The following is a 54,670-nucleotide window of genomic DNA, read 5'->3' on the forward strand; positions in this document are numbered from 1 at the left end:
GCATGCTCGCGAAGGCCCGGCAGATCCTGGTCTCGGAGCTGGCGCTCGCGGAGCACACCGACGAGGACGCGGCAGCCGCTCGCCTCGACGAGGCGCTCGCCCCCGCGGTCTGACCCGCTCGAGACGCACGCGTCTCACGCACCGAGCCGAGGCGCCCGATCCCCAAGGTCGGGCGCCTCTCTCATGCCCGGGCGCCGGAGGCGGCTATCGGCTGCCCGTGGCGCCGAGCATCCGCACCGCGCCGGTCGCGGTAGCCCCGAGGACGCCCACGAGCCCGAGTCCGAGCACCGCGCCTCCAGCGCCGCCGACCACGAGCTGCGCGAGCCCGGCGAACACGGCGGCGAGCGCGACGAGCAGCCACACGAGCGTGCGCTCGCCCTCGCGGTAGAGCCGCTGGGCGTTCTCCTCGGTCACGGGCACCGGGTAGCTGCATCGGCGGGGCTGCGTCGAGAGGACGCCAACGAGCGTCGCGACCGCGACCATGACGCCCGCGAGCCACAGCACGCTGACCTTGCTGCCCCACGCGTCGGGCCGGCCGCCGGCGTCGAAGTGCGTGGGTACGAGCTCGGGCATCGACGGGTACCCCACCAGGAGCGAGACGGCGGAGAGCGCGACCGCGAGGAGGGCCGCGATCCGCAGGACGCGTGTCACGAGTCCCGTGGCGAAGGCGCGCGGGGGACGGGGGCTGGACGGCATCGCCTCGACGCTATCGTCCGCCGCCCTAGGCTGAGGCGCGTGACCGACACCGCCCTCATCGTCGTCGCCGCGGGCAGCGGCACCCGGCTCGGCCGCGGCGTGCCGAAGGCCTTCGCCGAGGTGGCGGGCGCGCCGATCCTCGAGCACGCGCTCCGCGGCCTCGCCGCCGTCGACGCCGCGCTCGTCGTGGTCGTCCCCGCGGGCCTCGAGGCGGATGCGGCATCGATCGCCGCGCGCGCCGGCGTCGCCGCGCGTGTGGTCGTCGGCGGCGAGACGCGCGCCGACTCCGTCGCCGCGGGCCTCGACGCCGCGGGCGATGCGCGCTGGGTGCTCGTGCACGACGCGGCGCGCGCGCTCACGCCGGCCGCGCAGATCGAGCGCGTCATCGCGGCGCTGCGGGCCGGCGCATCCGCGGTCGTGCCGGTGCTGCCGGTCGTCGACACCATCCGCGCGGTCACGTCGGCGTCGCTCGCACCGTCGGCGCTCGCGGAGCCCGACGAGCTCGGCGCGATCGTCGACCGAGCGGGGCTGCGTGCGATGCAGACGCCGCAGGGCTTCGACGCGACGCTGCTGCGCCGCGCCTACGCCGAGGCGGATGCGCGCGGCGAGTCGACCGACGACGCCCAGCTCGTGCAGGCGCTCGGCCTCCCGGTCGCCGCCGTGCGCGGCGATGAGCTCGCCTTCAAGATCACGACGCCCGCCGACGCGGACCGCGCCGAGTCGCTGCTCGGCCCGGCGATCCGCGTAGGGGTCGGCGCCGACGTGCACGCCTTCGGCGGCGAGGGCCCGCTGCGCCTCGCCGGCGTCGAGTGGGAGGGGCAGGGGCTCGAGGGCCACTCCGACGGCGACGCCGTGTGTCACGCGATCGTCGACGCGCTGCTCGGCGCCGCCGGCCTCGGCGACATCGGCGGGCTCGTCGGGGTCGACGACCCGCAGCACGCGGGCGCCCACGGCGAGGTGTTCGTGCGCGCCGCGCTCGCACGGCTCGCGGAGCATGGCTGGCGGCCGGTGAACGTCGCGGTGCAGGTGCTCGGCGTGCGCCCGCGCATCGGCACCCGCCGCGACGAGGCGCAGCGCGCGCTCAGTGCGATGGTCGGCGCACCCGTGAGCGTCTCGGGCACCACGACCGACGGGCTCGGTGCCCTCGGCCGCGGCGAGGGCGTGCAGGCGATCGCGACCGCGCTCATCCGCCGCTGACCCGCAGCCGGCCCGCGCAGGCCGCCCCTGCCGCCGATCGGGACCCCGTGCACCCGACGGGACCCGGTGCACCGGGTCCCGTCGGGTGGAGCGGGTCCCGGAGCGCTGGACGCCAGTAGCCTTGGGGACCGTGACCGTGCGCATCTACGACTCCCGGCGGCAGGCCGTCGTCGACCTCGAGCCGCTCCGCGCGGGCGAGGTGTCGATGTACGTGTGCGGGCCGACCGTGCAGTCGTCGCCGCACATCGGTCACGTGCGCAGCGCCGTCGCCTACGACGTCTGGCGCCGCTGGCTCGCGCACCGCGGGCTGCGGGTCGCGTTCGTGCGCAACGTCACCGACATCGACGACAAGGTGCTCGTCAACGCGGTCGACGAGCCGTGGTGGGCGCTCGCCTACCGGATCGAGCTCGAGTTCACCGCGGCCTACCGCACCGTCGGCGTGCTGGCGCCGACGTACGAGCCGCGCGCGACGGCATCCGTGCCGGGCATGCACGAGCTCATCCAGCTGCTCATCGAGCGCGGGCACGCGTATCCCGCGCTCGACGGCTCGGCCGACGTCTACTTCGACGTGCGGTCGTGGGGCGAGTACGGCGCCCTCACGCGCCAGTCGATCGACAAGATGGAGCCGGCCGCCGACGCCGACCCGCGCGGCAAGCGCGATCCGCGCGACTTCGCGCTCTGGAAGGCGTCGAAGCCCGAGGAGCCCGCCTCGGCCTCGTGGGCGTCGCCGTGGGGCGACGGCCGCCCCGGCTGGCACATCGAGTGCTCGGCGATGGCACGGCGCTACCTCGGCGACAGCTTCGACATCCACGGGGGCGGGCTCGACCTGCGGTTCCCGCACCACGAGAACGAGCTCGCGCAGTCGACGGCCGCGGGCCTCGGCTTCGCGAGCGTGTGGAGCCACAACGGCCTCGTCAACGTCGACGGCGAGAAGATGTCGAAGTCGCTCGGCAACTCCATCTTCGCCGCCGACCTGCTCTCGTCGGTGCGTCCGATCGTCGCGCGCTACTTCCTGGTCGCGCCGCACTACCGCTCGACGATCGACCTGCGCACCGCCGACGGCAGCCTCGAGGGCGGGTCGCTCGCCGAGGCGGAGGCCGCGTTCGGCCGCATCGAGTCGATGCTCGAGCGCGCCGCACGCGTCGGCGAGCTGCCCGAGACCGCGGTGCCGGAGGCGTTCGGCGCGGCGATGGACGACGACCTCTCGACCCCGCAGGCGGTCGCCGTGCTGCACGACACCACCCGCGCGGCGAACGCCGCGCTCGACGCCGGCGACGACGCCGTGGCGCTCGCGCGGGCCGGCGAGGCGCTCGCGATGCTGCGGGTGCTGGGGCTCGATCCTGCCGACGAGGCGTGGCAGGCTGTACCCTCGGCCGAGAGCCATGCGCTGTCGAGCCTCGTCGAGACGCTCCTCGCGGAGCGCCGCGAGGCTCGCGCCAACAAGGACTTCGCCGCATCCGACCGCATCCGCGACACGCTCGCGGCCGCCGGCATCCTCGTCGAGGACGGCAAGCACACGACCACCTGGAGCACCTCATGACGAAGCCGCAGCGATCGCCGCGGAAGAAGGGCCCCTCGAAGGGCACCGGCGGCCTCGGCCGTCGCGCGCTCGAGGGCAAGGGCCCCACCCCGAAGGCAGAGGACCGGTCCTGGCACCCCGCCGGCAAGCGGAAGGCGTCGCGCGAGCGCTTCGAGGCCGCCTCGGCGAAGGGCCGCCCGGCGCAGCCGCCGCGGCACCGCAAGCCGTCGTCCGCGAAGGATGACTCCGAGATGGTGACCGGCCGCAACTCGGTGCTCGAGGCGCTCCGCGCCAAGATCCCCGCGACCTCGCTCATCCTCGCCTCGCGGCTCGAGATGGACGACCGCGTCAAGGAGATCCTGTCGATTGCCACGAAGCGCGGCGTGCCCGTGCTCGAGGTGATGCGGCCGGAGCTCGACCGCATCTCCGGCCACGACGCCGTGCACCAGGGCGTCGCGCTCAAGGTGCCGCCGTACCAGTACGCGCACCCCGTCGACCTGCTCGAGCAGGTGCTCGACCGGCACCAGACGCCGCTCTTCGTGGCGCTCGACGGCATCACCGACCCGCGCAACCTCGGTGCGATCATCCGCTCGGCCGGCGCGTTCGGCGCGCAGGGCGTCATCGTGCCGCAGCGCCGCTCGGTCGGCGTGACGGCGAGCGCCTGGAAGACGAGCGCGGGCGCCGCGGCGCGCGTGCCGGTCGCGATGGCGTCGAACCTGACCGCGACGCTCAAGGAGCTGAAGTCGCAGGGATGCTTCGTCATCGGCCTGGACGGCGACGGCGACGTGTCGCTCCACGAGCTCGAGCTCGCCGCCGGGCCGCTCGTGATCGTGGTCGGCAGCGAGGGCAAGGGGCTGTCGCGCCTCGTCGCCGAGACGTGCGACGCGATCGTCTCGATCCCGATCGGGGCGGCGACCGAATCGCTGAACGCCGGCATCGCGGCGTCGATCACGCTCTACGAGGTCGCGAAGCTGCGCGGCGCCCGCACCCGCTGACGCACCATTGCTGATCGAGTAGCGCCGCTCCGCTGATCGAGTAGCAGCCGGCGGAGCCGGCCGCGTATCGAGATCGTGATCGTCGTCTCGATGCGCGCGCCTTCGGCGTGCTACTCGACGAGCAGGTCGATGCTGATCGAGTAGCAGCCGGCGGAGCCGGCCGCGTATCGAGATCTAGCGACCTTGCGCGCCGCCTTCGTCTCGATACGCGCGCCTTCGGCGTGCTACTCGACGAGCGTGTGGTTGCCGGCCGCGTATCGAGATCGTGATCGTCGTCTCGATGCGCGCGCCTTCGGCGTGCTACTCGACGAGCGTGTGGTTGCTGATCGAGTAGCAGCCGGCGGAGCCGGACCCTGTGCTGATCGAGTAGCAGCCGGCGGAGCCGGCCGCGTATCGAGATCAAGGGACCGCGCGCGCCGCCTTCGTCTCGATACGCGCGCCTTCGGCGTGCTACTCGACGAGCGTGTGGTTGCTGATCGAGTAGCAGCCGGCGGAGCCGGCCGCGTATCGAGATCAAGCGACCTTGCGCGCCGCCTTCGTCTCGATACGCGCGCCTTCGGCGTGCTACTCGACGAGCGTGTGGTTGCTGGCCGCGCATCGAGATCATGATCATCGTCTCGATACGCGCGCCTTCGGCGTGCTACTCGACGAGCGTGTGTTGCGCGCTCCTCGACGAGCGCGTGCGTGCTCAGACCTTGTCGCGCCAGTCGGGGTCGTCGTCCTCGTCGTCGAGGAGGATCGCGCCCGTCTCGATCGGCACGACCGAGATCGCGGTCGTGACGGGCACGCCGAGCAGCGCTGCCTCGTCGCGGCGGAAGGAGAGCTGCGTCTCGATGTAGCTCGCGGCCGCCTCCTCGAGCGGCACCTCGCACTGGCGCTGCTCGGACAGGTACCACCGGTGCTCGAGCACCTCGTGGAAGACCTCCGGGCCCTCGAGCTTGCCGCGCAGCTCGAGCGGCACCGACTCGACGATCGGCGCGAAGACCCGCTCGAACCACTCGTTCGCGAGCGCCTCGTCGCCGACGGTCGGGCGCAGGTCGTGCTGCAGCGCCACGTACTGGTCGAGGTCGTTGAGCATCCGCCGCGCCTGGTTCTCCTCGGCGTCGATGCCCGTGAGGCCCTGCAACCGGCGGTGGTGGTGCCCGGGGTCGACGACCTTCGGCTGGATGCGCACGGTCGTGCCGCCGTCCCCGGTGCGGATCGCGAGCTCCTCGATGTCGTAGCCGAGCGCGTTGAGCCGCTCGATGCGCGCGCTGATGCGCCAGCGCTCGGAGGCGTCGATCACCTCGTCGCTCATGAGCTCGTGCCAGAGCGACCGGTACTGCTCGACGATCGAGGCGGCGACCGCGACCGGGTCGATCGACTCGTCGAGCCGTCCGCCGGCGGCGAGGTCGAGCAGCTCGCCCGCGATGTTCACGCGAGCCACCTCGAGGTCGTCCTCGCGGCGGCCGGTCGAGAGCCCGCTCGGCTCGAGCGTGCCCGTCTCGGCGTCGACGAGGTAGGCGGCGAAGGCGCCCGCGTCGCGGCGGAAGAGCGTGTTCGAGAGCGACACGTCGCCCCAGTAGAAGCCCACGAGGTGGAGCCGCACGAGCAGGCCGGCGAGCGCGTCGACGAGCCGCTGGGCGGTGTCGCGCTTCATCGACGACGAGTAGAGCGCGCGGTAGGGGAGCGAGAAGCGCAGGTGCCGGGTGACGAGCACCGCGTCGAGCTCCTCCCCGTCGGCGCCGGTGCGCCCCGAGATCACGGCGAGCGGCTCGACGCACGGCACGTCGAGGCGCTGCAGCCGCCGCAGCATGGCGTACTCGCGGGAGGCCATCTCCTCGGTCGTCTCCTTGATGGCGACGACGCGCCCGCCGAGGCGCGCGAACCGCACGAGGTGCCGCGAGATGCCCTTCGGCAGCTGGACGACGTCCTCCTCGGTCCACTCCTCGAGCGGCACCTCCCAGGGCAGGTCGAGCAGGGTCGCATCCATCACCGCGGAGGTGATGCGCAGATCGGAGCGCATGCCGCCATGGTAGGCCGAAGGGCCCCCGCCGTCAGCGGGAGCCCTTCGGATGCTGCGGCTGCGTCGCCTCAGAGGCGCAGCCCCGACTCGTTGTCGAACAGGTGCAGGTGCGACGGGTCCGGCGTGATGTAGACCGTGTCGCCGAGCGACGCGTGGGTGCGGCCGTCGACGCGCGCGACGATGTCGACGCGCTTGCCCTCGACGTCCGCGTGGCCGTAGAGGTAGCCGTCGGCGCCGAGCTCCTCGACGAGGTCGACGAGCACGGGCAGGCCGTCGCCCTGCTCGGAGACCGAGATGTCCTCGGGTCGAACGCCGACCACGAGGCCGCCCTTCGCCGACGCGAGCTGCTCGCGGGGGATCGGGGTGAGGTGCTGGCCGAAGTGCACGCCCTGGTCGCTCGTCTGCAGCTGCATGAGGTTCATGGCGGGGCTGCCGATGAAGCCGGCGACGAACACGTTGGCCGGGTTCGCGTACAGGTCGCGCGGGGTGCCGACCTGCTGCAGGATGCCGTCCTTGAGCACCGCGATGCGGTCGCCCATCGTGAGCGCCTCGGTCTGGTCGTGCGTGACGTAGACCGTGGTGACGCCGAGGCGGCGCTGCAGCGACGCGATCTGCGTGCGCGTCTGCACGCGCAGCTTGGCGTCGAGGTTGGACAGCGGCTCGTCCATGAGGAACACCTGCGGCTGGCGCACGATCGCGCGGCCCATGGCCACGCGCTGGCGCTGACCGCCCGAGAGCGCCTTCGGCTTGCGGCCGAGGTACGGCTCGAGGTCGAGCAGCTTCGCGGCCTCCTCGACGCGCTTCGCGCGCTCCTCCTTGGCGATGCCGGCGATCTTGAGCGCGAAGCCCATGTTCTCGGCCACCGTCATGTGGGGGTAGAGGGCGTAGTTCTGGAACACCATCGCGATGTCGCGGTCCTTCGGCGGCATGTCGGTGACGTCGCGGTCGCCGATCATGATCTTTCCGTCGTTGACCTCTTCGAGGCCCGCGAGCATGCGGAGGGTGGTGGACTTGCCGCAGCCAGAGGGGCCGACGAGGACGAGGAACTCGCCATCGGCGATCTCCAGGTCGATCGAGTCGACCGCGGGCTTCGTGCTCCCCGGGTAGAGACGGGTTGCCTTGTCGAACGTCACAGACGCCATGGTCGTCTTCCTTCCACCGGCAGGTACGTGCCGGACGATCCGTAGTGGTCGGTACGGGCAGCACTGCCCGCGGGGACATCCTGGCACGGGAAGTGCCCGGTACCCTAAGAACTGGCGTGTGCTCTCAGCGCGCCACCGGATCCCGGTCGAGCAGGACAGGAACGCATGAGCGACAAGCTGACGAAGAACGAGCGCCGAGCGCAGGCGCGCGAGCAGGCACGCGCGATGCAGGAGCAGCGGCGTCGCCGCGAGCGGATGCGCCGCGGCCTGACGATCGGCGGCATCATCCTCGCGGCCGTCGCGATCGTCGCGATCGTCGCGGTCGTGATCGTGAACAGCATCCGTCCCGCCGGCCCCGGCCCCGAGAACATGGCGAGCAACGGCATCATCGTCGGCCAGGACTTCGTCGCAGAGCGCACCGCCGCGACGCCGGCCGAGGGTGACCCGACGCCCACCGAGCCGCGCCAGGACATCATCCAGATCGAGATCTACCAGGACTACATGTGCCCCGTGTGCGGCGCCTTCGACGAGGCGAACCGCGCCACGCTCGAGCAGCTGCTGAACACCGGCGCCGCGACCGTCGAGGTGCACCCGATCGCGATCCTCGACCGGCTCTCGCTCGGCACGAAGTTCTCCACGCGCTCCGCGTCCGCCGCCGCCTGCGTCGCCGAGTTCGCCCCCGACCAGTTCTGGGCCTTCAACTCCGCGATGTACGACAACCAGCCGGCCGAGCAGACCGCAGGCCTCACGAACGACGAGATCGTCGACATCGCCGAGGGCGCGGGCATCGACCCGTCGACCGGCGTCGCCGACTGCATCCGCGAGGGTCGCTTCATGAGCTGGGCCGAGGACGCGACGATCCGTGCCGGTTCGCAGCCGCTGCCCGGCACCGACGGCGTCGTCGCCGACCGCACCCCGACGGTGCTCGTCAACGGCCAGAAGTACGAGGGAGCTCCTGGCGACGCCGCCGGCTTCCAGGCCTTCGTCACGGCCACCGCCGGCCAGCTGACCGGTGAGTCCGAGACGCCCGCGCCGACCGAGACGCCCGCGCCGTCGGAGACGCCCGCGCCGACCGAGACGCCCGCGCCGAGCGAGGGCTGATGCGCCGGCGCGCCTGGCCGGCAGGGCTCGCGATCGCCGCGATCGCCCTGCTGGCCGGGTGCGCCGCCACCCCGCCCGCCCCGATCACCACGATCGGCGAGCTGGGCGCCGCCTACCTCGAGGCCGGCGGCGAGTGCAGCGACCTCGTCGAGCAGTACCGCGCGGCGGAGACGGATCCGGTGGTCGCCGCGTGCGGCACCGACACGGAGCTCGTGCTCGCCGCCGACGCCGACGAGGCGCAGGCGATCGCGACCGAGCGGCAGCTGCAGGAGCAGACCGTGCTCGTCGCTGATCGCTGGGTCATCCGCGACCCGGCGCTCGAGACCATCCAGCAGTCGCTCGGCGGCCAGATCGTGCGGCTCGCACCCGCCGACGGCCCGGCGAACATGGCCGACGCCATCGCCTTCGACGCCGACGGCGTCGTCGAGGCCGACCCGGTGCCCGCAGACGGCGAGCCCGCGGCCGTCGAGCCGCCGTCCGGCATCCACGACATCCTCGTCGTCATCGACCCGCACTGCGAGTACTGCGCTCGGGCGCTCTCGGCGAGCGGCGAGGAGCTCGAGCGGCTCGCGGACGACGGGGAGGCGCGGGTCGCCTACCTGCCGGTGTCGCTCGGCGATGAGATCGCCAACGGCTACGCGTCGACGCTCGGCGCGAACGCGCTCGCGTGCGTCGCCGACAGCGCCCCGGACGCCTACCGGCCGTTCCAGAGCGCGCTGCTCGCGCACCTGCAGACGACGCGCTTCGATGCCGCCGAGGTGACGGCGCTCGCGGCCGAGCAGGGCGCGGAGGTCGGCGACTGCATCGCATCCGCCCCGTTCGCGTGGTGGGTGCGGCAGGCGACCGTGCGGGCGATCGAGGAGCCGCTGCAGGGGGTCGAGCCGCTGCGCGGCGTGCCGACGATCCTCGTCGACGGCGTCACCTTCGCGGGTGACGTGAGCGATCCCGCCGCCCTGGCGGCGTTCGTCGCGGCGCAGGCACCGCGCTCCTAGTCCGGACCGCGCGCTCGCCGCTTGCTAGCCTCCAGCATGCAGATCTCCGTCGGCTCCTGGCTGATCATCGACGCCGCGCTCGACAACGCCATCGCGGTCGCGCTCCAGTCGGACGGCGACGACGCGATGGTGGCGCATGCGCGAGCGCTGCGCGAGCGCGGCTGGGCGGCAGGCGAGGCGCATGCGCAGCACGACGAGGGGCCGGTCGGCTGGCCGCCGCGATCGGCCAGCCTCGACATCGAGGCGACCGCCGCCGACCTCGACTTCCTGCGCGCGCAGGTCGACGCCGCGATCGAGGTGACGGAGGGCCTCCTCGACGACGACCGGCTCCATCCGCAGGCGCGCGCCGAGCAGGAGCTCAGCCGCACGCTCGCCGAGCGGACGCGGGAGGAGCTCGCCGCCGTCGCGGGATCCTGAACGAGCGCGTCGCGGCTGACCGCCGCGGGTGCCGTCGAGGGACGGCTCATGGCCGGATCGCCGCTGGCCGCCAGCGCGCGACCGCGTCAGCCGTCTCGCGGAGGAACGCGTCGAGCACTGCGTCCACCTCGACCCGATCGCGCCGCGGCTGCCACGCCTCGAGGTCGTCCTCGAGCTGCACGAGTCGCTCGACGGCTCGACTGCTGGAGCCGTGCATGATCACGTCGTGCGCCCACGAGGTGAGCTCGCGCAACGTGCGCGCGCCGCTGCGGTGCTCCATGACCATGACTCGGAGCGCGATCACCTGCGCATCCTGGTCGGACATCGACCGGTAGTCGAGGCCCAGCGCCGAATGCGCGCGCTGGACGAGCGCTCGCGCCTCCGACCACCCCAGCGAAGGGCTCGCCCCGGCCAGCTCGGCGACCTCGAGCGCCTCGTCGCCGTCGAGCAGCGCCATCACGGCGGCATCGATGGTGCTGCGGAAGTCGCCGAACACCAATGTGCGCGCGTGAGCGACCGCGAACGCGTCAGCCGTGCTGTCCTCCATGGCTGCATCTCAGCATGACGCGCACCGCCGCGCGCCCAGCGCGGTTCGTGTCGCCCGGAACACGAGCGTGCGGGAGGAGGCAGTGCCCCGATGTCCGAGTGGAGCCCCCTGTCAGGATCGAACTGACGACCTACGCTTTACAAGAGCGTTGCTCTACCACTGAGCTAAGGAGGCGCGGCCCGGTTCGCCCGGGACCGTCAGCCATTCTAGGCTTGCCCAGTGAGCCGCCTGCGTCCCTGGAACCCCGAGCGCGACGCGGCGGCCGTGCTCGCCGCGTTCGCGGCATCCGAGGATCTGCATCGCCAGGCACCGCCCATCCGCACGCTCGACGAGGCGCACGCGTACCTCGCCGACATCGCCGACGACGCGCTCGCGATCGACGTCGACGGCATCGCGGTCGGCTGCATCTCGGCCGCCGATCGCGACCTCCGCCACGGCACCGCCTGGATGTCGTACTGGCTCGCCCCTGCCGCTCGCGGCCGCGGGCTCGCGGCGCGGGCGCTCGACACGCGCTCCCGCAGCCTCTTCGCCCACGGCTTCCACCGCTTGGAGCTCGGTGCGAGGGCCAACAACCCGGCGTCCGTCGCGGTCGCGGAGCGCGCGGGGTTCGTGCGCGAGGGCGTCGAGCGGGAGCGGCTGCGCTACGTCGACGAGCACGGACGCGACGAGCGCTTCGACGTCGTCCGGCTCGCGCGGCTCGCGACCGACCCCGCCCCCGACCTCGCCCCGATGGAGCTCGCATGACCGCCTTCCTCTGGCTGCTCGCCTCGATCGGGGCCGGCACCGGCCTCGCGCTGCAGAGCCGCGTGAACGGCGAGCTCGGCGCCCGCCTCGAGCACGGCATGCTCGCCGCGCTCATCTCGTTCGGCATCGGCACCTCGGTGCTCGCCCTCCTGCTCGTCGTCTGGCCGGGCGCACGAGCGGGCGTGCGTCGACTGATCGGCGTGATCCGCGACGGCTCGATGCCGTGGTGGTACGCGACGACCGGTCTGCTCGGCGCCTTCCTCGTCGCGACCCAGGGGATCGTCGTCGGCACGCTGGGCGTCGCGCTCTACACGGTCGGCGTGGTCGCCGGCCAGACGATGAGCGGACTCGCGGTGGACCGGATGGGCCTCGGCGGCCTCGCGAGGAAGGCCATCACGCCGCCGCGCGTCGTCGGCGCGGTGCTCGCGCTCGTCGCCGTGGGCCTCGCCCTCGTCGGCACCGGCGAGCTCGAGGGCGCCTGGCTCATCGTGCTGCCGTTCCTCGCCGGCCTGCTGCAGTCGCTGCAGCAGGCGATGGGCGGGCTCGTGCAGCGGCACGCGCAGTCGGCGATCGCGCAGACGGTGTCGAACTTCGTCGTCGGCACGATCGCGCTCGCGCTGTTCGTGCTCGTGCAGACGGCCCTGGGCGTGCGCGGGGCGCCGCTGCCGACGGAGCCGTGGCTCTACATCGGCGGGCTCCTCGGCATCGTCTTCATCGCGCTCATGTCGGTCGCCGTGCACCACCTCGGCGTGCTCACGATGGGCCTCGGCGTCATCTGCGGGCAGGTGGTGACGTCGGTGCTGCTCGACGTCGTCTTCCCCGCCGGCCACCCGGTCACCATCTGGTCGCTGCTCGGCGCCGCGCTCACGATCGCGGCCGTCGGCGTCTCCGCCATCCGCCGCCCGGCGAGCAGGGCAGCTCGATCGGTCTGAGCGGACAGCCGACGGCGTGGGCCGCCTCTGTCGGCGCTCAGGCCGATCGAGCTCGCAGCCGCGCGGTCAGGACTCGGGCGTGAACGTCATCGCGAGCGAGTTCATGCAGAACCGGTCGCCCGTCGGCGTCTGCGGGGCGTCGTCGAAGAGGTGGCCGAGGTGGCTGCCGCACTTCGCGCACCGCACCTCGGTGCGCACCATGCCGAGCGAGCGGTCCTCGATGAGCTCGACGGCGTCCTCGCGGGCCTCGTAGAAGCTCGGCCAGCCGCAGCCGGCGTCGAACTTCGTCTGGTCGTCGAAGAGCTCGTTGCCGCACGCGCCGCACGCGTAGACGCCCTGGCGCTGCTCGTCGAGCAGCGCGCCCGTCCAGGGGCGCTCCGTGCCGGCCTGGCGCAGCACGCGGTAGGCGTCGGGGGCGAGGGCCTCACGCCACTCGGAGTCGGAGCGTTCGATTCGATCGGTCATGCCTCGATGCTACGCCGCGGCGGAGCGCGTTTCGCGGCGGGCAGAACGCGGTGCCACACCTAGGATCGACTCCATGTCGACCGAGCCGCGCCATCGCTCGAAGGGCACTGCCGACGAGGCGGCGGCCCTCGCGTTCGCGGCCGCCGAGGCAGCCCGGCCCGAGCACGTCGGCATCGGCGAGGCGACGGATGCGGCGACCGGTCCCGGCACGGCGGCCGACGACCTCGCACGGGCTCGGGAGGAGCGCATCCGCGCGGTGCTCGACTTCGAGGCGGGCTGGTCGAGCCACGGCGGCGCGAAGGCACGGGCCATCCGGACCGAGTTCGGCTGGTCGACCACGCGCTACTACCAGGTGCTCGACGCAGCGATCGAGACGCCGCAGGCGCTGCACCACGACCCGATGCTCGTGCGCCGGCTGCTGCGACTGCGCGACGGCGCATGAGCCGTACGCACCGCGTCGGCGCGCACCGCAGCACCGGCGACACCCGCTGGCCGCGCTGGGCGATCCTGCTCGCCGCGCTCGCGGTGGCGGTCGTGCTCACCGCGGTCGGCCTCTTCCTGCTCGACCGCCTGCGCATCGAGCCGGTGCCCGAGCCGGTCGCCACGGAGGAGCCGCTCGTGATCGCCGACCCGTCGCAGATCGACCCGACGATCGACGCGTCGATCACGGTGCTCGACGGCACGGGGGAGCGAGGCGTCGCCGCAGGTGCGGGCCAGGCGCTCGCCGACGCCGGCTGGTCGGTCGTCGCGACCGCATCCGCGACCGAGGTCGGCGACCGCACGGTGGTCTGGTTCGATGCCCCCGCGCTCGAGCCCATCGCGCGCGGCCTCGCGCAGCAGCTCGGCGTCGGCCAGGCGCTGCAGTCGGACGGCCGCCTCTCGGGCTCGCCGATCACGATCGTGCTCGGCACGGATGCGCCCGGCACGGTGCCGAGCGTCGCCCCGAGCGAGGACGGCGACGTCGACCACGCGCCGACGCCGACCGCGCCGTAGCCCCGCCCGGTCCCGCGCCGACGGCCGGTCTCGGAGGCCGCGCGTGCTTGGCTTGCACTCGAAGGTGCCGAGTGCCAGACTTGGGCCTTGGCACTCGCCCTGTTGGAGTGCCAGTTGAACGTCCACAGCGTCCAGGAGGGACGAGACTGCAATGGCAAAGATGATCGCATTCAACGAGGAGGCCCGCCGCGGGCTGGAGCGTGGACTCAACACGCTCGCCGACGCGGTGAAGGTGACCCTCGGCCCGCGTGGCCGCAACGTCGTGCTCGAGAAGAAGTGGGGCGCCCCCACCATCACGAACGACGGTGTCTCGATCGCCAAGGAGATCGAGCTCGAGGACCCCTACGAGAAGATCGGCGCCGAGCTGGTCAAGGAGGTCGCCAAGAAGACCGACGACGTCGCCGGTGACGGCACGACGACGGCCACCGTGCTGGCGCAGGCGCTGGTCCGCGAGGGCCTCCGCAACGTCGCCGCAGGCGCCGACCCGATCACGCTCAAGCGCGGCATCGAGAAGGCCACGGCCGCGGTCACCGCGGAGCTGCTGAAGAACGCCAAGGAGGTCGAGACCAAGGCGGAGATCGCCGCGACGGCATCGATCTCGGCGGCGGACGAGGAGATCGGCGCGCTGATCGCCGAGGCCATTGACAAGGTCGGCAAGGAGGGCGTCGTCACCGTCGAGGAGTCGAACACCTTCGGCACCGAGCTCGAGCTGACCGAGGGCATGCGCTTCGACAAGGGCTTCCTGTCGCAGTACTTCGTGACGGACCCCGAGCGCCAGGAGACGGTGTTCGAGGACCCGTACATCCTCATCGTCAACTCGAAGATCTCGAACATCAAGGACCTGCTCCCGGTCGTCGACAAGGTGATCCAGGCGGGCAAGCAGCTCGTCATCATCGCCGAGGACGTCGAGGGCGAGGCGCTCGCGACGCTCGTCGTGAACAAGATCCGCGGCATCTTCAAGTCCGTCGCCGTCAAGGCTCCGGGCTTCGGCGACCGCCGCAAGGCGATGCTCGCCGACATGGCCATCCTCACGGGCGGCCAGGTCATCTCCGAGGAGGTCGGCCTCAAGCTCGAGAACACGACGCTCGACATGCTGGGCCGCGCGCGCAAGGTCGTCATCACGAAGGACGAGACGACGATCGTCGAGGGTGCGGGCGAGGCCGACGCCATCGCCGGCCGCGTGCGCCAGATCCGCCAGGAGATCGAGGCGACCGACAGCGACTACGACCGCGAGAAGCTCCAGGAGCGCCTCGCGAAGCTCGCCGGTGGCGTCGCCGTCATCAAGTCGGGTGCCGCGACCGAGGTCGAGCTCAAGGAGCGCAAGCACCGCATCGAGGACGCCGTCCGCAACGCGAAGGCCGCTGTCGAGGAGGGCATCGTCGCCGGTGGTGGCGTCGCGCTCATCCAGGCTGCGAAGACCGCGTTCGACGGCCTCGAGCTCACGGGCGACGAGGCGACGGGCGCGAACATCGTCCGCGTCGCGGTCGACGCTCCGCTCAAGCAGATCGCCCTCAACGCCGGCCTCGAGCCGGGCGTCGTGGTCGAGAAGGTCCGCAACCTCCCGGTGGGCCACGGCCTCAACGCCGCCACGGGCGAGTACGTCGACATGCTCGCCGCGGGCATCTCCGACCCGGTCAAGGTGACGCGCTCCGCGCTCGCCAACGCCGCGTCGATCGCCGGCCTCTTCCTCACGACCGAGGTCGTCGTCGCCGACAAGCCCGAGAAGGCGTCGGCCATGCCGGCAGACCCCACGGGTGGCATGGACTTCTGAGTCCGCAGGACTGAAGGTCGAGTAGCAGCCGCCGAAGGCGGCCGCGCATCGAGACCCAGGAGCTCCACCACGACGAAGGGCCCCAGCAGCAGTGCTGGGGCCCTTCGCCGTACCCGGGTGGTCTCGATACGCGCGCGGCTCCGCCGCGTGCTACTCGACCAGCGAAGAGGGTCTCGATACGCGCGCGTCTCCGCCGCGAGCTCCTCGACCAGCAAGAGGCGCGGCTCCGCCGCGTGCTCGTCGACCAGCAAGAGCGAGGCGCCCTAGCCGCCGAACAGGCGCGCGTTGCCCGCCTCCACCTCGTCGTACTGGCGGCCCGCCGCTGCGAGCGCCTCGTTGATGTTCGCGAGCGACTCGTCCACCCGCTGCTGGGTCGCGCGCCACTCCTGCAGGAGCGCCTGGAAGGCGACGGACGCCTGGCCCGTCCACGACTCCTGCAGCGCCTGCAGCTGCGCGAGCATGGCCGCGACCTCCGACTGCACCCGCGACCCCGTGCCCCGCACGCCGACGTGCGCACCGTGGAGCGCGTCGGCGTCGACGCCGTACCTGCTCATGATCCGTACCTGCTCATGATCCCCTCGATCCCGCGCGGCGCATCCGCGCTCGAGGGAGAAGGTAGGCGGATGCGCCGATCAGGCGAGGCCGCGGAGGACGCCCTGTGGATCGCCGGTCGTCGAGGTCTCGGGTCGGAGCCGCTGCGACAGCGCCATCACGGCCGAGTCGTCTGCGAGCGGGATGGCGATGCGGAACGTGGCGCCGCCGCCCGGCGTCTCGACGACGTCGACGCGCCCGCGGTGCGCGCGCACGATGCCGGCGACGATCGCGAGGCCGAGGCCGGAGCCGCCCAGCTCGCGGGCCCGCGAGCTCTCGGCGCGGAAGAAGCGCTGGAAGATGCGATCGCGCAGCTCCTCCGGCACGCCCTCGCCGTGGTCGATGACGAGCACGACCGCCTCGCGGCGCCGGGTCGAGACGCCCACCCCGAGCTCGATCGGCGTGCCGTCGGGCGTGTAGCGCAGCGCGTTGCCGATGAGGTTGGAGATCACCTGCCGCAGCGTGTGCTCGTCGCCCATCACGATGGCGGGCGGCGTCAGCGGCGGCGGCGTGAAGACGCCGCTCGAGGGCGCGTCGTCGACGGCGCCGGCCACCGGCCCCATCTCGTCGGCGGCGATCGGCAGCACCGCCACGTGCCGGTCGGTCGCGCCGACGCGGGTGTCGCTCGCGGCGTCGTTCACGAGCGGCACGAGGTCGAGCGGCTGCAGGTCGAGCGGCCGGCGCTCGTCGAGCCGCGCGAGCTGCAGCAGGTCCTCGACGAGCCGGGCCATGCGCTTCGCCTCGCCCTCGATGCGGTCCATGGCGCTCGAGACGTCCTCGGGTCGCGAGATCGCGCCCATCCGGTACAGCTCGGCGTAGCCGCGCACCGACACGAGCGGGGTGCGCAGCTCGTGGCTCGCGTCGCCGACGAACTGCCGCATCTGCGCGACCGACGCGTCGCGCTGCTCGATCGCGGCCTCGATGCGGTCGAGCATCGCGTTGAGCGACTGCTGCAGCGAGCCCACCTCGGTGCGCGGATTCTCACCCGTGAGGCGGGTGTCGTAGTCGCCGTCGGCGAACCGCTGCGCCTCCGCAGCGACCTTCCGCAGTCCGCGCAGCGTCGAGACGGCGAGGATGCGCGTGAGCGCCGCGCCGAGCACGATCGCGAGCAGCGAGAACCCCGCGAACACGAGCATGAAGGTGGCGGTCGTCGACTCCATCGACTGCAGGTCAACCGCGACGACCGAGACCAGCAGCTCGCCGGTGCCCTCGACCGTGCTGGGCGCGACGAGCGTGCGCCAGCTCGACTCGCCGTCGATCGAGGGCAGCGTGAAGGCGGTGTCCTGCTCCGCCGCGGTGCCGATCGTCAGGCCGGAGAGATCGGGGTTGTCAGGTGCTGGCAGCTTGTTGTCGCACAGCACGGTGCCCGACGCATCCCCGACGCCCAGGTAGTACGTGTTGGGCATGCGCTGCGCGAGATCGCACTGCTCGGGGGAGTCGGTGCGCGTGATCGGCTCGCTCGTGAACGCGCGCATCGCCAGCTCGAGGTCGCGGTCGACGTCGGCCACCTGCGCATCCCGGATGATGCTGAGCGTGCCGATGCCCGCGAGCGCGAGCCCGAAGGTCATGACGACGACGGTGAGTGCGCTGATGCGCCCGGCCAGCGTGGTGCGGCCGAGCAGGCGAGCGAGCGCGCCCCGCACCTACGCCTTCGGCGACTTCAGCATGTAGCCGAACCCGCGCTTCGTGACGATCATCGGCTCTGCGGCGCCGTCGTCGATCTTGCGTCGGAGGTAGGAGATGTACGACTCGACGATGCCGACGTCGCCGTTGAAGTCGTACTCCCACACGTGGTCGAGGATCTGCGCCTTCGACAGCACGCGGTTGGCGTTGAGCATGAGGTAGCGGAGCAGCTTGAACTCGGTGGGGGAGAGCTCGATCTCCTCGCCGCCCACGGTGACCTCGTGCGTGTCCTGGTTCATCGCGAGCTCGCCGACGTGGATCGTGGCGTCGTCGGTCTCGGCCATCGTGCGGCGCAGGATCGCCTTGATGCGCGCGATGATCTCGTCGAGCGAGAAGGGCTTCGTGACGTAGTCGTCGCCGCCGACGGTGAGGCCGGTGATCTTGTCGTCGGTGTCGTCCTTCGCGGTGAGGAAGAGGATGGGCGACGTGAAGCCGGATGCGCGGAGCCGCTTGGTGACGCCGAAGCCGCTGATGTCGGGCAGCATCACGTCGAGCAGGATGAGGTCGGGCTCGTCCTCCAGCACCGCCGAGATCGCCGCGGCGCCCGCGCCGACGGCGCGCACGTCGAAGCCGGCGAAGCGGAGGCTCGTGGAGAGCAGGTCGCGGATGTGGGGCTCGTCGTCCACCACGAGGATCTTGGCGCTGGGCTCAGTCATGCGCTCAGTCTCTGATCGTTGCCTGTGCGGTTCCTGAACGCCAGCCGCCAGTGCATCAGCTGGCCGCGGCGTGGTCCGCGAGGCCCAGCTCGTGCTCGTCGAGGATCGTGTACGCGTAGCCCTGCTCGGCGAGGAACCGCTGCCGGCCGAGGGCGAACTCCTGGTCGACGGTGTCGCGCGCCACGATCGTGTAGAAGCTCGCGGTGCGGCCGCCCTTCGGCCGCAGCAGTCGTCCGAGGCGCTGGGCCTCCTCCTGGCGCGAGCCGAACGATCCCGACACCTGCACGGCGAGGGAGGCGTCCGGCAGGTCGACCGAGAAGTTCGCCACCTTCGACACCACGAGCACGCGCTCGGTGCCGTCGCGGAACGCCTGGAACAGCTCCTCGCGCTCCGAGACCGGCGTCTCGCCGGTGATGAGCGGCGCGTCGAGGGCCTCCGACAGCTCGTCGAGCTGGTCGAGGTACTGGCCGATCACGAGCGTCGGCTCGCCCGGGTGCTCCTCGAGGATGCGCCGCACCGTCGGGATCTTCCGCGGGCTCGATGCCGCGATGCGGTAGCGGTCCCGGTCGCCGGACGCCGCGTACTCGAGCCGCTCGTCCTCGTCGAGCGTGATGCGCACCTCGAAGCACTCGGCGGGGGCGATGAAGCCCTGGCGCTCGATCTCCTTCCAGGGCGCGTCGAAGCGCTTGGGGCCGATGAGGCTGAAGACGTCGGACTCGCGGCCGTCCTCGCGCACGAGCGTCGCGGTGAGGCCGAGCCGGCGGCGCGCCTGCAGGTCGGCGGTGAGCTTGAACACCGGCGCGGGCAGCAGGTGCACCTCGTCGTAGACGATGAGGCCCCAGTCGAGCGCGTCGAGCACGCCGAGGTGCGCGTACTCGCCGGCGCGCTTGACGGTGAGGATCTGATAGGTCGCGATCGTGACCGGCTTGATCTCCTTGCTGTGCCCGGAGTACTCGCCGATGTCCTCCGGCCGCAGGCTCGTGCGCGCCAGCAGCTCGCTGCGCCACTGCCGCGCCGACACCGTGTTCGTCACGAGGATGAGCGTGGTCGTGTCGGTCGCGGCCATGGCCGCGGCACCGACGATCGTCTTGCCCGCGCCGCAGGGGAGCACGACGACGCCCGAGCCGGCCTTCGAGAAGTGGTCGACCGCATCCTGCTGGTACGGCCGCATGGCCCAGCCGTCCTCGACGAGGTCGATCTCCATCGGCGTGCCGGGCGTGTAGCCGGCGAGGTCCTCGGCCGGCCAGCCGAGCTTCACGAGCTCCTGCTTCAGCTCGCCGCGCGCCCAGTCGACCACGCGGATGCCGTCGGTCGTCGGGCCGGCGAGCAGCGGCGCGATCTTCTTCGAGCGCCGCACCTCCTCGAGCACGGGCCGGTCCTGGCTGCGCAGCACGAGCCCCTCGTCGTCGCGCTCGATGACGAGCCGGCCGTAGCGGCCGATCGTCTCGCGGATGTCCTGCGCGACGCCCGCGGGCACCGGGAACTTGGCGTGCTGGTCGAGCGTGCCGATGATCTCGTCGGCCGTGTGGCCCGCCGCGCGAGCGTTCCAGAGGCCCAGCCGCGTCACGCGATAGGTGTGGATGTGCTCGGGCGCGCGCTCGAGCTCGGCGAAGACCTGGAGGGCCTGGCGAGCGGTCGCGGCATCGGGATGCGCCACCTCGAGCAGCACGGTGCGGTCGGACTGCACGATGAGGGGACCTGGGAGCGACATAGCCTGCAAGCCTACTCCCGGCGTCCCTGCGGCAGAACCCTTCCGGCCGGGGCAGCGGCCCTGCCCGCGCCGTGCTCGCCGGGTGGTCAGGGCACTCCGTGCGCCGGGGCCTGCCGACGGCGCGTCGCGACCACCCGGATGAGGCGGCCAGCGGTCAGTGCTGCGAGGCGCCGAGTCCCGCGACCTTCGTGATCGCACTGAGGGGGAGCGTGCGCTCGACGTCGCGCCCCGCGTCGCGGGCACGCAGCCGGCCGTTCGCGACCGCGAGCGGCACGAGCTCGATGTCGGCCGGGTCGCCCGAGGTGATCACGGTGAGCCGCACCGGCATGCGCTCGCGCACGGCCGACTGCAGCTGCCGCTCGAGCCACGCCCGCTCGTGCTCGCCGACCTCGAAGCCGGCGTCGCGCAGGCGTGCCACGAGCCGGTTGCGCTCGCGGTCCCGCCGGGGCGCGCGCTCGGGCACGCGCACGACGAGCTCGCCGGCGTCGTCCTCGAGCACCGCGGGGTAGCGCTCCTCGAGCAGCGCCTGCAGCGCCTCCTCGGCGCTCGTGCGGAAGGTGATGCGGTGCGGACCGGTCTGCACCGGACCGGCGCTCACGAGCGCGCGGTCGACGGCGATCGTGCGGATGAGCTGCGCGTCGTCGCTGCGCGCCTGCGCGCGGGCGCCGCCCTCGGCGAGCGGATCGATCGCGCGCACGCGCAGCGCACCGAAGCGGGCGGCGGTGTCGCGCACGAGGTAGGCGACGGGCTGCGGCAGGCCCGTGAGCGAGACGTCGCCGAGGAAGGCGAGCAGCCCGTCCGCCGTCTCGCCCGCCGCCAGCCCGGTCGCGACGCTCTGCGCGGTCACGCGCCACTGCGAGGCGATGCCCGCGCGCTCGAGCGCGGCGATGCGGCGCAGTCGGGTCTCGACCGCGGCCTCGAGGGGGCCGGGCGCGACGGCGGAGAGGTCGGGCTGCAGGTAGACGGATGCGGTGGCGGGCGGCACGTGCGCGGCGAGCGCCGCGCGCGCGGTGCCGCCGGGCTCGCCCGTACCGTCGGACGTGCGCGTGCCGTCGGGCTGGTCGGCGGCGGGCAGAGCGGCCTCGAGGTCGCGCTGCAGGTCGGCGGCGAGCGTGGTCAGCGCGCCGCGGTGGGCGAGGCCCAGCCGCTCGGCCTGGCGGTGCTGCCGCTCGCGCTCGGCGAGCACGACCGCGTCGGCGAGCGGGAACTGCGCGCGCGACCACGCGGCCACCGCGGCGGCATCCGGGGTCGCGGCGAGCCAGGCGCTCGCCAGTGCGAACCAGCGGTCGGGCACGGGGGCCGCGAGCCAGGCGTCGGCGTCGACGGTGGCGCGCAGCCGGCCGTCGTGGCGGTCGATGAGCCCGGCGAGCACCGCCGGCTCGAGCCGCTCCTCGAGCTGGCCGGGCTCCGCGTCGATCGCCGCGGCGAGGGCGCGGGCGGTCGCGGCCGGCAGCTGGGCGCGGCTGCGGAGCGTGATCGGTGCGTCGGCGATGCGGTGCACGAGCTCCGAGACCTTGATCGCCTCGTCGATCGCCATCTGCGGGGCGATCGCGCTCTCGACCGCCGGCTCGATCGGCGCGCTCGGCTGGGCGTCGGCCGCCGCCGCGATGACCCGCACCTGCGGGATGGCGACGCCGTCGACGCCGAGCAGCAGGGCGTCGAGCCGCGGCGTCGAGGCGCCGGCGGCGAGCGCGACGAGCTCGTCGGCCGACCGCCACCGGAGCGCCTGACTGATCGACGGATCCGTCAAGAGGTGCTCTGCGAGGTCGAAGGTCGAGCCGAGCTGCGCGGGCGCCTGGCGCTCGACGACGAGCCGGTCGAGCGCGTCGTCCGACATCGCCTGGATGCGTGCCGCGAGCTCGACGACGTCCATCAGCGCCTGCGCGCCTTGCCGGCCGCGCTCACGGCCACCAGGGCGACGAGGCACACGATCGCGATCGGGAGGGCGACGAGCGGCAGCCAGTACGAGAACTGCCACAGCGAGGAGGCGAAGAACGGCACCGTGTCGCGCAGGCCCAGGTGCGCCATCGTGGCGCCGAAGCCGAGCACCGCCAGCGCGACGAACGCGACGACCGCGACCGAGAGGATCCGCTCGGCGACGTCGCGACCGGTGCGGGGCTCCGCCGCAGCGGCGGAGCGCTCGCGCGGCTTCGGTCGCTGCGTCGGGTTCTTGCTGGCCTTCGGCATCCGGCCAGGATATCGCGGGTCGGGGTCTCAGGATGCCGCACACTACGCTGGGTCCGTGCGGCAGGGCGCCGCACCATGCACAGCGCTGGAGGGTGCCATGCCGACCGGCAGGGTGAAGTTCTTCGACGACGCGAAGGGGTTCGGCTTCATCGCCGGGGACGACGGCGTGGAGGTGTTCCTGCACGCCTCGGCCGTGCCCGACGACGTGCAGATCAAGCCCGGCGCGAAGGTCGAGTACGGCATCGCCGAGGGACGCCGCGGCCCGCAGGCGCTCTCGCTCCGGATGGTCGGCGGCCCGACCGCCGTGCGCGCGCAGCGCCGCGACACCGAGGACATGGCGATCATCGTCGAGGACCTCGTGCGCCTGCTCGACACCATCGGCAACGACCTGCGCCGCGGCCGCTACCCCGGCGCCGCCCACGGATCGACGGTCGCGCAGATGCTGCGGAAGGTCGCCGATGACCTCGACGCCTGATCCGATCGACGTCGGCGCGCCCGCCGAGCTCGACGCGTCGACCGAGGAAGTCGCACAGCCCGTCGATGCCGCACCGCTCGACGACGTCGCCGAGGCGAGCGCTGCCGCCGCTGCCGGCGAGAGCGGCGCCGTCGACGCGCCTGCCGAGCCTGCTGCTGCACCCGCCCCGCCCGTGCCGACGACGCCCACGCCCGAGGAGCTCGAGCTCGCCGCCGCAGCGCTGCACGAGGTGACGCCCCGCGGCGCCGTCGGCGACGTGCTCGATGCGCTGCTCGAGGACGGCGGCCAGGCGCAGGTGCTGGCGATCCGCCACGCGTCGGCGCTCCCCGGCTACCCGGACTGGACCTGGACGGTGCTGCTGTCGCGCGGCGTCGAGGGCGGCCCGACCGTGCTCGAGGTGGCGCTGCTGCCCGGCGACTCGTCGCTGCTCGCGCCCGCGTGGGTGCCCTGGTCGGAGCGGCTCGCCGACTACCTCGCGGCGAAGGAGGCCGCGGGCGTCGACGGCGACCTCGACGAGGACGACGAGGCCTTGGAGTCGGACCTCGAGTCCGACCTCGAGGACGACTTCGACGACGACTTCGACGACGTCGACCTCGACGCGGACGCCGCGATGGCCCACGACGACGAGGCCGGCGCCGCCGCCACCGACGCCGCCGGCGCCGCCGCCACCGACGCCGCCGGTGCCGACGCCGAGGACGACGGCTGGGACGACCACGACGGAGCGGACGGCCCGCAGCCGTCCTGACCTCGATGCCCGAGAAGCTCGATCTGCGCCGCAGCCTCGACTGCTACCGGGCGCAGGTCGGCAGGATCCGGCTCGTCGAGGTGCCGCGGCTGCAGCACCTCATGATCGACGGCCGCGGCGACCCCGACGGGGAGGCCTTCGTCGGCGCCTTCGACGATGAGGCGCCGACGCTCGCGCACCTGCACGACGCGTGGATCCCGGAGCACGGGCTCGAGATGACCGGCCGGCACCACGAGATCTCCCTGAGCGACGCGCGCCGAGTACCGCCGGAGCGCCGCAGGACGATCCTGCGGCAGCCCGTGCGCGGCTACGCCCGGTCGAGCAGGAAGTCGAGGCTCCGCGTGAGCTGCACGACGTCGGACGGGTCGATCGCCGCGAAGGTCGCGACCCGCAGCTGGTTGCGGCCGAGCTTGCGGTAGGGCTCGGTGTCGACGACGCCGTTGGCCCGCAGCGCCTTCGCGAGCGCGGCGGCGTCGACCGACCCGTCGAAGTCGATCGTCACGACCACGTTCGAGCGGTGCGCGGGATCGGCCACGAACGGCGTCGCCTCGGCGCGGCCCTCGGCCCAATCGTAGAGCGTCGCCGCCGACTCGGCCGTACGCGCCGCCATCGCATCGAGCCCCCCCTGCCCGAGCATCCACTGCACCTGCTCGTCGAGCAGCAGCAGGGTCGCGAGCGCGGGGGTGTTGAGCGTCTGGTCGAGGCGCGAGTTCGTCACCGCCTGCTGCAGCGACAGGAACTCCGGGATGTAGCGGTCGGATGCGGCGATCCGCTCGATCCGCTCGATCGCGGCGGGGGAGACGACCGCGAGCCACAGGCCGCCGTCGGCGGCGAAGTTCTTCTGCGGCGCGAAGTAGTAGACGTCGGTCTCGGCGACGTCGACCGCGAGCCCGCCCGCGGCGCTCGTCGCGTCGACGACCGTCAGCGCATCCGCCTGGCCCCGCACGACGGGGTGGAAGACGCCGGTCGACGTCTCGTTGTGCGGGTACGCGACCACGTCGACGCCCTCGACCGCGGAGAGCTCCGGGCGCGAGCCGGGGTCGGCCGAGGCGATGCTCGGCGCCTCGAGCCAGGGCGCGGCCGCTGCCTTGCCGAACTTCGCGCCGAACTCGCCGAACGCCAGGTGGTGCGAGCGTCGCTCGATGAGGCCGAAGGCCGCCGCGTCCCAGAAGGCCGTCGAGCCGCCGTTGCCGAGCAGCACCTCATAGCCCTCGGGCACGGAGAAGAGCTGCGCGAGCCCCTCGCGCACCGAGCGCACGAGCGACTTCACCGGCGCCTGCCGGTGGCTCGTGCCGAGCAGGTCGAGGCTCGACTGCAGGCGCGCCACCTGCTCGGGGCGGACCTTCGACGGGCCGCACCCGAATCGGCCGTCGGCGGGCAGGAGGTCGCGGGGGATGACGATGTCGCTCACGGAGACGATCCTATGAGCGGGGCCAATAGGGTGGGGCCAGTCGGTTGCGACGTCTCGCGCGCACCGGCTCGAGCACAGGAGAGCAGGAGCTGCGGGTGACAGATCTCGTCGACACGACTGAGATGTACCTCCGCACCATCCTCGATCTCGAGGAGGAGGGCATCACGCCCCTCCGCGCCCGCATCTCGGAGCGCCTCAACCACTCCGGCCCGACGGTGTCGCAGACGATCAACCGGATGCAGCGCGACGGCCTCGTGGTGGTCGCCGCCGACCGCCACCTCGAGCTCACCGACGAGGGCCGCCGGCTCGCGACCCAGGTGCTGCGGAAGCACCGCCTCGCCGAGCGGCTGCTCGCCGACGTGATCGGGCTCGACTGGAGCCTCGTCCACGACGAGGCCTGCCGGTGGGAGCACGTCATGAGCGAGCAGGTCGAGCGTCGGCTGCTCGCGCTGCTCGGCAACCCCACCGAGTCGCCCTACGGCACGCCCATCCCGGGGCTCGCCGAGCTCGGGCTGCCGCCTGCCGAGGCCTTCCTCGCCGGGGTGGTGCCCGCGACCGCAGCGCGCGGCGAGCACGTGGTGCGCCGGCTGGGCGAGCCGATCCAGGACGACATCGAGGGGCTCGCGGAGCTGCAGGCCGTCGGGGTCGTTCCGGGCGCACGCGTCCAGGTGACCGACATGGGGCGTCGCATCCGCGTGGGCGTCGTCGGCGGCTCGGCCATCGACCTGCCGCTCGAGCTCGCGCAGCACGTCTACCTTACGGCCTGACGTCCAGCATCCGACCGAGCGCCGTCCAGGAGGCGTCCAGGCCGCTCAGAGGCTCGCCGCGTAGTGGTGAGGAATTGTGACAGATTGGTAACGGTCGGTTAGTCTTCCCGAGGATCTGCGGCCCCGTCAGCACGGCGGGGCGCCGGGACATCCGGGAGAACACCGACACATGAAGCTGCAGCACTCGACGGCCATCGCCGTCTCACCGATGGCCGAGCGACCCGCTGGCGGCTCGCTGCGCCGGGGCGTGAAGAGCGCCGGGGTCGTCTGCATCGCCGCCGCCCTCGTCGGTGCGCTGTCGCTGCCGGCTGCCGCCTTCGGGCCGCAGGGCGAGCAGTTCACCGACGCGCAGCTCGCGAGTGTCGTCGCCGAGAACTCGCAGGTCGTCACGGTCGCCGCCGACGCGCAGGTCGACCTCATCGCCCGCGACGGCCTGGCCGGCACCACCGCCGAGCAGCTCGAGCAGATCCGCGCCGAGGCGCGTGCCGCAGAGGAGGCCCGCGAGGCCGAGCTCGCGGCCGCGCGCGAGGCGGCAGCCGCCGTCACCGCGACCGCGACCGCGTCCGCCGCAGGTGCCGCTGCGCCCGCCGCTGCCGCCGCATCCGTCAACGTGCCCTCCGACGGCTCGATCGTCGGCATCGCGCAGTCGCAGCTCGGCGTGCCCTACGTCTGGGGCGGCGCGAGCCCCTCGACCGGCTTCGACTGCTCGGGCTTCACCTCCTGGGTCTTCGGCCAGGCCGGCTACTACCTGCCGCGCTCGTCGAACGCGCAGGCCGGCTACGGCACCCCGGTGCCCGCCTCGGCCGTCGCCGCGGGCGACCTGCTCGTCTGGAGCGGCCACGTCGCCATCTACGCCGGCGGCAACCAGATCATCCACGCCGCGACGAGCGGCAAGCCCGTCAAGTACTCGAACTACGCGGCCATGGTCGCGGCGTTCGGGACCCCGCAGGTGCGCCGCTTCGGCTGACCTGTGTGCCTGGTGACAAATCGATAACGATTTGGTAACGTAGGACGAAGTGCCGCCCTGGCGGCTCATCACGACCCCGAATGCTTTGGAGCAACAGCCTGTGACGACCTCGACCGAGATGACGGCCATCGAGCCGACCAATCGGAAGCGCTTCGGCCGCGCCTCCATCGTGCGCAACGCCCGTCGGGTCGGCGTCATCGCCGTCGCCGCGGCCCTCGCCACCCCCCTCGCCCTCCCCGCCTTCGCGGCGAGCTCGGACACCGGGTCGCAGGAGTCCCTCTCGGCGCTCGTCGCGCAGGATGCGCAGTCGGTCTCCGGCGTCGTCACCGCGGGTGAGAGCGGCCTCGACAGCGCTCGCCTCGAGGTGCAGGCCACGACCGCCGACGAGCTCGCGGCCATCCGCGCCGAGCTCGAGGCGGCAGCCGCCGCCGAGCAGCAGCGCCAGCAGGCAGCCGCCGCCGAGCAGCAGCGTCAGCAGGCAGCCGCCGCGCCCGCGCAGTCGCGCACCACTGGCGGTGCGGCGTCGAGCTCGGCAGCCGCGGCCCCCGCCGCCGCGTCGGCTGGCGCCTCGGGCAGCGTCATCGCCAACGCGGCGCTCGCCCAGGTCGGCGTCTCGCAGGACTGCGTGCAGCTCGTCCGCCGCTCGATCGCCGCTGCCGGCCTGCCCTACACGGGCAAGAACGGCCTCTTCAACCTCGGCCCGACCATCCCGATGTCGCAGGCCTCGCCCGGCGACGTGATCTACTACGCCAACGGCGGCCAGGGCATCTCGCACGTCGCGATCTACATCGGTGGCGGCCGCGCGGTGCACGGCGGCTGGTCCGGCTACAACACGGTGGTCGCCGGCGTGAACATCGGCGGCTCGGCCCCGGTCTTCATCGACGTCACCTGATCCTCGCAGCCGCTGCGCTGCTGATCCGCTGAGCGCCCGTCCCTCCGTCAGGGGCGGGCGCTTCGCCGTCCGCCGGTAGACTGATCCGGCCTGGCCTCTGTAGCTCAATGGAAGAGCATCTCCGTCCTAAGGAGCTGGTTGGGGGTTCGAATCCCTCCAGGGGCACCATCGTGCGAGACTCATCGCATGTCCTTCCAGGCGTACCTCGACGCGATCGAGGAGAAGACCGGTCTCACCCCGCGAGCGCTCGTGGAACAGGCGAAGGACCGCGGCTTCGACGATCCGTCGGTCAAGGCCGGCACCATCCTCGAGTGGCTGAAGGGCGACTACGGCCTCGGCCGCGGGCACGGGATGGCGCTCGTGCACGTGATCAAGCACGGCCCGCAGATCGACGCGAAGCACGTCGGCTCGACCGGCAGCCACCGCGATGACGCCGACACGCTCTGGCTCGACGGCAAGGCGACCAAGCCGGCCTGACGGCAGCATCCCGCGCGGTCGCAGCCGCTAGGCGCGGGCTGCGTGCAGGCGCGGCCGCGCGGGCGTGCCCTGCTGGGGCGTGCCGGGCGGCGGCTTCTGCGGCACGAGCGGCCGAGACGGAGGGCGGTCGCCGCCGGCGAGCGAGCGCCCGGACGCGCGCTCGTACAGCGCCAGCACGCCCTCGTGCGCCTCGTCGACGGTGCCCCAGTAGCCGATGAGCCGCCGCAGGGCGCGGTCCGGCTCGGGGGAGACGGCCCGGTAGTAGGGCTCGCGGCGCGTGCCGAGCTGCACGAGCCGCACGATCGCGATGGGGTGCCCGTCGAGTGGGTGGAGCACGTCCCACTCGGCGGGGCGGAGGGTCATGACGCCGACGGTACGTCGAGCCGCTGACGCGGCCGCCGTCGCCGAGCGCGCCCGCCGCCGCCCCGCGAGCGGCGCGGGTAGCATCGGGGGCGGTGCGATCGCACCGTCACCCCCGCATCCCACCCCCACGAGAGCGAGCGCATGAGCACCACCGCTGCAGCCGAGCCGAGGCCCGCGAAGGCGACCGATGCAGCCACGTGGGACGCGCAGGTGCTCGAGGGGCAGTCGCGCGCCCACTACATGCAGTCGGATGCATGGGCCCGCACCCGCGAGGAGAGCCCGTGGCGCGCGCTCCGCGACGTCGTGCCCGTGCCGACCGCTGACGGCGGCGAGCGGCAGCTGCCCATCCAGCTGTTCGAGCGCACCGCGCCGCTCGCCGGGCGCATCCTCTTCCTGCCGCGCGTGAGCGGCATCACGCCCGAGGCGGTCGACGCGATCACGGCGCGAGCGAAGGCGTACCCGAAGCGCTGGTTCGGGCTGAAGATGGAGACCTTCGAGACCGAGGACCCGGCGCTGATCGCCGCCTTCGAGCGCAACGGCTGGGTGCGCGCCGCCTCGAGCCAGTACCAGCACGCCGTCGCCGTCGACCTCACGGGCACGCTCGACGAGGTCGCGGCCCGCTTCAAGAAGCGCGCCCGCAACTCCTACCGCGCCGCCGAGAACAAGTTCGGCGTGACGGTCACGAAGGTCGACATGACGGCCGAGAACGAGGCGGAGATGCACCGCCTGATCGGCGAGACGAAGGAGCGCTCCGGCGGCTACTTCCGCCACCCCGAGTACTTCCAGCGCATCTGGGACGTCTACAAGACCGTCGGGCAGGGCCACTTCTACGTCGCCCACTACGAGGGTGAGGTGCAGTCGATGGCCTTCGTCATCCGCTTCGGCGACACCGCCTGGTACAAGGACGCCGGCAGCATCCGTGAGAACGCGAAGATCTTCGCGCCCTACCTGATGCAGTGGAAGATCATGCAGGACCTCCACGCCGACGGCGTGACGCTCTACGAGCTCGCGAACATCCCGGACCCGGCCGAGTGGGAGACGAGCGACATCCGCGGCCTCTACACGTTCAAGACCGCGTGGGCGCCCGAGCCCGTCCGGTACATGCCCACGTTCGAGCTGCCGCTCTCCGGTCGCTACGCGCTGTGGCAGAAGGCGGGACGCTGGCTGCGCGCGGTCTACACGCGCCGCACGGGCGACGCCTGGTTCTAGGCAGCGCCTGAGCCCGATTCTGCGGCTCTGCGGGGCGGCACCGCCGCGTCTCGCGGGCGCTTCACTATCGTGACGGTGTGCGCGAAGACGAGATCGAGAACCTGGGCGACGAGCCCGTCGACGGCGCGACGCACGACGCGGTCGAGCTCGTGCAGCCCGCGGCGGCCCCGAGCGACGACGGCGCCGACGACGGCCTCGGCGGTGCGCCGGTGTTCGAGCAGTCGGGAGCCGCGCAGGACGCAGCGCCGCAGGCCGCCCGGGTGCCGGAGCGCCAGCCCGACCCGGAGCCTCGGCGCTCGCGTCGCGATGGCGAGTGGGAGGCGTGGGCGGGTGCGCTCCGCCGCGTCGGCGGACGGAGCCCGCTGACCGACTTCATCGACACCACCGCCACGCGCGTCGAGCTGTCGACGACGCATCCCGGCGGCCTCGCGCAGTTCATCACCGGCCGTCCGACGGCGCTCTCGAGCCTCATCCGCGACGACCTCGCCCTGCGCGCCGCCCGTGGCGCCGCGGCGGCGATCGCGTCGAAGGGCATCGAGCTGGCCGCCGCCCGCTCGATCGACGCCGTGCACCTCGGGATCGGCATGGTGCGCTTCCCGCACGGCGATCGCGACGTCTACGGTCCCATGCTGCTCCGACCGCTCATGATCCGCCGCCGCGGCCGCGACTTCGAGCTGCAGCTGCTCGGGCGCCCGTTCGTCAACCCGCGCATCGCGAGCATCCTGCGCGGCCACCACGGCGTGCGGCTCGACGAGCGCCAGCTGATCGAGCTCGCCTCCGGCGAGGGCACCTTCACGCCGAACGCGGTGCTGGATGCGGTGCGGCAGGCGGCCGCGCACGTGCCCGGCTTCTCGGTCGAGGCGCGCCTGCTGGCGTCGACCTTCGCCGACGTCGGCGAGCCGATGGTCACCGACCTGCAGCAGCAGCCGCACGACGTGCTCGACGCCGTGCGCGGCGACGAGCAGGCCGCGTGGCGGGTGCGCGAGGGCCGCGCCGGCATCGACGAGACGCCGCAGGACCAGCGCGACCCCGAGGTCGACCGGCTCGTGCTCGACGCGGACGGCGAGCAGGACGCGGTGATCGCGGAGGCCGCCGCCGGCAACTCGATCGTGGTCGAGGCGCTGCCGGGCACCGGCCTCACCCAGACGATCGTGAACGTCGTCGGCGCGCTCGTCGGCGACGATCGCCGCGTGCTCGTCGTCAGCCCGCGCCGCGCGACGCTGCGCGACATCGCCGACCGCTTCGCCGCCACCAAGCTCGAGGCGCTCGCCGTCTCGGAGGCGACCCTGCGCCGCGACCTCATCGCCGCCATCCGCCGCATCGAGCAGAGCCCGCGGCCCGAGACGGCCGAGATCGACGAGGCCATGCTGCGCCTTCGCAAGGTGCTGCTCGACTACCGCGCCGCCCTCCAGCGCGTCGACCCCGAGCTGCAGGTGTCGGTGCTCGACGCCCTCAAGGAGCTCTCGCGGCTCGCGATGCTGCCGACGCCGCCGTCGACCCGCGCGCGCCTCAGCGAGCGAGCGACGCGCGAGCTCGCCACCGACCGGCCGCGCGTGGCGGCGACGATGCGCAAGGCCGCGGCGCTCGGGCAGTTCAAGTACGGGCCGAGCGACACGCCCTGGTACGGCGCGTCGTTCTCGAGCTCCGGCGACGCGTCCGCTGCGCTCGCCGACGCGCAGCGGCTCGCCGGCCCCAGCTCGGACGGCGGTCCCGGCGACCTCGCCGCCCTGCTCGCGCAGGCGAAGCGGGTCATCGGCGACACGAAGCTGCGCCCTGCCGCGACGCTCGCCGAGCTCGCGATCCAGGTGGCGCTGCTCACCGACGTGCTCGCGACCCTCGACGTGATGACGCCGTCGATCTACGACCGCCCGCTCGGCGAGCTCATCACCGCCACCGGCCCGCGCCGCGAGGCCGTGCAGGCGCTCGGCAGCATGCAGCGCCGCCGGCTCCGGAAGCTCGCGGAGGAGTACGTGCGGCCCGGCGCGCACGTGCCCGACCTGCACGACGTGCTCATCGCGGCGCAGCAGCAGCGCCGGCTCTGGGCGAAGTTCGCGCCCGACGGGTCGATCCCGGCGGTGCCGTCCGGCCTCGCCGCGCTCGACACCCGCCTCACCGACATCCTCGAGCGCCTCGCGCGGCTCGACGCCGCGCTCAGCCCGGAGGTGCCGAGCACCGACCTGCAGCTCGACGACCTCGAGGAGCGGGTCGCGGGCCTGGCGGCGCCGAGCGACGCGCTGCAGAACATCCAGGAGCGCGCCGAGCTCATGGCGTCGGTCGAGCGCCTCGGCCTCGATCCGCTGCTCGCCGACTTCGCGAACCGGCACGTCGCCGACGACCAGGTCGAGCACGAGCTCGACCTCGCGTGGTGGCAGTCCGCGCTGCAGGCGATGCTCGGCAAGGAGCGCGCGCTGCTGCGCGGCAACACCGAGGTGCTCCAGCGCCTCGAGCAGGACTTCGCGCTCGTCGACGAGGCGCACGTCGACGCCTCGAGCGCACGGCTCGCGCACCAGCTCGCCAAGCAGTGGCGGCTCGCCATCGACGACCACGGCGACGAGGCGGCCGCGGTCAAGCGGCTCATCAAGGCGGGCCCCGTCGACGCCGACGAGCTGCAGCACGTCGCGCCCCACCTGACGCGCTCGCTCGCGCCCGTGTGGCTCGCCTCGCCGTACGACCTGCACCGGGTGCCGAAGCGCATCCCGTTCGACGCCGTCGTGATCGCCGACGCCGGTGCCATCACGATCGCCGAGGCCGCGGGCGCCATCAGCCGCGCGCGCCAGGTGATCGCGCTCGGCGACTCGGTGACGCAGACGCCCTCGCCGTTCGACGTCGGCATCTCGACGCTCGGCATCCGGCCGAGCGAGGAGCTGGCGACCCCCGACGAGCTGCACGCCGAGTCGGCGCTGTCGCGGCTCGGCCAGGTGCTGCCGACGCGGCGCCTCACCCGCTCGTACCGCACGGGCGGCGCCGACCTCGTCGCCGCCGTCAACGAGCGCTTCTACGAGGGCCGCATCGAGGCGCTGCCGTGGGCTGGCGCCTACCTGGGTCACGCGTCGCTGACGAGCTCGATCGTGCACGGCGCGCACGGGCTGCCCGAGCAGGGCGCCGCGACGGTCGAGAGCCCGGACGCCGAGGTCGAGCGCGTCGTGCAGCTCGTCACGCAGCATGCGCGCTCGCGGCCGCAGGAGTCGCTCATGGTCGTCACGGCGAACGAGAAGCACGAGGTGCGGCTGCAGCAGGCCGTCATGGCGTCGCTCGGCGCCGGCGGCCCGCTCACCGACTTCGTCGTCGCGGAGCGCGAGGAGCCCTTCGTCATCGTCGACATCACGCACGCGAGCGCGCTGAGCCGCGACCGCGTGATCTTCTCGGTGGGCTACGGGCACACGAAGCACGGCCGCAACGTGGAGTTCGGCCCGCTCGGCGAGCCGGGCGGCGAGCGGATGCTCGCGGTCGCCATGACGCGCGCCCGCAAGGCGATGCAGATCGTCACGGCCTTCGACGCGGCCGAGCTCGACCCCGAGCGGCTCGCGCACGGTGCCGCGCAGCTGCGCGAGATCCTGCTCGACATCGCAGGCGGCGAGCAGCCGAAGTCGTTCCACGGCGGCGACCCGCTCATGATCGACCTCGCCACGCGCCTGCGCCGCCGGGGGCTCCGCGCCGACGTCTCGTACGACGGCCAGCTGCCGCTCGTGGTCGCCAACGGCGGCGTCTGCGCGGCGATCGAGGCTGACCACGACGACGGCGAGCGCACGCTGCGCGAGGCGCTGCGCCTGCGCCCCGAGGTGCTGCGGCGCTTCGGCTGGCACACCATGCGCGTGCACGCGTTCGAGCTGTTCACCGATCCCGAGGGCGTCGCCGACCGCATCGCCGAGCTCGTCGGGGCGGATGCTTCGCAGTGACCGGTGCGGCGAGCTCGCCTCCCGAGGGCGAGCACATCGAGGGCGATGAGCCGAGGCCGCTCGTGATCAGGCGGCGCGGCCGGCGGGTGTCGACCGAGCCGACGCCCGGCTACACGGGCGAGCCGCCGCGCGAGCAGCAGCAGTCGACCGAGAACGACGCGCAGCTGCGGCAGGACGTCCCGCCCCACTGGGGCTGACGCATCCGCAGACCGGGCAGGCCGGTCGCGGTGCGCCTCGACGGCGACGCGTCAGGCCGTCGGGGCGCCCGGCGTCGTCGACGTGGAGGGGGTCGCCTGCGCCCGCAGCAGCTCGCGGATGTCCTGCAGGATCTCGACGTCGGTCTCCACCTGCTCCGCCGGGGCGAGCTCGAGCTCGCGGTTGCGGTCGAGGCGCTCCTTGAGCTTCGCCATCGGCAGGATCAGCACGAAGTAGACGACCGCGGCGACGATGAGGAAGTTGATCACGGCGGCGAGCAGCAGGCCGAGCTTGAACGGGCCGACCATCACACCCGCGAGGGCGTCGGCGTTGAACGCCATCGCGAGCAGCGGATCGATGATCGCCTGCGTGAAGGCGCTCACGATCCCGGTGAAGGCAGCGCCGATGACGACCGCGGTCGCCAGCTCGACGACGTTGCCGCGCAGCAGGAACTTCTTGAAGCCCTCCACGGCTCAGTCGCTCGAGCTCGAGGACGAGCTCGACGAGGACGAGCTGGACGACGTCGACGAGCTCGACGAGGAGCCGCCTGCCGGCGCCTTCGCGGCGCCGCTCGCGGCGCGCGAGTCGGTGCGGTAGAAGCCGGAGCCGTTGAAGGTGACGCCGACGGTGCCGTACTGCTTGCGGAGCGCGCCCTGGCAGCGCTCGCAGACCGTGAGCGACGGCTCATCGAAGCCCTGCCGAGCCTCGAACGCGTGTCCGCAGGCGGTGCAGGCGTAGGCGTAGACGGGCATTGGTCAGCTCCTCGATGTGGTGTGGATCCCGGACGGCGTGACGACGCCGTCAACAGGCTGGTCGTACGCCGCGTGCGGCACGCTGTCGAACAGCTCGTCGTCGTGGACCACGGCATAGACCAACGGACATTCTGCCATCGCCGCCATGGTCTTGTCGAAGAATCCGCGACCGCCGCCGAGCCGCGAGCCGTCGCGGCCGGCCGCGGTCGCCGGGATGAGCATGAGGTCGACGTCGTCGAGCGCCGTCGGCGGCAGCGTCTCGCCGGTGGGCTGCGGCACGCCGAGCGTCGCCTCGACGGTCTCGGTGCCGTCGTGCTCGGCCCAGTCGAGCAGCCCATCCGTGCGGATGATCGGCAGCAGCACCCGGATGCCCTCACCCGTGGCCCAGCGCAGGAAGACGCGGGTGTCGGGCTCGTCGGGCAGCGACAGGTAGGCGGAGATCGTGCGGGCGCCGAGCGTCTCGGTGAGGCGCCGGAGGTGCTCGGCGAGGGAGGCTGCGTGGTCTGCTGCTGCCGGACCGCGCTCCGCCCGCTGCGTGCGCAGGCGCCTCCGCAGCAGCCGCTTGGCGTCCTCGATGGCGGACTCGTCGTCGCTCACACGGCGACGGTAGCGCGTCGCCGTGGGAATCTTGCCCACCGTGCGCGGTTGGACCCGGTGGGCGACCACGCGCCCGGGACGGGGACGCGATCGCCATGGACTACGGCCACGAGCTCGAGTACGGCGTGTTCATCACGCCGACGAACCAGCCGCCGGCGCAGCCCGTGCGGCTCGCCCAGGCGGCCGAGCTGGCGGGGTTCGACCTCGCGACGTTCCAGGACCACCCCTACCAGCCCGCCTTCCACGACACGTGGACGCTCATGAGCTGGATCGCGGCGTCGACCGACCGCATCCGCATCGCGCCGAACGTGCTCAACGTGCCGCTGCGCCAGCCGGCCGTCGTCGCGCGCAGCGCCGCGAGCCTCGACCTGCTCTCCGGCGGCCGCTTCGAGCTCGGCCTCGGTGCCGGCGGCTTCTGGGACGCGATCGCCGCCATGGGCGGCACGAGGCTGACACCCGGCGAGGGCGTGGATGCGCTCGCCGAGGCGATCGCCATCATCCGCGGCATCTGGGAGACGAGCGAGCGCGGCGGGGTGCGCGTCGAGGGCGAGCACCACCGCGTCGCCGGCGCGAAGCGCGGGCCGCGCCCGGCGCATCCGATCCCGCTCCACATCGGCGCCTACAAGCCGCGCATGCTGCGCCTCACCGGCAGGCTCGGCGACGGCTGGCTCCCATCGCTCGGGTACCTGCAGCCCGGCGACCTCGGCCGCGGCAACCGGACGATCGACGAGGCGGCCGCGCGGGCGGGCCGAGACCCGCGCGAGATCCGCCGACTGCTCAACATCAGCGGGCAGATCGGCGAGCGCTCCACGGGCCGGCTGCAGGGCCCGCCCGACCAGTGGGTGGAGGAGCTCGTCGAGCTCACGCTCGGCGAGGGCATCGGCACCTTCATCCTCGCCGCGGACGACCCGGGGCTGATGGAGCGGTTCATGGCGGAGGTGGCCCCCGCCGTCCGCGAGCAGGTCGCGGCCGAGCGCGTCGAGCGCGGCACCGACACCGCGCCCGCGGTCTCCGCGGCGGCGCTCGCGAAGCGCGCGGCGGGCCTCGACTACGCCGCCGTCCCGGCGAGCCTGCAGGCGACGGCGGTCGAGCCCGGATCCTGGTCGTACCCGGACGCCCAGCACACCTACCTGCGCGGCGGGCGGCCCGGCATCGTGCTGCGGCCGACGAGCGTCACCCAGGTGGCGGATGCGCTGCGCTATGCCCGCGGCCAGGGCGTGGGGGAGGGGCAGGTGCCCCTCAGCATCCGGTCCGCCGGTCACGGCATCTCCGGCCGGTCGACGAACGACGGCGGCATCGTCGTCGACCTCGGCGCCTTCGACCGCATCGACGTCGTCGATGCCGACCGGCGCCTCGTGCGCGTCGGCGCCGGCGCCACGTGGGGCCAGGTCGCGACGGCGCTCGACCCGCACGGCTGGGCCATCAGCTCGGGCGAATACGGCGGCGTGGGCGTCGGCGGGCTCGCGACGACCGGCGGCGTCGGCTTCCTCGGCCGCGAGCACGGGCTCACGGTCGACCACATCGAGTCGGTCGACGTCGTGCTCGCCGACGGCTCCCTCGTGCGCGCGAGCCGCGACGAGCACCCAGAGCTCTACTGGGGCATGCGCGGCGCCGGCGCCAACCTCGGCGTCGCGGTCGCCTTCGAGATGATCGCGCAGCCGGTCGGGCAGATCGGCTTCGCGCAGCTCGTCTTTGACGCGAGCGACACCGCCGACTTCCTCGAGCGCTGGGGCGCGGCCACCGAGGCGAGCGACCGAGCGGTGACGCCGTTCCTGCTCATCGGCCGCGACCGCCCGCGCCAGTCGCGCATCGCGCAGGTGATGATCGCCGTCGACGCCTCCGAGCCCGAGACGATCGTCGGCCACCTGCAGCCGTTCGCGATGGTCGGGCCGCTCGTGCAGCAGCAGGTCGTCCGCACGCGCTACGCCGGGGTCATCGACAACGCGGCCGGTGGCGCGCACCAGGGGCAGGGGGAGCCGACCACCCGGTCGGCGCTGCTGCGCTCGATCACGCCGGCCGTGGCCACGGCACTCGCGCGCTTCCTCGACACCGGCGCGCACTTCTTCTTCCAGATCCGCGCGATGGGCGGCGCGATCGGTGACGTCGACGCGGATGCGACCGCGTTCGCGCACCGCGACGCCGGCTTCTCGGTGACCGCGTTCGGCATGGACCGCACGCGCCTCGACGCCGCGTGGGACACGCTCGTCGCGCCGCACGCATCCGGCCTGTACCTCTCGTTCGAGACCGACCAGCGGTCCGGCCGGCTCGAGGAGGCGTTCCCGCCCGCGACGCTCGCGCGGCTGCGCGCGCTGAAGGCAGAGGTCGACCCCGATAACCTGTTCCGCGACAACTTCAACGTCGTGCCCGCCGCGCTCGTCGAGGAGCGGTCGCCTCGCCGGACCGCCTAGGCTCGCTCTCGTGTTCGACACTGCGCCGCGGCTCACCCATGGCGCCATCACCGTGCGCGGCATCCGTCAGCGCGACGCGAAGGCGCTCGAGGCCGAGCTGATCGCCAACCGCCCCTGGCTCGAGCGCTGGGAGGCGACGCTGCCGGGCACGCGGCCGAGCGGCCGCTTCGACACCCGCTCGTCGATCCGCTCGCTGCTCGAGTCCGATCGCGACGGCACCGGCATGGCGTTCGCGATCGAGGTCGACGGCGAGTTCGCCGGCCAGCTCAACGTCGCGAACATCTCCGGCGGGGCGCTCGCGTCGTCGACGCTCGGCTACTGGATCGCGCAGCGGTTCGCAGGCCGCGGCGCCACGACGACGGCGGTCGCGCTCGTCGCCGACCACCTGCTCGGCCCGGCGGGCCTGCACCGCGTCGAGGTGTGCATCCGCCCCGAGAACGTGGCGAGCCTGCGGGTGGTCGAGAAGCTCGGCTTCCGCTACGAGGGCTGCCGCCGCCGCTACATCCACATCGACGGCGACTGGCGCGACCACCTGTGCTTCGCGATCGTGCGCGAGGAGCTCGCCGAGCCGATGCTGCAGCGCTGGCTGGCCGGCCGGGTGCCGCCGTTCGACCGCTCCGTCTACCCGGTCGAGGTCGGCGGCGACCCGCGCGCGGGCTCTCCGCGCTGACCCGAGCGCGCGCGCCGGAGCCGCTCGCGCGGCAATGTTCCCGATGCGTGGCGAACCGCCGCACGGCCTCCCGAGATCGGGCCCGCGCCGCCGCTACCGTGCAGGACATGCCAGAGTTCGCAGGTCTCGGGACGTCCCTCGTCCTCATCGTCGCGGTGGTGCTCTGGGTCGCCTACCTGGTGCCCGTCTGGACCCGCAAGCGCGAGTACCTCGCCACCGAGCGCAACGCCATCCGCCTGCAGCAGACGCTGCGGATCATGGCCGAGTCGGCCGAGTCGCCGGAGGAGGTGCGCATCGAGGCCGATGCCCGCACCATCGCCGTGCAGCAGAAGGCGGTCGCCAAGGAGGCGCGCCTCAAGCAGGCGATGGAGCACGCGAAGGCCGTCGCGCGGGCGCGCGAGCTCGACGAGCAGATCAAGGCGGTCGAGCGCGAGGTGCGTGCCGCGGTGAAGTCGACCGTCTCGCGCGCGCAGCGCCTGCGCCGCACCCGCCTGGCGTGCTTCGCGCTCGTGCTCACCGCTGTGGTGGCTGTGGTCGCAGGCGCGGTCGTGCCGGGCCTGCAGGTGCTGCTCGCGCTCGGCGCCGTCGTCGCCGTGCTGGGCCTGGTCGGGCTCGTCGCCGTGAACGCGTCGGCGTCGCGGATGCGTCGCGTCGCGTCGTCCGCCCCAGAGGTGCGCACGCTCGTCGAGGCCCGGGAGGTCGCCGCGCAGGCGGTCGCCGCCGAGTCGCGCGTGGCCGAGCAGGTCGTCGCGCGGCAGGCGTCGCGCCCCGGTCAGCACCGCACCGCCGCCGTGCGCGCCGCGGTCTCCGCCTCCGGCGTGATCTTTGGCACCGCCGAGACCCCGCGCGCCGAGGCCGCCGGGACTGCGGACGAGGCCCCCGCGTCGCGCGCCTGGTCGCCCCGGCCGGTGCCCGAGCAGCGGCTGCGCCCCGAGTACCGCGCAGGCGACGAGCTGCTGCGGCGCGCCCGTGCGCAGCTCGCCGAGGATCGCCGCGCGATCTCGGGCCCCATCGCCCGCGTCGCGGCGCTCGAGGCGAGCTTCGACGAGATCGTCACCGGCGAGATCGGCACGGCCTCGTCGGCCGAGCCGGCCGGCGACCGCCGCACCGCGGAGACGCAGCCGGTCGCGCCCGTGCGCGAGATGCGCGTCGACCGGGGTCCCGCGGTCCCGGCCGTCGTCTTCGAGCAGCAGGCGCCGCTCGAGACCGAGCAGGACGAGCACCGCGTGCGCGTCGAGCAGCCCGCCCGCCAGGTCGAGCGACCGACGAGCGGCTCGCGCTTCGCCTCGATGGGCCTCGTCGACGACGAGCTCGAGCGCCTCGACGTGCACGAGGCGTTCCTCCGCCGCGTCGGCTGATCGCTAGGCGCGCCTGCGCCGGCCCGCGGTCGTCGCGAGCACGAGGCCGGCCAATGCGAAGAGCAGTGCGGTGAGCGCGCCGGTGCCGGGCGGCTCGTCCCAGGACTGCGGCACGGCGTTGAGCAGGGTGTACTCGACGATCGGGTTCGCCGCGATCGCGCACGCAGCGAGCAGCACGACGATGACGCTGCGCGCGACGCCCGAGCCGCGCGCGAGCAGCCGGTAGGCAGCGAGGCCTGCAGCGGCGAGCGCGAGCGGCCACAGCAGGCCGATCCAGCCCGTGTTGGGCCCGCTCGTGACGGCCGCGCAGCTCGGCGACAGTCCGGGTTGCAGCGGCATCGCCGCGTCGGCGCAGGGCTGCCAGACGACGACGATGATCGCGCCGAGCGCGATGCTGAGCACGATGGCGGCGGCACCGGCCGCGAGGACGAGAGCGCGAGGCACGATCGGACGCTAGCGACGCGCGGTGGCCGGGAGGTGAACGGCCGCGGACGGCATGACGACGCCTCGGCCGGCGCCGATTTCGTGGAGCCCGCCGTCGTCGGGTACGCTGATCCGGTCCGGGCCCGTAGCGCAGTTGGTAGCGCGTCTCGTTCGCAATGAGAAGGTCGGGGGTTCGATTCCCCCCGGGTCCACCACACGCAGAGCCCCGCCGCGAGGCGGGGCTCTGCTCGTCTCTGCGGGGAAGCCACCACACTTCCATAACAGTGTCCGCGATTCTCCTCAGGCGGTCGCATCCGGCACTACCGTGACGCCGTGGCACACATCCTCGTCACCGCGATGCCGTTCGCGGGACACGTCCGTCCGATGACCGCGGTCGCCGCAGCGCTGCTCGACCGCGGGCACCGCGTGACCGCCTACACCGGCGCCCGGTATGCGGAGGCGTTCGGTCGGCTGGGATGCGCGATCCTGCCGTGGAGCGCGGCCCAGGACTTCGACGAGACCCGACTCTCCGAGACCTTCCCCGACGCCGGTGGCCCTGGCCCGCTCGGGCTGATCGCCAACGTGCGCGACGTGTTCATCGGCACCGCGCGCGGGCAGGTCGACGACATGTGCGCGGCGCACGCGGTCACGCCGTTCGACGCGATCGTCGCCGACGTGCTCGCGGTCGGCGCCGGCCTCACCGCCGAGCTGCTCGACCTGCCGTGGGCGACCATCTCCGTCGTGCCGCTGTCGATGCCGAGCCGGGACCTGCCGCCGAGCGGTCTTGCCCTGGCGCCGGGTCGCGGCCGCTTCGGCGAGGCACGGGATGCGCTGCTGCGCCGCGCCGCCCCGACCATGACGGCGCCGCTCGACCGGCCGCACCGCGCCGTGCGAGCGTCGCTGGGGCTCGGCCCCGGGCGCCGGTTCGACAGCACCCTCTACTCGCCGACGCTCGTGATCGCCACCGGGGCGCCGTCGATCGAGTTCCCGCGCACCGATCTGCCGGCGACCGTGCACTTCGTCGGCCGCCTGGTGCCCCCGACCGCGGCGCGACCCACACCGGCGTGGGTCGCGCCGCTCCTGGAGCAGGGGTCGCCGGTGGTGTTCGTGACGCAGGGCACGCTCAACACCGAGCCGACCGACCTGCTCGTCCCCGCGCTGACAGGGCTCGCCGACGAGCCGGTGCGCGTGGTGGGCACCACCGCCGGTCGGGACGTCGGCGCCGAGCCGCCGGCGAACGCGCGGCTCGTCGACTTCGTCCCCTTCGCCGCGATCGTGCCGAGCTGCGAGGTCGGCGTCACGAACGGCGGCTGGGGAGGGGTGCTCGAGATGCTGTCGATGGGCGTGCCGCTCGTCGTCGCCGGCGGCACCCTCGACAAGCCGCAGATCGCAGCGCAGGTGGCGTACTCGGGCGCGGGGGTCGACCTGCGCACCGGCAGGCCGAAGCCCGCGCAGGTGCGCGACGCGGTCCGGCGGGTGCGGAGCGACCCCCGCTTCAAGCAGCGGGCGCTCGAGATCGCCGCCGAGCTCGAGCGGCTCGGCGGCGCGCGCCATGCCGCTGAGCTCATCGAGCGGCTCGTGCTGCCGGCGCCGCGCGCGGAGTCGACCCGATGGACGCGCGATCGGCCGCCGCCCGAGGAGGTGCCGCCCTCCGAGGAGGACGTCATCGTCGCGAGCGGGGCTTTGGTGCGGCCGGGCTGAGGTCAGTCGAGCCAGGCGCCGCCGCGCATGAGTTGCCGCTCCGGCAGCTCATCGACCTCGCGCCACGCCTGGATCTCCCTGGGGCGCACGCGGTACCACCGCATCCGCCCGGTCGACGCGCGGGGGTCGAAGCCCGCCCGAGCCGCGAACGCGTCGGCGCGCGCGGCAGGCAGGTCGTCGATGTCGAGCGCCTCCACGTCGCCGTCGATCATCGAGACGTCGCGCACGAGCCCGAGGCCGAGCCGGACACTGCCGGTCGTCTCGAGGTTGCGCCCGGTCGGGCTCGACGGCGAGGTGGCGAGCAGCAGCGTGTCGCCGTCCCAGTCGAACGAGAGCGGCACGAGGTGCGCCTCTCCGGCGGCGGAGGCGGTCGCGACCCACACGTCGACGTCCTCCGAGAGCCGCCGCTCCGTGTCGCGACGCCGCTGCTGGCGCGAGCGAGGCGCCATCCGCTCAGCCGGCCGCCGTCGAGCCGTCGGCCTTCGGCAGCACGGTGAGCACCCGGCGCACGAAGTCGTCGTAGGCCGCCATGTAGGTGCTCAGGAACTCCTTCGTCGACTCGACGGTGACGTCGTCATCGTCGTCGACGAGGCCGTCCTTGTACTGCACGTACGCCTCGATCTCGTTCATCATCGGGGCGTTGCAGAACGACATGATCGTCTTGAGGTGCTGCTGGCCGACCGCCGTGCCGATGCCGCCGGGCGAGGTGCCGATGATGCCGACGGGCTTCCGGTTCAGCGCGTTCTCGCCGTAGGGGCGGGACGCCCAGTCGATCGCGTTCTTGAGCGCGCCAGGGATGGATCGGTTGTACTCGGGCGTGACGATGAGGATGCCGTCGGCCTCCGTGATCGCGCGCTTGAGCTCGACGGCCTCCGGCGGGTAGGCGTCGTCGCGGTCCCGGTCGTAGAGGTCGAGCTGGTCGATCTCGATGAACGAGCACTGCAGCGCCGGGGGAGCGAGCTTGATGAGCGCGCGCGCGAGGCGACGGTTGATCGACGACGCGGCGATGCTGCCGCAGATGACGCCGATCGTGTACGGGGGTTCGTGGTGGTAGGTCTCGGCCATGGCCCCAGCCTGCACCCGGGGCCTGGACAGGTCCAGGGAGTGCGGCGAGCCGCTGCCCTCGAGCGTGAGCAGCTCGGCGCTGCTGCTCGCGAGTGCGGAGCCGCGGCATCGCTCATGCGGCCCCGGCGTCCGCCGCCTTCACGAGCCGGGCGCTGACGTACTGGATCTCGCGGCGCTCGAGCTTCGCGAAGGTCTCGGTGCCACGGAAGCCGGCGAAGGGCGCGAAGGCTCGGTGGAACCTCCGCGGGATCCACGCCTCCATCAAGGCGCGCCGACGGTCGTCATCCAGGTCCAGCGCACCCCGGACGTCCGCCGTGATGTCGTCGAGATCGACGAGCTCGAGCGGGCCCTCGCCGAGCCGGCGCCGCAGCGCGGCCATCTCCCGCGCCGGGCGGAGGTCGGCGAAGAGGAGGCTGCCACCCGGGCGCAGCACGCGGTGCACCTCCGCGAGGAAGTCGTCCATCGAGCTGTAGCAGTGGGACGACTCCACGTTGACGACGGCATCGAACGCGTCGTCGGGGAACGGCAGCGCGAGCGCGTCGCCCTCGACGAAGCTGAGCCCGGGAGCGCGTCGGTGCCGGCGGCACAGGGCGACGGCACGACGTGAGAGATCGAGCCCGATCGTGGCCCGCGGGGCTCGGTAGCGCGCGATGAACGACGCGCCCCCGCCGCGTCCGCACCCCACCTCGAGCACGTCAGCACCGCGCAGGTCCGTGCCGGTGAGCACGTGGTCGTAGAGCTGGATGCAGAGGCGGTCGGGCTCGTCGGCGGCGTCGAGCACGGGACGGTCCGCCGGAGGCTGCACGAGGTAGCCGTAGTTCATGAACGCCCACTCGGGTCGCTGCACCCGGGCAGCGAGCAGCTCGTACAGTGCTCGCCACGCGAGCTGGCGCACGCTCATGCCTCAGGCTAACCCCGTGGCCGGAGGCGCGCCCGAGCCGCGCGAGGCCGCCGATGCCGGGCCTCGAGCCGCGTCGGCCTACGGCACCTCGGGGAGCGTCGGGGCGTCGCCGCCGTTGCCGCCTTCGCCGCCGTCGCCGGGGTCCGTCGGTGTCGGCTCGCTCGGCGCCGGTGCCGGCGCCGGAGCCGGTGCCGGAGCGGGCTGCACCGGGCGGGGAGCGGGTGCCGGCGCCTGCTCCACGGGCGCCTCGACGGCGGCCTGCTCGGCGGCGATGGCCGCCTGCAGGTCGAGCGCCGCCTGCGCGTGGGCGGTGAGCGCCTCCAGCGCGTCGATCGTCTGGGCCGGCGCCGTCTGCGCGCGGAGGGGCTCGGTGGCCGCACCGAGCGCGTCGGCGGTGGCGCCCAGCCCGTTGACGGCGACGCGCGCATCCGCGGCCTGCAGCACGGCGGTTCCGAAGGCGGTGACCGTCTGGTCGAGCTGGTCGAGCCGTGCGGTGTCGGGCGCGGCGTCATCGAGCGCGGCTGCTCGCGACTCGAGCGCCTCCACGTCATCCGCCGTCAGGCCCGCGGGCGCAGGCTCGGTCGTCGGCGGCGCCTCCGCCAGGCACGCGGCGAGCGGGTCTGCGACGCCCTCGTACTCCGCGGCGACGGCAGCGTCGTCATCCGTCGTGAAGCCGGCGGCGAAGGCCTCGACCGCGGCCGCGCGGCTCTCCTCGAACGCGGCGCGGTCGACGGCCTCGATGATGATGTACGCGTCCTCGACGATGGCGGCGCCCCCGAGGGCGGCCTCCATGCGCTGCTCGAGCTGCACGCTGCCCACGATGCGGGCGTCAGCCTCGCACTGGGCCTGGAGCTGCGCGGCCTCCCAGGCGTCGATCGCGCTCGCCGCGGTCGCATAGCGCTCCTGCAGCTGGCTCGACGACCCGCTCGCGGCCTCCGCATCGGCTCGCCGCTGGTCCCCGACGATCGTCACGGCGACCACGGAGCCGACCGCGAAGAGCGCGGCGGCGCCGAGGCCTGCGTAGGCCCAGGGTCGGGTGCCTTCAGACGGCATAGAGGACGCGCATCCTTCCGCGGATCAGAGCATGGATGCCTGCCAGCGTACCCGGCGTGCACGACCGGGAGTCCGGACCGGGGATGCAGCGCGTCAGCCGCGGTAGCCGCGCGGGTTGCGCTGCTGCCAGCGCCAGGCATCCCTCGCCGCGTCGTCGAGGGTGCGCGTCGCCTGCCACCCGAGGCGCTCGCGCGCGAGGGTCGGGTCGGCGGTCGACACCGGAGCGTCGCCCGGGCGGCGGGCGACCACCTCGCTCGGCAGCGCATGCCCGACCGCCCGCTCGAAGGCGCGCAGCACGTCGAGCACGCTGCCGCCGATCCCCGTGCCGAGGTTGACGGTGAGCACGCCCGGCTCGAGCGCCTCCAGGGCGGCGACGTGCCCCTCGGCGAGATCCGAGACGTGGATGTAGTCGCGCACGCCGGTGCCGTCGGCGGTGTCGTAGTCGTCGCCGTAGATGCGGAGCCGCTCGCGCTCGCCGGCCGCGACCTGGGCGATGAAGGGCATGAGGTTGTTGGGCACGCCCTTGGGATCCTCGCCGATGTCGCCCGACTCGTGCGCGCCCACCGGGTTGAAGTAGCGCAGCACCGCTGCGCGGAGGCTCGGGTCGGCAGCGGCTGCGTCCGCGATGATCGCCTCGATCATCGCCTTCGTGCGTCCGTAGGGGTTCGGGAGGTCGATGCCGACCGGGGCGTCCTCGCGCAGCAGCTCGCCCGGCTGCTCGTAGACGGTCGCCGAGGAGGAGAACACGAAGCGGTCGACGCCGTGGGCCGCCATCGCCTCGAGCGTCGCGATCGCCGAGCCGAGGTTGACGCGGTAGTAGGTGAGGGGCTTCGCGACCGATTCCCCGACCGCCTTGAGCCCCGCGAAGTGGATGACGGCGTCGATGTCGTGCTCGTCGAGCACGCGGCCGACGAGCTCGCGGTCGCCCGCGTCGCCGGCGACCATCGGGATCTCGACGCCCGCGAGCCTGCCGGCGCGCTCGATCGCGGCGGGGCTCGCGTTGGACAGGTCGTCCAGCACGACGGGGGAGTGGCCGTGCTCCGCGAGTGCGATCGCGGTGTGGGAGCCGATGAAGCCGGCGCCGCCGGTGAGCAGTACGCGCATGGGTCTCCTGTGCTCGGGTACGAGGTCAGCGTACCGAGCGCGACCAGCCCGACCGGGCTGCACGCGGACCACGGACCAGAGCGGACGGCGCCGCCCGTACCGCGGGGGGACGAGGCCAGCACCCACAGGCTCGGTGATCGTGACGCCGCTGACGCCCGCCCGGCGGCCGTGCGGTCGGCGAGACGCGGGAGTAGATCGATCGTCGAACTACAAATTGCGCTGTCAAAGCATTTTGTCATAGACCGCAGGCTTGCCGCTTCGGTACTCTTGGAGGGAGCGACTCAGGCGCCGTACTCGCTTCGGCCGCTCTATTCGGCGCGGGGCGGGTTGGCCGCATGAGCTCTTCAGTAGCGAGAACGTGAGGCACTCATGCATCTGAACGATCCTTGGACCCAGCAGCTGAGCCGTCGAGGCCTTCTCCTGGCTGCGGCGGCTGGCACGATCGGCACCTTCCTCCCGAAGTGGACGCCCCTCCAGATCGCGAGCCCTGACCCTGAGGTTGCGAGTGCCGCCTTCATGTACTGCAACCTCGGAACCGGCGAGGTCATCAGAAGGGGCGTGGCAGTCACGCGTTCGCAATACGTGGTCGGCGCGGGCCAGATCGGGCCGCGCCTCCCGAACAAGCTCCAGTCCGTGCTCCCGTTCACGGGCGCTGACATCGGGAGCAACACGCTTCCCCAGGGCCTCGATTGGCACGGGTCCACCGCCCCGAAGACGCTGCTCGCCGCTGACGGCGGCGGCATCCGGTGGCGGGGGCGCAATACGACGTCCCGGTACTCCGGCGGTGTCCGTACACGCCTCGAGGTCGCGGCACCGGGTGAGAGCATCCTGGTGAGCTTCAAGGCGCGGATGACCGACGTCGTGGGTCATCGAGAAGCAGCGTTGATGATCAGCCTGCTCCGGACCACCGATAGCACGAGCACGACGCTGGAACGCGTGTACACCGCCCGAGATCAGAGCTTCGAGCGGTGCGTGGTGAGACTCACGGCGCCCCCCGGCGGCACGAGCGGCTGGAAGCTGGTCTTCACCGGCGAGGCCGGGGATGGCGCGCCGGACCAGCAGGCGACGTTCGAGATCCGCGACCTGATGGTCACCTCCGGGGGCGCCTCGAGCCCCTGGCTCGGCGAGCGCTACGCTGCGCCGCCCTACGCGCCAACGGAGTACGTCGGCGGCGACATCGTGGTCGATCCGAAGCTGGCGGCGAGCGAGTTCTACCTCGTGGCTCGAACGATCGACTTCGGCTGGATCGGTGTCCCCGTCGAGGTGAACGCACAGTCGCCGAAGATCTCCTTCTCCGAGGTGTTCGGGCCCGATGCCTGCCTCACCGTCGCCGAGTTCTACCTCGTCGCGAGGAGCCGGTGGCAATCCGGGTGGATCTCCAAGCTCGCCGGCGCGTCCACCTGGCTGCCGCTGCGCTACACGAACATCGACGGGATCGCCGGCAAGTCGCGGCCGGAATCGCAGGCACGTCTCTCGCGGGCCTCGGGAATGGTGGCGGGCCACTCGATCCCGGCGGGAACCACGGCTCGATCCATGACTCCGTCGCTCGATGCGCCACCGGAGACATGGGCGGCCTCGTTCGACTCTTCTCGTTGGTCGTACGTCTCGTTCCGAGTGGACAAGGCACCGTTCATCGGTGAGACCACCGTTCCGGCTGGCGTGCGATCCGAGCTGCATGTCCCGAACTGCCTCGACTACGACCGGCCCTACTGGTTCTCCTTCGCGTTCCGCGTCAACACGACCGTGCACGATGGTGTCTACAGCCGGAAGGTCGTGCTGTTCCAGACCCGGTACACGAAGAACGCTTCGGCTGACTCCTCTGCACTGGGTCCAGAGCTCGCGCTCGAGCAGCTGCCCGGGGACCGGTTCGCCGTGAGCTATCGAACCGACGATGGTGTGCCTGTCCTGGCGGGAAGCGGGACGCCCGCGGGCATCACGACGCGCACGCTGGGTCCTTGGTACGCGCCCCGGGGACGGTGGCAGAACCTGGTCATCCGCGCGAACTACTCCCGCTCTGGCGGGGGCGAGCTCGGTGTCTGGTTGAACGGCGAGACCTTGATCAACGCGCCGGTGCCCCTCGGCTACAACCGAGCGAACGGCCCGAAGGTCAGGTTCGGGGCGTACAAGTTCTCCGACTACCCGGCTACGACCGAGTTCCAGAACTTCGAGTTCGGTCCGAAGGAGCTGTCCGGTCGAATCCTGCGACCTCTCGCAGTGTGAGACTCCACAGGGACGAAAGCGCGTCGCTGACCCGTTGACACCTCGCTCGGTCCCTGGACGCGCGAGGCCGCCAGACGCAGAGCGCGACGCTCGGCGTGGGAGGATGAGGAAGCATCTCCGGACACCAGGACCGAGGCCAGCCATGATCCTCTTCACCGCGGTGGCGCTCGTCGTCATCGCTGCCTTCGTGCTGCTGGTGCATCACCCGCGCTTCGTACCGCACATCGCCCTGAGTGCCATCGTGATCCTCGCCGCGATGATCCCGCGCTTCGGCCCGTCTGACGAGCACCTCGTCGTCTTGACGGCCGGTAGCGCCGCCATCGGCGTGATCGCGGTGCTCCGGCGCGCGCCAGGGGAGGCGGGCCAGTACGTCGCGCTCAACCGTCTGCTCGTGGCCTACCTGGTGTACTCCTCTGCGATCGCCATCGTCTTCCTGACGCCGAGCGCCGCCGCGCTCCGAGCAGTGACAACGGTGGCGCTGATCCTCGTCGTGGTGCTCGCTCGTCGCACGAGTGTCGCGAGCACCGACTACTTCCCCGTGCTCTTGGCCTGCCTCGTGCTCGCGGAGGTCGCCTTCGGCGTGTCAGAGGCGTTCCTGGGGGCGGATGCCGTCTGGCCGAGGCCCGACGGATCCGATCGGCTCGAAGGGCGCGTGAACCACATCGCACCCTGGCTCGCCGGTCGAGTGCTCGGCACCTTCGCGGGCCCGATCCCGTATGGGACGGTGGCCGGCGTCGCGTTCCTCGCGGCCCTCTGGATGGTGATCGAGCGTGGTCGCCGGCGATTCATCTGGGTGCTCGCCATCGCCGCCTTCGGGCTCCTGCTCTCCGGCACGCGCAGCGCGATCCTCGCGGTGGTCCTGATCGTGGTGATGTGGCTGCTCGTCCGCTCGTCCGCGTCACGCCCTCTCATCGTGTGCGTCGGCCTCCTGGGGGGCGCCGCGCTCCTGCTCCTCTCAGACGTCGGGGCGCTCTTCGGCCTGCAGGGGTTCACCGACTCGACGAGCTACGAGCACCGTACGCAGATCCTCGGTTCGATCACTGATGTGCTGACGAAGCAGGACCCTCTCGCTGTGATCTTCGGCAACGGCGACAACGCTCGAGACCTGCTCGTCAACGGCACGATCACGACCACGACAGGCGTCACGGTCTTCGACAACCAGCTCGTCCGCGAGCTCGCGGCGTCCGGCGTCATCGGGACCACGCTCCTCATCGCTGGGATGGTGATGGCTCTGCGCCGGGGCAACGGGCTCTCCCGCATGGTCGTCGTGTTCGTCGGCCTCATGTTCCTGTCGTTCGACGCGCTGACCTGGCAGTCGGTCAGCGTGCTCTTCCTCATCGCCTGCGCGTCTCCACTCGCCGTCAAGCCGAACCTGGACGCAGCGACGGCAACTTCGCACATGCCTCGCCCGCGTGCAGCGAGGGGCGCACGGCTCAAGCCCTCCCCGTGAGCGCTCGCTGAGCGTCGTGACGAACGGGGCTCGCTAGCGACGTCCTCGGACGACTGCGCTCGCGTCCGCGAGGGCCTTGTCGAACGTCGGGCGGTGGACGAGAAGAAGGTATGCGGCGTACGTGACCATGCCGGCCAGCGTGCCGACGATCATGCGAGCCCAGGGCTGCAGCTCGGTGAGGAAGAGTGCGCCGTACGCGGCGCAGGCCACGAGTGACCCGACGATCGCAGGGGTCAGCACGCGAAGCTGCCGGACCCATGGCAGTCCTGCGTGCTTGACCTGGAGGCCGAAGATCACCGGGGTGAGGAGGATGCCCGCGACGGTGTAGCCGACGGCGACGCCGAAGTATCCCCAGGGCATCCCAGCGACCATCCCCGATATCTGCACCCCAGCAGCCAGGATGTTGAAGCGCAAGTGAGTCCGCGCCAGGCCAAGGCCGAGGAGGACCGGCGCGTTGACCGCCGTCACGGCCTGGCGTGCTCCGGTGATCGCGAGGACCTGGAGCACGCCGACGGCGGGCAGCCACTGATCGCCCAGGACCGTGGGGACGGTATCCGGCGCTGATACCGCGATCAGACCCATGAGTGGGAACGCGATCAACGAGATGTGACCGGTCGATCGAAGGATGAGCTCGCCGACGCGAGGCAGGTCTGAGCGCGACCGGGAGATCGCGGGGAACAGCACCCGCGTGACGACCTGGCCGATCATCTGGATCGGAGTCAGGAGCACTCGGTACGCGAGGGAGTAGTAGGCGAGCGCGTCGGCACCGAAGAATCGTCCGACCAGCACGTTGTCGGTGTTCCGGGACGCGAACGAGATCAGGTTGCCGGCGAACACTCGGCCGCTGAAGCCGGCGTCGTTGCGGAGCACGCTCAGCTTGAGGTTCGGTGCCGGCGGACGCGCCGCCCACTGGAGGATGACGGCGGAGACGAGGTCGCTGACGATCAGCTGCAGGACAAGGGCCCAGTAGTCCGCGCCGAACGCGAAGCCCACCACGCCAGCGATCCCGCCCATGGCGCTGCCCGCGATGTCGGCGACCGCGATGGCCTTGAAGCGCATCCGTCTCATGAGCAGCATCCGGGGGACGACGGCGGCCGCCTTGAGGATGAGCCCCATCCCGAGGGCGATCAGCACGAGGCTCAGCTCTGGTGTTCTGAAGAACGTGGCGATCGGCCCCGCGAGCAGCACCGAGAGCCCCGCCAAGGCGGCGGCCAGGAGGAAGTTGACCGTGACTGCCGCGCCGGCCACATCCCGGGTGACTCGAGCGCGAGAGATGAGCGCAGCCGTCAGGCCCTGGTCGAGGATCAGCGTCGTCAACGCGATGTAGATCGCCGCCTGGGCGATGATGCCGTACGCCTCAGGCCCGAGCAGCCGAGCGAGGAGCAGTGAGAACGCGAGCACGAGCCCCTGGCGACCGACGAGGGCGATGGCGTTCCACTTCACGCCGTTGACGCCGGAACGATCACCTTCGTCGCCGTAGTCATGCGACTCGAAGACGGCAGCTCGGTTCACTGCTGGAGGAGCCTGCGAAGATGCCCGGCTGGCGAATCGGCTTCCGCTCGAAGCTGCGCCAAGCGCTCGTGCGACAGCTGGGCTCGCCCGGGCTCCTCCAACAGCATCTGGATCCGCTCGGTCATCCACTCGGGGGTGACGTCTTCGATCTTGACCACGAAGTCGGAGAGCCCGAGATTCGCGAACAGCTCGAGCGTCTTGAACTCGTAGGCGATCGCGATCACCGGGACCCGGGAGATCAACGACAGGATCGCGAGGTGCATCCGGGTGGTCACCACGAGACTCGTGGAGGACAGCTCGCTGAGCAGGTCACCCGGGGAGTGGAACTCCCGGTCGACGTCGACGTCCACGCCAGCGAAGATCCGTGCGGCCTCTGCGGAGTCGTCGTACGCATACGATGGGACGCCTTGGCAGGTCGACAAGGCGCGGACGTCCCATCCACTGGACGAGAGCAGCGCGCCGGCGGATCGCATCGACGCCGCGTAGGCGGCAGTGTCGAACGACGCCGCGTCGACGCCGCGGGACCACTCACGCACGGAGAGCAGGGCGCGTCGGGCCGGTTCGACGGCCGCCGTCGATGCAGTCGGCGCCGGGGCCGTCAACGCGAAGACGGCATCCGGCACCTCTCGTGCTTCGGCGTCAGAGCCTCGCACCCGCCGTGACCACGCTCGGGCGGACCGATCGTCCCTGAAGAAGACCGCGTCAGCCACGGCGCCGATCCGCTCGATCTGCGACACCGCCCGAGATGATTCGAACGGCCCCATGCTCTGGGTCCACAGGATGACCCGCTTGCCGAGGACGTCAGCGAGCCGGAGCTCGAGGACTCGGGCCTCGAAGTTGTAGTGGTCGACGAGGTAGGTGCCTCCGCTGCTCACCACGACGTCCAGCTCCTCGAAGCGCCGGTACGCGCGCGCGAACCTCGACCGTCGGACGAGCGGTGCCTCCAGGAGCCGGGATGCCCGACGGTCGTCGGTCAGGAGTCGTACCAAGCGATGCCTGACGCGCTGGAGCACGTTGCGGAGGCGCGCGGGCTCACGAGGTGGGGAGACGGAGAGCTGCTGGTGGATCTCCCATTCGGGGTACAGGCGCGACGTCACGGCGGCGTTCGAGTCGAACGCCACGATCTGGCAGGCGTCGCCGAACGCTCGTCGGAGCGAGACCGTGATCGCCTCGAAGATCGCCGCGTCTCCGGTGTTCGACAGCACGGCATTCGTCACGCCGATGAGCACCGGTCCGGCGGGCGGCGGCGACTCGATCGACCTCATGTCATCGGACATCGTCATAGATCCCTTCCAAGAGGCGGGTCTGCTTGGCAAGGTCGAAGTGCGTCCGGACGCGACGAGCGCCAGCGAGGCCGAGCTCCCGAGTCGCGCGCGGATCGCTGAGCATCTCGTCGAGCGCGGCAGCGATCGCCGACACGTCGTGCTCATCGACCAGGGTGCCCACGTCGTCGCTGTTGATCGCTTCCGGTATGCCGGAATGCCGCGTGGCGAGCACGGTCGTGCCGAGCGACATCGCCTCGATGAGGGCGATCGGCAGACCCTCACGATCGCCGTTGCTCGCGGTCACGCTCGGCAGGACGAAGACCTCGGCGCGCCCGACCATCGCGCGCACCTCCTCCGGCTCGATCCGTCCGACGAAGTCGACGCGCGACTCGACGCCGAGCTCGCGCACCTGGGACCGAAGGGCCGGCGCCAACGGCCCGTCCCCGATGAGCGCCAGGCGATGATGAGGGTGACGCTCGCTGATCTTCGAGAAGGCGCTGATGAGATCCGTCGTGCCCTTCTTCTCGACGAATCGCGCGACGTGGACGATCAGCGGCTCACGCTCGCCCGGTCGAACCGCATACTTCACGGTGTCCACACCGATGTAGTGCGTGAGCAGCTTGTCCTCGGGAAGTCCCGCGCGAAGGGCAGCGTTGCGAATCTCGTCCGAGACGCAGATGAGCCGCGCGGCACGATCGCCGAGCTTGTGGCGCTCCAGGGCGTAGCGAATGGCGACCGGCTTGCGCGAGCGCAGGAGCTCCGAGGGGCGGACCGTGACGTCTCGGCCGTGCAGGGTCACGACGAGCGGAAGCGCGAGGCGGTGCGCAGCAGCGCTCGCGTAGAGGCCGTCGGGACCGAAGTGGGCGTGCATGACGTCGGCGCCGTGGTCGCGCAGGACGCGCTCGAGATTGCCAGAGCGGGCGGTGACGGCGTACCGGAGGTCGGCGATAGCGGAAGCCCCATCGCTCGAGGAGTACGCCTCCACGTCTGCGGGAGTGTGGTGCAGCGGTCGTCGAGCGACGAAGAACGGGGCATACCTCGTCAGCGCGCCGGCCTGCGCTCGGATGAAGGTCTCAGACGCGACGAAGAGATTGTGTCGAAGGACGGCGACGCGGTTGGTGGCTGTGGCATCGGGCTCGGGCGTTGTCGGCACTCATGTCTCCAGATTCGGGATGTCCTCGAGGATGTGCGACGCTGCGACGATCGATTGGTCACCCACCCTACCGGGAGCCCCGAACGCGTCCGGGGCATGCGCGGCTGTGCCTCAAGGGCGACCCATCTGCGCGCGGCCAGATCAGAGGATCGCGACGAACCGGGTCCTGGCGCGTCCCCCGCGGTAGAATCGTCGAGTGCCTCGACCTCGGATCGCCATCGCCCACGACTATCTCACGCAACGAGGTGGTGCGGAGAAGGTCGTGCTCGCGCTGCACCGAGCCTTCCCGGAGGCGAGCGTGCACACCACGCTGTACGAGCCGTCCGAGACCTATCCGGAGTTCACGGGCGTCGATGTTCGCGCCGGAACGCTCAACCGGATCAAGCTGTTCCGCAAGCGCCATCGCCTCGCGCTGCCGTTCCTGCCGGGTGCCGCCCAGCGGATCCGGGTCGACGCTCAGCACACGATCGTGAGCTCGAGCGGGTGGGCCCATGGCTTCCAGGCGAGCGGATCGAAGATCGTGTACTGCCACTCCCCGGCGCGCTGGCTGTATCACGCCGACGCCTACCTGGGGAAGTCGAGGTTCGGGCCGCGGGCGGTCGCCCTGGCGCTGCTGCGGGCGGGGCTCAAGCGATGGGATCGGAAGCAGGCGCTCTCTGCGACGAAGTACTTCGCGAACTCGACCGTGGTGCAGCAGCGGATCCGCGACGCCTACGGCATCGACGCGGAAGTGCTGCCGGCCCCTCACTCCGTGGACATCCATGCAGTGCAAGAAGCGGTGGACATCGCGCCGCTCGGTCAGCCGTTCTACCTGAGCATCTCTCGCCTGCTGACGTACAAGAACGTCGACGCCGTCGTGGCGGCCTTCAACGAGCTGGGATTGCCGCTGGTGGTGGTCGGTTCCGGTCCGGAGCAGAGGCGGATCGCCGCGATGGCCGGGCCGACGATCGTGATGCGCGAAGCGCTGTCCGACGCGCAGATGCGCTGGCTGTACGACCGCTGCCGCGCTGTGGTGTCGGCGAGCTACGAGGACTTCGGCTTGACGCCGATCGAGGCCGCCAGCTTCGGCAAGCCTGCGGTCGTGCTCCGCTGGGGAGGGTTCCTCGACACGATCAAGGAGGGGGAGACGGGGGAGTACTTCGACGCTCCCGAGCCCGACGCGATCGTCGACGCCGTCAATCGCTTCCAGTCGCGGGAGTGGGACCCGGAGGCCATCAAGGAGCATGCAGCGCTCTTCAGCGAGCACCGGTTCGCTGAGCGGCTGCACCGGGAGATCGCTCGCATCGACGCATCCGAA

At 72.4% G+C, this 54,670-nt stretch carries 54 protein-coding genes and 3 tRNA genes (2 of these 57 cut by a window edge); 31 read left to right on the plus strand and 26 right to left on the minus strand.

Annotated features, from left to right (window positions below; genetic code table 11):
• Window positions 1-113: the 3' end of a CarD family transcriptional regulator gene (locus ACVWW9_RS08195; protein ID WP_123697195.1), read on the plus strand. The gene continues 376 nt to the left of window position 1, outside the view; only the last 113 of its 489 coding nucleotides appear in the window; the start codon falls outside the window, past its left edge; the stop codon is at window positions 111-113.
• A 91-nt stretch (window positions 114-204) separates the two neighbouring features.
• On the opposite strand, the gene ACVWW9_RS08200 is transcribed toward ACVWW9_RS08195, so the two are convergent.
• Window positions 205-696, minus strand: a complete 492-nt coding sequence (locus tag ACVWW9_RS08200) for a DUF1648 domain-containing protein (protein WP_456515080.1) — start codon at window positions 694-696, stop codon at window positions 205-207.
• A 39-nt stretch (window positions 697-735) separates the two neighbouring features.
• Between ACVWW9_RS08200 and ispD the strand changes: the two genes are divergently transcribed.
• From ispD to rlmB, 3 genes are all read left to right on the plus strand, one after another.
• Window positions 736-1,893, plus strand: coding sequence for a 2-C-methyl-D-erythritol 4-phosphate cytidylyltransferase (gene ispD, locus ACVWW9_RS08205; RefSeq protein ID WP_456515081.1), 1,158 nt, complete (start codon window positions 736-738; stop codon window positions 1,891-1,893).
• A 130-nt stretch (window positions 1,894-2,023) separates the two neighbouring features.
• Window positions 2,024-3,433, plus strand: coding sequence for a cysteine--tRNA ligase (gene cysS / locus ACVWW9_RS08210; RefSeq protein WP_456515082.1), 1,410 nt, complete (start codon window positions 2,024-2,026; stop codon window positions 3,431-3,433).
• Window positions 3,430-4,407 (plus strand): 23S rRNA (guanosine(2251)-2'-O)-methyltransferase RlmB, encoded by a 978-nt coding sequence (rlmB, locus tag ACVWW9_RS08215; protein WP_354256117.1) that lies wholly within the window; start codon window positions 3,430-3,432, stop codon window positions 4,405-4,407. Before cysS ends, rlmB begins: the two co-directional genes overlap by 4 nt.
• A gap of 688 nt (window positions 4,408-5,095) precedes the next feature.
• Here the strand turns inward: rlmB and ACVWW9_RS08220 are convergent.
• Window positions 5,096-6,412, minus strand: a complete 1,317-nt coding sequence (locus ACVWW9_RS08220) for a DUF4032 domain-containing protein (protein WP_456515083.1) — start codon at window positions 6,410-6,412, stop codon at window positions 5,096-5,098.
• 68 nt (window positions 6,413-6,480) lie between these two features.
• Complete coding sequence (locus ACVWW9_RS08225) at window positions 6,481-7,554, minus strand: ABC transporter ATP-binding protein (RefSeq protein ID WP_354256108.1); 1,074 nt, start codon at window positions 7,552-7,554, stop codon at window positions 6,481-6,483.
• Window positions 7,555-7,719: 165 nt separating this feature from the next.
• On the opposite strand from ACVWW9_RS08225, the gene ACVWW9_RS08230 reads away from it, so the two are divergent.
• Genes ACVWW9_RS08230 through ACVWW9_RS08240 form a run of 3 tightly spaced genes read left to right on the plus strand, consistent with a single transcriptional unit; the run spans window position 7,720 to window position 10,064 of the window.
• The gene (locus tag ACVWW9_RS08230; RefSeq protein ID WP_456515084.1) at window positions 7,720-8,655 is read left to right on the plus strand and encodes a DsbA family protein; all 936 of its coding nucleotides are present in this window, start codon (window positions 7,720-7,722) and stop codon (window positions 8,653-8,655) included.
• A complete protein-coding gene (locus ACVWW9_RS08235) occupies window positions 8,655-9,647 on the plus strand; it encodes a DsbA family protein (protein ID WP_456515085.1) in 993 nt (330 codons plus the stop codon). Before ACVWW9_RS08230 ends, ACVWW9_RS08235 begins: the two co-directional genes overlap by 1 nt.
• Window positions 9,648-9,683: 36 nt before the next feature.
• Entirely contained in the window at window positions 9,684-10,064 is a 381-nt protein-coding gene (locus ACVWW9_RS08240; RefSeq protein ID WP_456515086.1) for a hypothetical protein, read from the plus strand.
• Between the two features lie 46 nt (window positions 10,065-10,110).
• Here ACVWW9_RS08240 and ACVWW9_RS08245 read toward each other — a convergent pair whose 3' ends face one another.
• Both ACVWW9_RS08245 and ACVWW9_RS08250 read right to left on the minus strand, forming a co-directional pair.
• Entirely contained in the window at window positions 10,111-10,611 is a 501-nt protein-coding gene (locus ACVWW9_RS08245; RefSeq protein ID WP_456515087.1) for a hypothetical protein, read from the minus strand.
• A gap of 99 nt (window positions 10,612-10,710) precedes the next feature.
• Window positions 10,711-10,785, minus strand: a tRNA-Thr gene (locus ACVWW9_RS08250).
• A 45-nt stretch (window positions 10,786-10,830) separates the two neighbouring features.
• Between ACVWW9_RS08250 and ACVWW9_RS08255 the strand changes: the two genes are divergently transcribed.
• Window positions 10,831-11,355, plus strand: a complete 525-nt coding sequence (locus tag ACVWW9_RS08255) for a GNAT family N-acetyltransferase (protein WP_456515088.1) — start codon at window positions 10,831-10,833, stop codon at window positions 11,353-11,355.
• Window positions 11,352-12,287 (plus strand): DMT family transporter, encoded by a 936-nt coding sequence (locus ACVWW9_RS08260; RefSeq protein ID WP_456515089.1) that lies wholly within the window; start codon window positions 11,352-11,354, stop codon window positions 12,285-12,287. Before ACVWW9_RS08255 ends, ACVWW9_RS08260 begins: the two co-directional genes overlap by 4 nt.
• Window positions 12,288-12,353: 66 nt before the next feature.
• Here ACVWW9_RS08260 and msrB read toward each other — a convergent pair whose 3' ends face one another.
• The gene (msrB, locus tag ACVWW9_RS08265) at window positions 12,354-12,752 is read right to left on the minus strand and encodes a peptide-methionine (R)-S-oxide reductase MsrB (protein WP_354256090.1); all 399 of its coding nucleotides are present in this window, start codon (window positions 12,750-12,752) and stop codon (window positions 12,354-12,356) included.
• A gap of 73 nt (window positions 12,753-12,825) precedes the next feature.
• On the opposite strand from msrB, the gene ACVWW9_RS08270 reads away from it, so the two are divergent.
• The 3 genes from ACVWW9_RS08270 (at window position 12,826) to groL (ending at window position 15,516) form a co-directional block, all read left to right on the plus strand.
• Window positions 12,826-13,194, plus strand: coding sequence for a DUF3263 domain-containing protein (locus ACVWW9_RS08270; protein WP_456515090.1), 369 nt, complete (start codon window positions 12,826-12,828; stop codon window positions 13,192-13,194).
• Window positions 13,191-13,745: a LytR C-terminal domain-containing protein gene (locus ACVWW9_RS08275; protein ID WP_456515091.1), complete on the plus strand. Its 555-nt coding sequence runs from the start codon at window positions 13,191-13,193 to the stop codon at window positions 13,743-13,745. Before ACVWW9_RS08270 ends, ACVWW9_RS08275 begins: the two co-directional genes overlap by 4 nt.
• 151 nt (window positions 13,746-13,896) lie before the next feature.
• Window positions 13,897-15,516, plus strand: a complete 1,620-nt coding sequence (gene groL / locus ACVWW9_RS08280; RefSeq protein WP_456515092.1) for a chaperonin GroEL — start codon at window positions 13,897-13,899, stop codon at window positions 15,514-15,516.
• A 263-nt stretch (window positions 15,517-15,779) separates the two neighbouring features.
• On the opposite strand, the gene ACVWW9_RS08285 is transcribed toward groL, so the two are convergent.
• The 6 genes from ACVWW9_RS08285 to ACVWW9_RS08310 all read right to left on the minus strand — a co-directional run bounded on the left by ACVWW9_RS08285 (window position 15,780) and on the right by ACVWW9_RS08310 (window position 22,344).
• Window positions 15,780-16,070, minus strand: a complete 291-nt coding sequence (locus ACVWW9_RS08285; RefSeq protein ID WP_123697211.1) for a WXG100 family type VII secretion target — start codon at window positions 16,068-16,070, stop codon at window positions 15,780-15,782.
• A gap of 78 nt (window positions 16,071-16,148) precedes the next feature.
• The gene (locus ACVWW9_RS08290; protein WP_456515093.1) at window positions 16,149-17,750 is read right to left on the minus strand and encodes a sensor histidine kinase; all 1,602 of its coding nucleotides are present in this window, start codon (window positions 17,748-17,750) and stop codon (window positions 16,149-16,151) included.
• Complete coding sequence (locus ACVWW9_RS08295) at window positions 17,751-18,446, minus strand: response regulator transcription factor (RefSeq protein ID WP_354256075.1); 696 nt, start codon at window positions 18,444-18,446, stop codon at window positions 17,751-17,753. It abuts the gene before it with no gap.
• A 55-nt stretch (window positions 18,447-18,501) separates the two neighbouring features.
• The gene (locus ACVWW9_RS08300; RefSeq protein WP_456515094.1) at window positions 18,502-20,157 is read right to left on the minus strand and encodes a DNA repair helicase XPB; all 1,656 of its coding nucleotides are present in this window, start codon (window positions 20,155-20,157) and stop codon (window positions 18,502-18,504) included.
• Between the two features lie 154 nt (window positions 20,158-20,311).
• A complete protein-coding gene (locus tag ACVWW9_RS08305; protein ID WP_456515095.1) occupies window positions 20,312-22,030 on the minus strand; it encodes a helicase-associated domain-containing protein in 1,719 nt (572 codons plus the stop codon).
• Window positions 22,030-22,344 carry a hypothetical protein gene (locus ACVWW9_RS08310; RefSeq protein ID WP_456515096.1) on the minus strand — a complete coding sequence of 105 codons (315 nt, stop codon included), beginning with the start codon at window positions 22,342-22,344 and terminating at the stop codon, window positions 22,030-22,032. The genes ACVWW9_RS08305 and ACVWW9_RS08310 overlap by 1 nt, the downstream gene beginning before the upstream one ends.
• 97 nt (window positions 22,345-22,441) lie before the next feature.
• On the opposite strand from ACVWW9_RS08310, the gene ACVWW9_RS08315 reads away from it, so the two are divergent.
• The 3 genes from ACVWW9_RS08315 to ACVWW9_RS08325 are packed head-to-tail and all read left to right on the plus strand — an operon-like array spanning window position 22,442 to window position 23,983.
• The gene (locus tag ACVWW9_RS08315; protein ID WP_123697217.1) at window positions 22,442-22,819 is read left to right on the plus strand and encodes a cold-shock protein; all 378 of its coding nucleotides are present in this window, start codon (window positions 22,442-22,444) and stop codon (window positions 22,817-22,819) included.
• Window positions 22,803-23,564 (plus strand): DUF3027 domain-containing protein, encoded by a 762-nt coding sequence (locus ACVWW9_RS08320; RefSeq protein ID WP_456515097.1) that lies wholly within the window; start codon window positions 22,803-22,805, stop codon window positions 23,562-23,564. The genes ACVWW9_RS08315 and ACVWW9_RS08320 overlap by 17 nt, the downstream gene beginning before the upstream one ends.
• 5 nt (window positions 23,565-23,569) lie before the next feature.
• The gene (locus ACVWW9_RS08325) at window positions 23,570-23,983 is read left to right on the plus strand and encodes a hypothetical protein (RefSeq protein WP_456515098.1); all 414 of its coding nucleotides are present in this window, start codon (window positions 23,570-23,572) and stop codon (window positions 23,981-23,983) included.
• Here ACVWW9_RS08325 and serC read toward each other — a convergent pair.
• Window positions 23,872-24,975 carry a phosphoserine transaminase gene (serC, locus tag ACVWW9_RS08330; RefSeq protein ID WP_456515099.1) on the minus strand — a complete coding sequence of 368 codons (1,104 nt, stop codon included), beginning with the start codon at window positions 24,973-24,975 and terminating at the stop codon, window positions 23,872-23,874. The genes ACVWW9_RS08325 and serC overlap by 112 nt on opposite strands.
• Before the next feature lie 95 nt (window positions 24,976-25,070).
• Here serC and ACVWW9_RS08335 point away from each other — a divergent pair, with 95 nt between their 5' ends.
• The 5 genes from ACVWW9_RS08335 to ACVWW9_RS08355 all read left to right on the plus strand — a co-directional run bounded on the left by ACVWW9_RS08335 (window position 25,071) and on the right by ACVWW9_RS08355 (window position 28,078).
• Window positions 25,071-25,742 (plus strand): metal-dependent transcriptional regulator, encoded by a 672-nt coding sequence (locus ACVWW9_RS08335; RefSeq protein ID WP_456515100.1) that lies wholly within the window; start codon window positions 25,071-25,073, stop codon window positions 25,740-25,742.
• A gap of 169 nt (window positions 25,743-25,911) precedes the next feature.
• Window positions 25,912-26,709, plus strand: coding sequence for a C40 family peptidase (locus ACVWW9_RS08340; protein WP_456515101.1), 798 nt, complete (start codon window positions 25,912-25,914; stop codon window positions 26,707-26,709).
• Window positions 26,710-26,809: 100 nt separating this feature from the next.
• The gene (locus ACVWW9_RS08345; protein WP_456515102.1) at window positions 26,810-27,601 is read left to right on the plus strand and encodes an NlpC/P60 family protein; all 792 of its coding nucleotides are present in this window, start codon (window positions 26,810-26,812) and stop codon (window positions 27,599-27,601) included.
• Window positions 27,602-27,694: 93 nt separating this feature from the next.
• Window positions 27,695-27,769, plus strand: a tRNA-Arg gene (locus ACVWW9_RS08350).
• An 18-nt stretch (window positions 27,770-27,787) separates the two neighbouring features.
• The gene (locus ACVWW9_RS08355; RefSeq protein ID WP_456515103.1) at window positions 27,788-28,078 is read left to right on the plus strand and encodes a DUF4287 domain-containing protein; all 291 of its coding nucleotides are present in this window, start codon (window positions 27,788-27,790) and stop codon (window positions 28,076-28,078) included.
• 27 nt (window positions 28,079-28,105) lie between these two features.
• On the opposite strand, the gene ACVWW9_RS08360 is transcribed toward ACVWW9_RS08355, so the two are convergent.
• Window positions 28,106-28,441 carry a hypothetical protein gene (locus tag ACVWW9_RS08360; protein ID WP_456515104.1) on the minus strand — a complete coding sequence of 112 codons (336 nt, stop codon included), beginning with the start codon at window positions 28,439-28,441 and terminating at the stop codon, window positions 28,106-28,108.
• A gap of 141 nt (window positions 28,442-28,582) precedes the next feature.
• Here ACVWW9_RS08360 and ACVWW9_RS08365 point away from each other — a divergent pair, with 141 nt between their 5' ends.
• From ACVWW9_RS08365 to ACVWW9_RS08375, 3 genes are all read left to right on the plus strand, one after another.
• Window positions 28,583-29,650, plus strand: coding sequence for a lipid II:glycine glycyltransferase FemX (locus tag ACVWW9_RS08365; protein ID WP_456515105.1), 1,068 nt, complete (start codon window positions 28,583-28,585; stop codon window positions 29,648-29,650).
• A gap of 77 nt (window positions 29,651-29,727) precedes the next feature.
• The gene (locus ACVWW9_RS08370) at window positions 29,728-33,546 is read left to right on the plus strand and encodes an AAA family ATPase (protein ID WP_456515106.1); all 3,819 of its coding nucleotides are present in this window, start codon (window positions 29,728-29,730) and stop codon (window positions 33,544-33,546) included.
• 62 nt (window positions 33,547-33,608) lie between these two features.
• Window positions 33,609-33,743: a hypothetical protein gene (locus ACVWW9_RS08375; RefSeq protein ID WP_456515107.1), complete on the plus strand. Its 135-nt coding sequence runs from the start codon at window positions 33,609-33,611 to the stop codon at window positions 33,741-33,743.
• 51 nt (window positions 33,744-33,794) lie between these two features.
• On the opposite strand, the gene mscL is transcribed toward ACVWW9_RS08375, so the two are convergent.
• From mscL to ACVWW9_RS08390, 3 genes are read right to left on the minus strand one after another with little or no spacing between them, the layout of a single operon-like run.
• Window positions 33,795-34,211, minus strand: a complete 417-nt coding sequence (mscL, locus tag ACVWW9_RS08380; protein WP_456515108.1) for a large conductance mechanosensitive channel protein MscL — start codon at window positions 34,209-34,211, stop codon at window positions 33,795-33,797.
• A gap of 3 nt (window positions 34,212-34,214) precedes the next feature.
• Window positions 34,215-34,493, minus strand: coding sequence for an FmdB family zinc ribbon protein (locus ACVWW9_RS08385; protein ID WP_456515109.1), 279 nt, complete (start codon window positions 34,491-34,493; stop codon window positions 34,215-34,217).
• 3 nt (window positions 34,494-34,496) lie between these two features.
• Window positions 34,497-35,090: a 5-formyltetrahydrofolate cyclo-ligase gene (locus tag ACVWW9_RS08390; RefSeq protein WP_456515110.1), complete on the minus strand. Its 594-nt coding sequence runs from the start codon at window positions 35,088-35,090 to the stop codon at window positions 34,497-34,499.
• Window positions 35,091-35,185: 95 nt separating this feature from the next.
• Here ACVWW9_RS08390 and ACVWW9_RS08395 point away from each other — a divergent pair, with 95 nt between their 5' ends.
• From ACVWW9_RS08395 to ACVWW9_RS08405, 3 genes are all read left to right on the plus strand, one after another.
• Window positions 35,186-37,498 (plus strand): LLM class flavin-dependent oxidoreductase, encoded by a 2,313-nt coding sequence (locus ACVWW9_RS08395; protein WP_456515111.1) that lies wholly within the window; start codon window positions 35,186-35,188, stop codon window positions 37,496-37,498.
• A gap of 10 nt (window positions 37,499-37,508) precedes the next feature.
• Window positions 37,509-38,168: a GNAT family N-acetyltransferase gene (locus ACVWW9_RS08400; protein WP_456515112.1), complete on the plus strand. Its 660-nt coding sequence runs from the start codon at window positions 37,509-37,511 to the stop codon at window positions 38,166-38,168.
• Window positions 38,169-38,275: 107 nt separating this feature from the next.
• On the plus strand, window positions 38,276-39,526 hold the full coding sequence (locus ACVWW9_RS08405; RefSeq protein ID WP_456515113.1) for a hypothetical protein: 1,251 nt from the start codon (window positions 38,276-38,278) through the stop codon (window positions 39,524-39,526).
• 3 nt (window positions 39,527-39,529) lie between these two features.
• On the opposite strand, the gene ACVWW9_RS08410 is transcribed toward ACVWW9_RS08405, so the two are convergent.
• A complete protein-coding gene (locus tag ACVWW9_RS08410) occupies window positions 39,530-39,970 on the minus strand; it encodes a hypothetical protein (RefSeq protein WP_456515114.1) in 441 nt (146 codons plus the stop codon).
• A gap of 118 nt (window positions 39,971-40,088) precedes the next feature.
• Here ACVWW9_RS08410 and ACVWW9_RS08415 point away from each other — a divergent pair.
• Together ACVWW9_RS08415 and ACVWW9_RS08420 are read left to right on the plus strand one after the other, a co-directional pair.
• Window positions 40,089-40,164: transfer RNA gene (locus ACVWW9_RS08415), tRNA-Ala, on the plus strand.
• Window positions 40,165-40,282: 118 nt separating this feature from the next.
• Window positions 40,283-41,650 carry a glycosyltransferase gene (locus tag ACVWW9_RS08420; RefSeq protein ID WP_354255976.1) on the plus strand — a complete coding sequence of 456 codons (1,368 nt, stop codon included), beginning with the start codon at window positions 40,283-40,285 and terminating at the stop codon, window positions 41,648-41,650.
• Between the two features lie 2 nt (window positions 41,651-41,652).
• Here ACVWW9_RS08420 and ACVWW9_RS08425 read toward each other — a convergent pair whose 3' ends face one another.
• The 5 genes from ACVWW9_RS08425 to galE all read right to left on the minus strand — a co-directional run bounded on the left by ACVWW9_RS08425 (window position 41,653) and on the right by galE (window position 45,773).
• Window positions 41,653-42,099, minus strand: a complete 447-nt coding sequence (locus ACVWW9_RS08425) for a pyridoxamine 5'-phosphate oxidase family protein (protein WP_456515115.1) — start codon at window positions 42,097-42,099, stop codon at window positions 41,653-41,655.
• A 4-nt stretch (window positions 42,100-42,103) separates the two neighbouring features.
• A complete protein-coding gene (locus ACVWW9_RS08430; protein ID WP_123697244.1) occupies window positions 42,104-42,715 on the minus strand; it encodes an NADPH-dependent FMN reductase in 612 nt (203 codons plus the stop codon).
• Between the two features lie 112 nt (window positions 42,716-42,827).
• On the minus strand, window positions 42,828-43,616 hold the full coding sequence (locus ACVWW9_RS08435; protein WP_354255968.1) for a class I SAM-dependent methyltransferase: 789 nt from the start codon (window positions 43,614-43,616) through the stop codon (window positions 42,828-42,830).
• A 78-nt stretch (window positions 43,617-43,694) separates the two neighbouring features.
• The gene (locus ACVWW9_RS08440; RefSeq protein ID WP_456515116.1) at window positions 43,695-44,669 is read right to left on the minus strand and encodes a hypothetical protein; all 975 of its coding nucleotides are present in this window, start codon (window positions 44,667-44,669) and stop codon (window positions 43,695-43,697) included.
• Window positions 44,670-44,762: 93 nt separating this feature from the next.
• Window positions 44,763-45,773 (minus strand): UDP-glucose 4-epimerase GalE, encoded by a 1,011-nt coding sequence (galE, locus tag ACVWW9_RS08445; protein ID WP_456515117.1) that lies wholly within the window; start codon window positions 45,771-45,773, stop codon window positions 44,763-44,765.
• 369 nt (window positions 45,774-46,142) lie between these two features.
• Between galE and ACVWW9_RS08450 the strand changes: the two genes are divergently transcribed.
• Window positions 46,143-47,993, plus strand: a complete 1,851-nt coding sequence (locus ACVWW9_RS08450) for a heparin lyase I family protein (protein ID WP_456515118.1) — start codon at window positions 46,143-46,145, stop codon at window positions 47,991-47,993.
• A 142-nt stretch (window positions 47,994-48,135) separates the two neighbouring features.
• Entirely contained in the window at window positions 48,136-49,443 is a 1,308-nt protein-coding gene (locus ACVWW9_RS08455) for an O-antigen ligase family protein (protein WP_456515119.1), read from the plus strand.
• Between the two features lie 33 nt (window positions 49,444-49,476).
• On the opposite strand, the gene ACVWW9_RS08460 is transcribed toward ACVWW9_RS08455, so the two are convergent.
• From ACVWW9_RS08460 to ACVWW9_RS08470, 3 genes are read right to left on the minus strand one after another with little or no spacing between them, the layout of a single operon-like run.
• Window positions 49,477-50,955: a lipopolysaccharide biosynthesis protein gene (locus ACVWW9_RS08460; RefSeq protein ID WP_456515120.1), complete on the minus strand. Its 1,479-nt coding sequence runs from the start codon at window positions 50,953-50,955 to the stop codon at window positions 49,477-49,479.
• Window positions 50,952-52,238, minus strand: coding sequence for a polysaccharide pyruvyl transferase family protein (locus tag ACVWW9_RS08465; RefSeq protein WP_456515121.1), 1,287 nt, complete (start codon window positions 52,236-52,238; stop codon window positions 50,952-50,954). Before ACVWW9_RS08465 ends, ACVWW9_RS08460 begins: the two co-directional genes overlap by 4 nt.
• Entirely contained in the window at window positions 52,222-53,373 is a 1,152-nt protein-coding gene (locus ACVWW9_RS08470; RefSeq protein ID WP_456515122.1) for a glycosyltransferase, read from the minus strand. The genes ACVWW9_RS08465 and ACVWW9_RS08470 overlap by 17 nt, the downstream gene beginning before the upstream one ends.
• Before the next feature lie 196 nt (window positions 53,374-53,569).
• Here ACVWW9_RS08470 and ACVWW9_RS08475 point away from each other — a divergent pair, with 196 nt between their 5' ends.
• Window positions 53,570-54,670, plus strand: the 5' portion of a protein-coding gene (locus ACVWW9_RS08475) for a glycosyltransferase (RefSeq protein ID WP_456515123.1). 15 nt of this gene lie beyond the right edge of the window; the window shows 1,101 of its 1,116 coding nt (coding positions 1-1,101); it begins with the start codon at window positions 53,570-53,572; its stop codon lies off the right edge, out of view.

The organism is Agrococcus sp. UYP33, assembly GCF_054060915.1.

Excerpts from the sequence above, each read along its gene's own strand:
- ACVWW9_RS08235 (WP_456515085.1), top strand. The coding sequence starts at position 8,655 with ATGCGCCGGCGCGCCTGGCCGGCAGGGCTCGCGATCGCCGCGATCGCC.
- ACVWW9_RS08295 (WP_354256075.1), bottom strand. The coding sequence starts at position 18,446 with ATGACTGAGCCCAGCGCCAAGATCCTCGTGGTGGACGACGAGCCCCAC.
- ACVWW9_RS08310 (WP_456515096.1), bottom strand. The coding sequence starts at position 22,344 with ATGCCGAAGGCCAGCAAGAACCCGACGCAGCGACCGAAGCCGCGCGAG.
- ACVWW9_RS08325 (WP_456515098.1), top strand. The coding sequence starts at position 23,570 with ATGCCCGAGAAGCTCGATCTGCGCCGCAGCCTCGACTGCTACCGGGCG.
- ACVWW9_RS08315 (WP_123697217.1), top strand. The coding sequence starts at position 22,442 with ATGCCGACCGGCAGGGTGAAGTTCTTCGACGACGCGAAGGGGTTCGGC.
- ACVWW9_RS08220 (WP_456515083.1), bottom strand. The coding sequence starts at position 6,412 with ATGCGCTCCGATCTGCGCATCACCTCCGCGGTGATGGATGCGACCCTG.
- ACVWW9_RS08285 (WP_123697211.1), bottom strand. The coding sequence starts at position 16,070 with ATGAGCAGGTACGGCGTCGACGCCGACGCGCTCCACGGTGCGCACGTC.
- ACVWW9_RS08450 (WP_456515118.1), top strand. The coding sequence starts at position 46,143 with ATGCATCTGAACGATCCTTGGACCCAGCAGCTGAGCCGTCGAGGCCTT.
- galE (WP_456515117.1), bottom strand. The coding sequence starts at position 45,773 with ATGCGCGTACTGCTCACCGGCGGCGCCGGCTTCATCGGCTCCCACACC.
- ACVWW9_RS08455 (WP_456515119.1), top strand. The coding sequence starts at position 48,136 with ATGATCCTCTTCACCGCGGTGGCGCTCGTCGTCATCGCTGCCTTCGTG.
- ACVWW9_RS08270 (WP_456515090.1), top strand. The coding sequence starts at position 12,826 with ATGTCGACCGAGCCGCGCCATCGCTCGAAGGGCACTGCCGACGAGGCG.
- ACVWW9_RS08365 (WP_456515105.1), top strand. The coding sequence starts at position 28,583 with ATGAGCACCACCGCTGCAGCCGAGCCGAGGCCCGCGAAGGCGACCGAT.
- ACVWW9_RS08300 (WP_456515094.1), bottom strand. The coding sequence starts at position 20,157 with ATGTCGCTCCCAGGTCCCCTCATCGTGCAGTCCGACCGCACCGTGCTG.
- ACVWW9_RS08200 (WP_456515080.1), bottom strand. The coding sequence starts at position 696 with ATGCCGTCCAGCCCCCGTCCCCCGCGCGCCTTCGCCACGGGACTCGTG.
- ACVWW9_RS08395 (WP_456515111.1), top strand. The coding sequence starts at position 35,186 with ATGGACTACGGCCACGAGCTCGAGTACGGCGTGTTCATCACGCCGACG.
- groL (WP_456515092.1), top strand. The coding sequence starts at position 13,897 with ATGGCAAAGATGATCGCATTCAACGAGGAGGCCCGCCGCGGGCTGGAG.
- ACVWW9_RS08405 (WP_456515113.1), top strand. The coding sequence starts at position 38,276 with ATGCCAGAGTTCGCAGGTCTCGGGACGTCCCTCGTCCTCATCGTCGCG.
- ACVWW9_RS08360 (WP_456515104.1), bottom strand. The coding sequence starts at position 28,441 with ATGACCCTCCGCCCCGCCGAGTGGGACGTGCTCCACCCACTCGACGGG.
- ACVWW9_RS08275 (WP_456515091.1), top strand. The coding sequence starts at position 13,191 with ATGAGCCGTACGCACCGCGTCGGCGCGCACCGCAGCACCGGCGACACC.
- ACVWW9_RS08240 (WP_456515086.1), top strand. The coding sequence starts at position 9,684 with ATGCAGATCTCCGTCGGCTCCTGGCTGATCATCGACGCCGCGCTCGAC.
- msrB (WP_354256090.1), bottom strand. The coding sequence starts at position 12,752 with ATGACCGATCGAATCGAACGCTCCGACTCCGAGTGGCGTGAGGCCCTC.
- ACVWW9_RS08320 (WP_456515097.1), top strand. The coding sequence starts at position 22,803 with ATGACCTCGACGCCTGATCCGATCGACGTCGGCGCGCCCGCCGAGCTC.
- ACVWW9_RS08340 (WP_456515101.1), top strand. The coding sequence starts at position 25,912 with ATGAAGCTGCAGCACTCGACGGCCATCGCCGTCTCACCGATGGCCGAG.
- ACVWW9_RS08440 (WP_456515116.1), bottom strand. The coding sequence starts at position 44,669 with ATGCCGTCTGAAGGCACCCGACCCTGGGCCTACGCAGGCCTCGGCGCC.
- ACVWW9_RS08230 (WP_456515084.1), top strand. The coding sequence starts at position 7,720 with ATGAGCGACAAGCTGACGAAGAACGAGCGCCGAGCGCAGGCGCGCGAG.
- ACVWW9_RS08355 (WP_456515103.1), top strand. The coding sequence starts at position 27,788 with ATGTCCTTCCAGGCGTACCTCGACGCGATCGAGGAGAAGACCGGTCTC.
- ACVWW9_RS08260 (WP_456515089.1), top strand. The coding sequence starts at position 11,352 with ATGACCGCCTTCCTCTGGCTGCTCGCCTCGATCGGGGCCGGCACCGGC.
- ACVWW9_RS08305 (WP_456515095.1), bottom strand. The coding sequence starts at position 22,030 with ATGGACGTCGTCGAGCTCGCGGCACGCATCCAGGCGATGTCGGACGAC.
- rlmB (WP_354256117.1), top strand. The coding sequence starts at position 3,430 with ATGACGAAGCCGCAGCGATCGCCGCGGAAGAAGGGCCCCTCGAAGGGC.
- ACVWW9_RS08425 (WP_456515115.1), bottom strand. The coding sequence starts at position 42,099 with ATGGCGCCTCGCTCGCGCCAGCAGCGGCGTCGCGACACGGAGCGGCGG.
- ACVWW9_RS08225 (WP_354256108.1), bottom strand. The coding sequence starts at position 7,554 with ATGGCGTCTGTGACGTTCGACAAGGCAACCCGTCTCTACCCGGGGAGC.
- ACVWW9_RS08465 (WP_456515121.1), bottom strand. The coding sequence starts at position 52,238 with ATGACGATGTCCGATGACATGAGGTCGATCGAGTCGCCGCCGCCCGCC.
- ACVWW9_RS08385 (WP_456515109.1), bottom strand. The coding sequence starts at position 34,493 with ATGCCCGTCTACGCCTACGCCTGCACCGCCTGCGGACACGCGTTCGAG.
- ACVWW9_RS08430 (WP_123697244.1), bottom strand. The coding sequence starts at position 42,715 with ATGGCCGAGACCTACCACCACGAACCCCCGTACACGATCGGCGTCATC.
- ACVWW9_RS08245 (WP_456515087.1), bottom strand. The coding sequence starts at position 10,611 with ATGGAGGACAGCACGGCTGACGCGTTCGCGGTCGCTCACGCGCGCACA.
- ACVWW9_RS08435 (WP_354255968.1), bottom strand. The coding sequence starts at position 43,616 with ATGAGCGTGCGCCAGCTCGCGTGGCGAGCACTGTACGAGCTGCTCGCT.